The 54,688-nt window shown below is 62.5% G+C and carries 57 protein-coding genes and 1 tRNA gene; 32 read left to right on the forward strand and 26 right to left on the reverse strand.

All coding sequences use genetic code 11. The features are described 5' to 3' along the window. Window positions 1-377 precede the first annotated feature (377 nt). Entirely contained in the window at window positions 378-1,196 is an 819-nt protein-coding gene (gene xdhC / locus GGQ67_RS22005; protein ID WP_183902271.1) for a xanthine dehydrogenase accessory protein XdhC, read from the forward strand. On the opposite strand, the gene GGQ67_RS22010 is transcribed toward xdhC, so the two are convergent. Then, on the reverse strand, window positions 1,169-1,396 hold the full coding sequence (locus tag GGQ67_RS22010) for a hypothetical protein (RefSeq protein WP_183902272.1): 228 nt from the start codon (window positions 1,394-1,396) through the stop codon (window positions 1,169-1,171). The two genes, xdhC and GGQ67_RS22010, sit on opposite strands and share 28 nt — an antisense overlap. 101 nt (window positions 1,397-1,497) lie before the next feature. Here GGQ67_RS22010 and GGQ67_RS22015 point away from each other — a divergent pair, with 101 nt between their 5' ends. Beyond that, window positions 1,498-2,403, forward strand: coding sequence for a LysR substrate-binding domain-containing protein (locus GGQ67_RS22015; protein ID WP_183902273.1), 906 nt, complete (start codon window positions 1,498-1,500; stop codon window positions 2,401-2,403). On the opposite strand, the gene GGQ67_RS22020 is transcribed toward GGQ67_RS22015, so the two are convergent. Then, on the reverse strand, window positions 2,397-2,744 hold the full coding sequence (locus GGQ67_RS22020) for a hypothetical protein (protein WP_183902274.1): 348 nt from the start codon (window positions 2,742-2,744) through the stop codon (window positions 2,397-2,399). The two genes, GGQ67_RS22015 and GGQ67_RS22020, sit on opposite strands and share 7 nt — an antisense overlap. Before the next feature lie 224 nt (window positions 2,745-2,968). Here GGQ67_RS22020 and GGQ67_RS22025 point away from each other — a divergent pair, with 224 nt between their 5' ends. From GGQ67_RS22025 to GGQ67_RS22055, 7 genes are all read left to right on the forward strand, one after another. Further along, window positions 2,969-3,310 carry a type II toxin-antitoxin system prevent-host-death family antitoxin gene (locus GGQ67_RS22025; protein ID WP_183902275.1) on the forward strand — a complete coding sequence of 114 codons (342 nt, stop codon included), beginning with the start codon at window positions 2,969-2,971 and terminating at the stop codon, window positions 3,308-3,310. After that, complete coding sequence (locus GGQ67_RS22030; protein WP_183902276.1) at window positions 3,310-3,948, forward strand: hypothetical protein; 639 nt, start codon at window positions 3,310-3,312, stop codon at window positions 3,946-3,948. The genes GGQ67_RS22025 and GGQ67_RS22030 overlap by 1 nt, the downstream gene beginning before the upstream one ends. 98 nt (window positions 3,949-4,046) lie before the next feature. Further along, a complete protein-coding gene (locus GGQ67_RS22035) occupies window positions 4,047-5,291 on the forward strand; it encodes a urate hydroxylase PuuD (RefSeq protein ID WP_183902277.1) in 1,245 nt (414 codons plus the stop codon). Next, window positions 5,288-5,779: a hypothetical protein gene (locus GGQ67_RS22040; RefSeq protein ID WP_183902278.1), complete on the forward strand. Its 492-nt coding sequence runs from the start codon at window positions 5,288-5,290 to the stop codon at window positions 5,777-5,779. The genes GGQ67_RS22035 and GGQ67_RS22040 overlap by 4 nt, the downstream gene beginning before the upstream one ends. 43 nt (window positions 5,780-5,822) lie before the next feature. After that, window positions 5,823-7,133, forward strand: a complete 1,311-nt coding sequence (gene guaD, locus GGQ67_RS22045; protein ID WP_183902279.1) for a guanine deaminase — start codon at window positions 5,823-5,825, stop codon at window positions 7,131-7,133. A 37-nt stretch (window positions 7,134-7,170) separates the two neighbouring features. Beyond that, window positions 7,171-7,527, forward strand: coding sequence for a hypothetical protein (locus GGQ67_RS22050; RefSeq protein ID WP_183902280.1), 357 nt, complete (start codon window positions 7,171-7,173; stop codon window positions 7,525-7,527). Continuing rightward, window positions 7,481-8,152 (forward strand): nucleotidyl transferase AbiEii/AbiGii toxin family protein, encoded by a 672-nt coding sequence (locus GGQ67_RS22055; protein ID WP_183902281.1) that lies wholly within the window; start codon window positions 7,481-7,483, stop codon window positions 8,150-8,152. Before GGQ67_RS22050 ends, GGQ67_RS22055 begins: the two co-directional genes overlap by 47 nt. Before the next feature lie 53 nt (window positions 8,153-8,205). On the opposite strand, the gene GGQ67_RS22060 is transcribed toward GGQ67_RS22055, so the two are convergent. After that, window positions 8,206-8,802 (reverse strand): dihydrofolate reductase family protein, encoded by a 597-nt coding sequence (locus GGQ67_RS22060; protein WP_183902282.1) that lies wholly within the window; start codon window positions 8,800-8,802, stop codon window positions 8,206-8,208. A gap of 208 nt (window positions 8,803-9,010) precedes the next feature. On the opposite strand from GGQ67_RS22060, the gene GGQ67_RS22065 reads away from it, so the two are divergent. From GGQ67_RS22065 to GGQ67_RS22075, 3 genes are read left to right on the forward strand one after another with little or no spacing between them, the layout of a single operon-like run. Then, on the forward strand, window positions 9,011-10,153 hold the full coding sequence (locus tag GGQ67_RS22065) for an alpha-hydroxy acid oxidase (RefSeq protein ID WP_183902283.1): 1,143 nt from the start codon (window positions 9,011-9,013) through the stop codon (window positions 10,151-10,153). A gap of 43 nt (window positions 10,154-10,196) precedes the next feature. After that, on the forward strand, window positions 10,197-10,385 hold the full coding sequence (locus GGQ67_RS22070; protein WP_183902284.1) for a type II toxin-antitoxin system HicA family toxin: 189 nt from the start codon (window positions 10,197-10,199) through the stop codon (window positions 10,383-10,385). Between the two features lie 2 nt (window positions 10,386-10,387). Continuing rightward, window positions 10,388-10,792 (forward strand): type II toxin-antitoxin system HicB family antitoxin, encoded by a 405-nt coding sequence (locus GGQ67_RS22075; protein ID WP_183902285.1) that lies wholly within the window; start codon window positions 10,388-10,390, stop codon window positions 10,790-10,792. A gap of 2 nt (window positions 10,793-10,794) precedes the next feature. Here the strand turns inward: GGQ67_RS22075 and GGQ67_RS22080 are convergent, their stop codons facing one another. The 10 genes from GGQ67_RS22080 to GGQ67_RS22125 all read right to left on the reverse strand — a co-directional run bounded on the left by GGQ67_RS22080 (window position 10,795) and on the right by GGQ67_RS22125 (window position 17,087). Further along, window positions 10,795-11,535 carry a metallophosphoesterase family protein gene (locus tag GGQ67_RS22080; RefSeq protein WP_183902286.1) on the reverse strand — a complete coding sequence of 247 codons (741 nt, stop codon included), beginning with the start codon at window positions 11,533-11,535 and terminating at the stop codon, window positions 10,795-10,797. A gap of 3 nt (window positions 11,536-11,538) precedes the next feature. Next, entirely contained in the window at window positions 11,539-11,895 is a 357-nt protein-coding gene (uraH, locus tag GGQ67_RS22085) for a hydroxyisourate hydrolase (protein WP_183902287.1), read from the reverse strand. Next, window positions 11,892-12,392, reverse strand: coding sequence for an ureidoglycolate lyase (locus GGQ67_RS22090; RefSeq protein WP_183902288.1), 501 nt, complete (start codon window positions 12,390-12,392; stop codon window positions 11,892-11,894). The genes uraH and GGQ67_RS22090 overlap by 4 nt, the downstream gene beginning before the upstream one ends. A 5-nt stretch (window positions 12,393-12,397) precedes the next feature. Next, a complete protein-coding gene (locus tag GGQ67_RS22095; RefSeq protein ID WP_183902289.1) occupies window positions 12,398-12,760 on the reverse strand; it encodes a HepT-like ribonuclease domain-containing protein in 363 nt (120 codons plus the stop codon). Next, a complete protein-coding gene (locus GGQ67_RS22100; RefSeq protein ID WP_183902290.1) occupies window positions 12,757-13,047 on the reverse strand; it encodes a nucleotidyltransferase family protein in 291 nt (96 codons plus the stop codon). The genes GGQ67_RS22095 and GGQ67_RS22100 overlap by 4 nt, the downstream gene beginning before the upstream one ends. A 41-nt stretch (window positions 13,048-13,088) precedes the next feature. Continuing rightward, window positions 13,089-13,382: a nucleotidyltransferase family protein gene (locus GGQ67_RS22105; RefSeq protein ID WP_113238373.1), complete on the reverse strand. Its 294-nt coding sequence runs from the start codon at window positions 13,380-13,382 to the stop codon at window positions 13,089-13,091. 60 nt (window positions 13,383-13,442) lie between these two features. Beyond that, on the reverse strand, window positions 13,443-13,940 hold the full coding sequence (gene uraD, locus GGQ67_RS22110; RefSeq protein WP_183902291.1) for a 2-oxo-4-hydroxy-4-carboxy-5-ureidoimidazoline decarboxylase: 498 nt from the start codon (window positions 13,938-13,940) through the stop codon (window positions 13,443-13,445). Next, window positions 13,940-14,863: an allantoinase PuuE gene (puuE, locus tag GGQ67_RS22115; RefSeq protein WP_183902292.1), complete on the reverse strand. Its 924-nt coding sequence runs from the start codon at window positions 14,861-14,863 to the stop codon at window positions 13,940-13,942. Before puuE ends, uraD begins: the two co-directional genes overlap by 1 nt. 98 nt (window positions 14,864-14,961) lie before the next feature. Beyond that, window positions 14,962-15,684 carry a DUF1045 domain-containing protein gene (locus GGQ67_RS22120; RefSeq protein ID WP_183902293.1) on the reverse strand — a complete coding sequence of 241 codons (723 nt, stop codon included), beginning with the start codon at window positions 15,682-15,684 and terminating at the stop codon, window positions 14,962-14,964. A 224-nt stretch (window positions 15,685-15,908) separates the two neighbouring features. Continuing rightward, a complete protein-coding gene (locus tag GGQ67_RS22125) occupies window positions 15,909-17,087 on the reverse strand; it encodes an NAD(P)/FAD-dependent oxidoreductase (RefSeq protein WP_183902294.1) in 1,179 nt (392 codons plus the stop codon). Between GGQ67_RS22125 and mnmC2 the strand changes: the two genes are divergently transcribed. After that, window positions 17,086-17,826, forward strand: coding sequence for a tRNA (5-methylaminomethyl-2-thiouridine)(34)-methyltransferase MnmC2 (gene mnmC2, locus GGQ67_RS22130; protein WP_183902295.1), 741 nt, complete (start codon window positions 17,086-17,088; stop codon window positions 17,824-17,826). The genes GGQ67_RS22125 and mnmC2 overlap by 2 nt on opposite strands. A 6-nt stretch (window positions 17,827-17,832) precedes the next feature. On the opposite strand, the gene GGQ67_RS22135 is transcribed toward mnmC2, so the two are convergent. Continuing rightward, window positions 17,833-21,051, reverse strand: a complete 3,219-nt coding sequence (locus GGQ67_RS22135) for a response regulator (protein WP_183902322.1) — start codon at window positions 21,049-21,051, stop codon at window positions 17,833-17,835. 280 nt (window positions 21,052-21,331) lie between these two features. On the opposite strand from GGQ67_RS22135, the gene GGQ67_RS22140 reads away from it, so the two are divergent. Both GGQ67_RS22140 and GGQ67_RS22145 read left to right on the forward strand, forming a co-directional pair. After that, window positions 21,332-21,715 carry a hypothetical protein gene (locus tag GGQ67_RS22140; protein ID WP_183902296.1) on the forward strand — a complete coding sequence of 128 codons (384 nt, stop codon included), beginning with the start codon at window positions 21,332-21,334 and terminating at the stop codon, window positions 21,713-21,715. A gap of 367 nt (window positions 21,716-22,082) precedes the next feature. Further along, complete coding sequence (locus GGQ67_RS22145; RefSeq protein ID WP_183902297.1) at window positions 22,083-23,795, forward strand: DEAD/DEAH box helicase; 1,713 nt, start codon at window positions 22,083-22,085, stop codon at window positions 23,793-23,795. Window positions 23,796-23,866: 71 nt separating this feature from the next. On the opposite strand, the gene GGQ67_RS22150 is transcribed toward GGQ67_RS22145, so the two are convergent. Beyond that, complete coding sequence (locus GGQ67_RS22150; protein ID WP_183902298.1) at window positions 23,867-24,766, reverse strand: DMT family transporter; 900 nt, start codon at window positions 24,764-24,766, stop codon at window positions 23,867-23,869. A gap of 338 nt (window positions 24,767-25,104) precedes the next feature. Between GGQ67_RS22150 and GGQ67_RS22155 the strand changes: the two genes are divergently transcribed. From GGQ67_RS22155 to GGQ67_RS22165, 3 genes are read left to right on the forward strand one after another with little or no spacing between them, the layout of a single operon-like run. Further along, entirely contained in the window at window positions 25,105-26,514 is a 1,410-nt protein-coding gene (locus GGQ67_RS22155) for a circularly permuted type 2 ATP-grasp protein (protein WP_018897244.1), read from the forward strand. A 4-nt stretch (window positions 26,515-26,518) separates the two neighbouring features. After that, complete coding sequence (locus GGQ67_RS22160; protein ID WP_112943882.1) at window positions 26,519-27,460, forward strand: alpha-E domain-containing protein; 942 nt, start codon at window positions 26,519-26,521, stop codon at window positions 27,458-27,460. Window positions 27,461-27,472: 12 nt separating this feature from the next. Further along, window positions 27,473-28,297, forward strand: coding sequence for a transglutaminase family protein (locus tag GGQ67_RS22165; RefSeq protein ID WP_183902299.1), 825 nt, complete (start codon window positions 27,473-27,475; stop codon window positions 28,295-28,297). 81 nt (window positions 28,298-28,378) lie between these two features. Here the strand turns inward: GGQ67_RS22165 and GGQ67_RS22170 are convergent, their stop codons facing one another. From GGQ67_RS22170 to chvE, 8 genes are all read right to left on the reverse strand, one after another. Further along, complete coding sequence (locus GGQ67_RS22170) at window positions 28,379-28,852, reverse strand: VOC family protein (RefSeq protein ID WP_183902300.1); 474 nt, start codon at window positions 28,850-28,852, stop codon at window positions 28,379-28,381. A 104-nt stretch (window positions 28,853-28,956) separates the two neighbouring features. After that, the gene (locus GGQ67_RS22175; protein WP_183902301.1) at window positions 28,957-29,211 is read right to left on the reverse strand and encodes a hypothetical protein; all 255 of its coding nucleotides are present in this window, start codon (window positions 29,209-29,211) and stop codon (window positions 28,957-28,959) included. Window positions 29,212-29,379: 168 nt separating this feature from the next. Beyond that, window positions 29,380-31,119, reverse strand: a complete 1,740-nt coding sequence (gene araD, locus GGQ67_RS22180; RefSeq protein ID WP_183902302.1) for an L-arabinonate dehydratase — start codon at window positions 31,117-31,119, stop codon at window positions 29,380-29,382. A gap of 63 nt (window positions 31,120-31,182) precedes the next feature. Then, entirely contained in the window at window positions 31,183-32,616 is a 1,434-nt protein-coding gene (locus GGQ67_RS22185) for an aldehyde dehydrogenase family protein (RefSeq protein ID WP_183902303.1), read from the reverse strand. 83 nt (window positions 32,617-32,699) lie between these two features. Next, a complete protein-coding gene (gene araD1, locus GGQ67_RS22190; protein WP_183902323.1) occupies window positions 32,700-33,695 on the reverse strand; it encodes an AraD1 family protein in 996 nt (331 codons plus the stop codon). 126 nt (window positions 33,696-33,821) lie between these two features. Further along, complete coding sequence (mmsB, locus tag GGQ67_RS22195; RefSeq protein WP_113238387.1) at window positions 33,822-35,030, reverse strand: multiple monosaccharide ABC transporter permease; 1,209 nt, start codon at window positions 35,028-35,030, stop codon at window positions 33,822-33,824. Continuing rightward, window positions 35,027-36,565: a multiple monosaccharide ABC transporter ATP-binding protein gene (gene mmsA / locus GGQ67_RS22200; protein ID WP_183902304.1), complete on the reverse strand. Its 1,539-nt coding sequence runs from the start codon at window positions 36,563-36,565 to the stop codon at window positions 35,027-35,029. The genes mmsB and mmsA overlap by 4 nt, the downstream gene beginning before the upstream one ends. 92 nt (window positions 36,566-36,657) lie before the next feature. Beyond that, entirely contained in the window at window positions 36,658-37,722 is a 1,065-nt protein-coding gene (gene chvE, locus GGQ67_RS22205) for a multiple monosaccharide ABC transporter substrate-binding protein (RefSeq protein ID WP_183902305.1), read from the reverse strand. Between the two features lie 243 nt (window positions 37,723-37,965). Between chvE and GGQ67_RS22210 the strand changes: the two genes are divergently transcribed. Next, complete coding sequence (locus GGQ67_RS22210; protein ID WP_425503824.1) at window positions 37,966-38,997, forward strand: LysR family transcriptional regulator; 1,032 nt, start codon at window positions 37,966-37,968, stop codon at window positions 38,995-38,997. 101 nt (window positions 38,998-39,098) lie between these two features. Next, the gene (locus GGQ67_RS22215) at window positions 39,099-39,626 is read left to right on the forward strand and encodes a hypothetical protein (RefSeq protein WP_183902307.1); all 528 of its coding nucleotides are present in this window, start codon (window positions 39,099-39,101) and stop codon (window positions 39,624-39,626) included. Here GGQ67_RS22215 and GGQ67_RS22220 read toward each other — a convergent pair whose 3' ends face one another. Then, the gene (locus tag GGQ67_RS22220) at window positions 39,627-39,875 is read right to left on the reverse strand and encodes a hypothetical protein (protein ID WP_183902308.1); all 249 of its coding nucleotides are present in this window, start codon (window positions 39,873-39,875) and stop codon (window positions 39,627-39,629) included. A 167-nt stretch (window positions 39,876-40,042) separates the two neighbouring features. Here GGQ67_RS22220 and iolG point away from each other — a divergent pair, with 167 nt between their 5' ends. Then, a complete protein-coding gene (gene iolG / locus GGQ67_RS22225) occupies window positions 40,043-41,035 on the forward strand; it encodes an inositol 2-dehydrogenase (protein WP_183902309.1) in 993 nt (330 codons plus the stop codon). Between the two features lie 306 nt (window positions 41,036-41,341). Continuing rightward, a complete protein-coding gene (locus GGQ67_RS22230; protein WP_183902310.1) occupies window positions 41,342-42,487 on the forward strand; it encodes an acyltransferase family protein in 1,146 nt (381 codons plus the stop codon). On the opposite strand, the gene GGQ67_RS22235 is transcribed toward GGQ67_RS22230, so the two are convergent. Continuing rightward, entirely contained in the window at window positions 42,484-43,701 is a 1,218-nt protein-coding gene (locus GGQ67_RS22235; protein ID WP_183902311.1) for an ROK family transcriptional regulator, read from the reverse strand. The genes GGQ67_RS22230 and GGQ67_RS22235 overlap by 4 nt on opposite strands. 229 nt (window positions 43,702-43,930) lie before the next feature. Between GGQ67_RS22235 and xylF the strand changes: the two genes are divergently transcribed. The 10 genes from xylF (at window position 43,931) to GGQ67_RS22285 (ending at window position 53,694) form a co-directional block, all read left to right on the forward strand. Then, a complete protein-coding gene (gene xylF, locus GGQ67_RS22240) occupies window positions 43,931-44,971 on the forward strand; it encodes a D-xylose ABC transporter substrate-binding protein (RefSeq protein WP_183902312.1) in 1,041 nt (346 codons plus the stop codon). Between the two features lie 252 nt (window positions 44,972-45,223). Then, a complete protein-coding gene (locus tag GGQ67_RS22245) occupies window positions 45,224-46,534 on the forward strand; it encodes a sugar ABC transporter permease (protein WP_183902313.1) in 1,311 nt (436 codons plus the stop codon). Window positions 46,535-46,547: 13 nt separating this feature from the next. After that, window positions 46,548-47,348, forward strand: coding sequence for an ATP-binding cassette domain-containing protein (locus tag GGQ67_RS22250; protein ID WP_183902314.1), 801 nt, complete (start codon window positions 46,548-46,550; stop codon window positions 47,346-47,348). Between the two features lie 171 nt (window positions 47,349-47,519). Then, a tRNA-Arg gene (locus tag GGQ67_RS22255) sits at window positions 47,520-47,596 on the forward strand. 858 nt (window positions 47,597-48,454) lie between these two features. After that, window positions 48,455-49,147: an HNH endonuclease gene (locus GGQ67_RS22260; RefSeq protein WP_183902315.1), complete on the forward strand. Its 693-nt coding sequence runs from the start codon at window positions 48,455-48,457 to the stop codon at window positions 49,145-49,147. Then, complete coding sequence (locus GGQ67_RS22265) at window positions 49,144-49,785, forward strand: hypothetical protein (protein WP_183902316.1); 642 nt, start codon at window positions 49,144-49,146, stop codon at window positions 49,783-49,785. Before GGQ67_RS22260 ends, GGQ67_RS22265 begins: the two co-directional genes overlap by 4 nt. Next, entirely contained in the window at window positions 49,782-50,072 is a 291-nt protein-coding gene (locus GGQ67_RS22270) for a hypothetical protein (protein WP_210279748.1), read from the forward strand. Before GGQ67_RS22265 ends, GGQ67_RS22270 begins: the two co-directional genes overlap by 4 nt. A 148-nt stretch (window positions 50,073-50,220) precedes the next feature. After that, window positions 50,221-51,279, forward strand: a complete 1,059-nt coding sequence (locus GGQ67_RS22275) for a dsDNA nuclease domain-containing protein (RefSeq protein ID WP_183902318.1) — start codon at window positions 50,221-50,223, stop codon at window positions 51,277-51,279. A 51-nt stretch (window positions 51,280-51,330) separates the two neighbouring features. Further along, window positions 51,331-53,019 carry an AAA family ATPase gene (locus GGQ67_RS22280; protein WP_183902319.1) on the forward strand — a complete coding sequence of 563 codons (1,689 nt, stop codon included), beginning with the start codon at window positions 51,331-51,333 and terminating at the stop codon, window positions 53,017-53,019. Between the two features lie 192 nt (window positions 53,020-53,211). Beyond that, a complete protein-coding gene (locus tag GGQ67_RS22285; protein ID WP_183902320.1) occupies window positions 53,212-53,694 on the forward strand; it encodes a hypothetical protein in 483 nt (160 codons plus the stop codon). A 21-nt stretch (window positions 53,695-53,715) separates the two neighbouring features. On the opposite strand, the gene GGQ67_RS22290 is transcribed toward GGQ67_RS22285, so the two are convergent. Then, window positions 53,716-54,582, reverse strand: coding sequence for a restriction endonuclease (locus GGQ67_RS22290; protein WP_183902321.1), 867 nt, complete (start codon window positions 54,580-54,582; stop codon window positions 53,716-53,718). Window positions 54,583-54,688: the final 106 nt, after the last annotated feature.

A 54,688-nucleotide genomic window follows, 5' to 3' on the forward strand; every position in this document is an offset into this window, starting at 1 on the left:
ACGGCTGAGAAGGTGACGATCCGACAACCAGCTGCCGGGCGGGTGGCCACCCGCCCGGCAGAAACAACTATCTCATATTTTGATCATCCAAGAAGATGCCGGCAGCCGGATGAGGGGGCGCGGCTGGCGCGACCTCGCCGGTTCGCCATAATCCGATGCGATCGTTCTATCGGAGGCCCGCCGTCGACCTCACCTTCGAACCACACCCCCTCATCCGACCCTTCGGGCCACCTTCTCCCCGTTGGGGAGAAGAGGGAGCAAGAGGGGCACGATCGGCCGCCACAGGTCTCTTCTCCCCCACGGGGAGAAGATGCCGGCAGGCAGATGAGGGGGACGCGGCGACCACTACGGTGGCCTTATGAACACGGCGCATCTCCATGACCACGCTGCCCCAATTCCTCGCCACCCACCCCGAAACCATCCTGATCGACATCACCGGCACGCAGGGTTCCACCCCGCGCGAAACCGGCACCTTCATGCTGGTCTCGGCCGACACCATCTGGGGCACCATCGGCGGCGGGCAGTTCGAGTTCATGGCGATCGCCAACGCCCGCAAGCTTCTTCAGGGCGCCGACGGCCGCGAAACGATGGATATCCCGCTCGGGCCGGAGATCGGCCAGTGCTGCGGCGGACGCACGCGGTTGCGGTTTCGCGAGGTGACGGATGCCGTCATCCGCGAACTTGAGGAGCGGAGCAGCGACGAGGCCGCGCGGCGGCCGGAGGTGTGGCTGTTCGGCGCCGGCCATGTCGGCCGCGCGCTCGCCGTCGCACTGTCGCCGCTGCCGCTCGACGTGACCGTGATCGAGACCCGGGAAGAGGAACTCGCGCATCTGCCCGAGGGCATCACCGCCCGGCTCGTCGCCATGCCCGAAGCGCTGGTGCAGGAGATGCGCGAGGGCGCCGCCGTCGTCATTCTCACCCACGATCACGCGCTCGATTTCCTGATCGCCCGCGAGGCGCTCGCCCGCACCGATCTCGCCTATACCGGCATGATCGGCTCGGCCACCAAGCGCGCCACCTTCGCGAGCTGGCTGCAGCGCGAGGCGGGCGGCGACAAGGCGTGGATGGAGCGGCTGACGTTGCCGATCGGCGGCCATGCGGTGCGCGACAAGCGGCCGGAGATGATCGCCGCCATGACGACGGCCGAAATCCTGACCGCGCTTGCCGTCTACGGCGCCCGCGCATCCTCGCGATAGGGCTCGCGGCCATCCATGAAGCCGAGGTCGCGCTTGACGCGATCCGGCATGCCCTCGAGATCCAGCCGGTCGGGCCGCGCAAGACGAACGGCAAGCGCTCTCAACAGAGCCGCCAGCCACTCGAAAGCGCTCGTGTGGGTCGATCTGGAGCGCTGCTTGCTAAGCTGTCCGACGGTCTGTTCGCGCGTTGCGCAAGTCATGACATCACCTCGATAATTTGATCCCGTGACTTGCAGATTGCGTCGATTAATGCTGAAATTCCAATCGAACAAACGTCTGCATGCATAAAGAGAACTTATCCATGAAGCTGTCCAGGCAGGTTCCGCTGAATGCGCTGCGCGTCTTCGAGGCCGTGGCGAGGCTCGGCAGCTTCACCAAGGCCGGCGAGGAGCTCGGCATGACGCAGACGGCGGTCAGCTATCAGGTGAAACTGTTGGAAGAGAATATCGGCGAGCCGCTGTTTTTGCGCCGTCCGCGCCAGATCAGCCTCACCGATACCGGCGAACGGGTGCTGCCGAAGGTGTCGGACGCCTTCGTGCTCCTGAACGAGGCGATGGCCGAAGCGCGCGGCGAGATCGAATCGACGCTTCTGATCAACACCATCGCCACCTTCGCCTCGCACTGGCTGGCGCGGCGCCTGGGCGCCTTCCAGCTCAGGCATCCGTCGATCGCCGTGCGGCTGTCGGCTTCGGATACGCTGATCGACTTCACCCGCGAGCCCGTCGATGTCGCCATCCGCTCCGGCGCCGGCAACTGGCGCGGGCTGATGTCGGACAAGCTCATCCAGGCGGATTTCAGCCCGATGCTGAGCCCGAAGCTCGCCGAGAGCGTCGGCGGCATTCACAAGCCCGAGGATCTGATGAAACTGCCGATCATCAGCCCCACCGACCCCTGGTGGCGGATCTGGTTCACGGCATCGGGCCTGAGCGATCTTGGCCTGGAATCGCGCCCGCGCAGCCAGTACGGCGCGCAGAGCTTCGAGGCGAGCGCGGCGATGGCCGGCCAGGGCGTCGCCATCCTGACGCCCGCCTTCTACGGCGACGAGATCGCCCAGGGGCGCCTCTACCAGCCCTTCGAGATGACCTGCCGCGATCATCGCAGCTACTGGCTGGTCTATGCCGAAAACCGCCGCAACGTCCCGAAGATCAAGGCCTTCCGCAACTGGATCCTGGAGGAAATCGCCCGCGACAGGGAAAGCGCTCAGTAGCCCATTTCGGGCGCGTAGAAGCAGCGCGGCGTATCCTCGTTGGGAAACAGGCAGAGATGATATTCGCCGTCACCCGATTTCATCGCGCGCCCCATCGGCAGCAGGAAGACATGGGCGCGGGTGACGAGCCGATGGTCACCCGGCAGAAGCGTCACCCGATAGCCGTTCGGCGTGATCGTGACGCTCTTCGGCGGGATCATCTGGCAATCACCCGTCTCGTTGTCGCCGTTGCAGCAATAGGGCTCGTAGCTCCACCCGGAAGGCGCGTCATGGGCCACGGCACGCGAGACCGGGACACAGGACGCGAAGGCAATCATCACAACCACAAGAATACTGCGCATCGGCATCTTCTCCGTCGATGAATGCGCCGCCGCGCCGATGCGGTTTCCACTCGTCCCGGCGGCCTTGAATAAAACTGTAATCAAGTCCCGCCATGTCAATGGCGGGCGGCCTGGCGGGATGGGAAGGCCGAAGGTCGGCGGCGCGCGCGCCCTGCGATGCAGCGAAATATTTGCGCCCGAACCCGATATTATGTAAATTTACGTAAAACAATGAAAGCGCCCTGATGCAGACCATTCGCTCGATCAACCTGCAGAAAAATCTCGGCGACGTCTTGAGAACGGCCGATGTGGAAACGGTTCTGGTCACCAACAGGGATCAGCCGCGCGCCGTCGTCATGTCGGCGGAGGAGTTCATCCGGCTGAAGACGGCGGCCGGCGAGCCGGTGCCGAACGAGGTGCGCAAATCCAGCCCGACGCTGCATCGCCGGATCGCCGACCCGCTGGGCTACGACACACGCGATCCCGGCTACGTCGAACAGACGGCGAGCGACGCCCTTGACGGACAGCATGCCGACGAGATCGCCCGAGAAATCGACAAGGCGATGCGCCGATGGAGACTGCGCTGATGGACGGGGACCTCGCGCGCGCGCCTCGCCTGCTCATCCCCGATACGTCGCCCCTCTCCCTGCTGTCGATGGCCGGCCGCGATGCGCTGGATTATCTGTTCGTACCGCGGATCGAGGTCTGGATCACGGATATGGTGGCGATCGAGGCAACGCGCGATCCCGATCCTGACGACGACCCCCGTACCGAACAACGAAAGCTGCTCGCCGCGTGGTTTGGAGACAACCGCCACCGGGTCAAGGTCATGGAGACCGCCGTCGGCCGCGAATACGAAAAGGCCATGACGAACTGGCGCATGGGAGGCGGCACTCCGGACCTGAAACCCAGCTGGACGGGACGCGGCGACTACAGCCTTCTCGACGTTCTCGCGGCCGCCGAAACCGTTGTCGAAGACAGCGAGACCGTCGTCCTGCTGGTCGATGACCGCAGGGCGCGGGCGGCGCTGAGACAGACCGAAAACCTCAATCTGGACATTCTCTCGACCAGATCTTTCATCGCCATGCTGGAAACCGAGTTCGGTGTCGAGAACGCGACCGATATCTGGACGATCATCGAGATCGCAGCCGGCGTGAACGAGCAAGGAAAGTCGAAAGTGCCCGATCCGCTGCCCGAAGACCCGCTCTACGTAAGAAAGCCATGATTTCCGCGCCGACAACGTGGCGGTGTCTCCTAATCCCCCTTTTCTCCCGGCCCAACATTCTGCACACTGCTGAATCGGAGAGAGCACAGGGGAACTGAATGTATGAATACGCCATAGCGTGGGAATGGCTGGCCTTCGCGGCCCGCTGGTTCCACGTCATCACCGCGATTGCCTGGATCGGCTCGTCCTTCTATTTCATCGCGCTCGATCTCGGCCTGGTGAAGCGCCCGCATCTTCCCGTCGGCGCTTATGGCGAGGAGTGGCAGGTGCATGGCGGCGGCTTCTACCACATCCAGAAATATCTGGTGGCGCCGGCGCAGATGCCCGAGCACCTGACATGGTTCAAGTACGAGAGCTATTTCACCTGGCTTTCCGGCTTCCTGATGCTCGCCATCGTCTATTACGGCGGCGCCGATCTGTTCCTGATCGATCGCGATGTTCTCGATATCAGCGCGCCCGTCGCCATCGCCATCTCGCTCGCCTCGCTGGCCGGCGGCTGGCTCGTCTACGACCTGCTCTGCAAGTCGCCGATCGGCAAGAACACCTGGGGCCTCATGCTGGTGCTCTATGCCGTCCTGGTGTTCATGGCCTGGGGCTATACGCAGCTCTTCACCGGCCGCGCCGCCTTCCTGCATCTTGGTGTGTTTACCGCCACCATCATGTCGGCCAACGTCTTCATGATCATCATCCCCAACCAGAAGATCGTCGTCGCCGACCTGATCGCCGGCCGCACGCCGGATGCGAAATATGGCGCCATCGCCAAGCAGCGCTCGCTGCACAACAACTACCTGACCCTACCCGTCATCTTCTTCATGCTGTCGAACCACTATCCGTTGGCCTTCGCCACGGCCTATAACTGGGTGATCGCGGCGCTGGTCTTCCTGATGGGCGTCACCATCCGCCACTGGTTCAACACCACGCATGCGCGCAAGGGCCGCCCCACCTGGACCTGGCTTGCCACCGTCATCCTGTTCATCCTGATCATGTGGCTTTCCACCGTTCCCAAGGTGCTGACCGGCGAGAAGGACGCGGCCGCCAGGCCGGTCGCTCCGGCCTTCCAGCAATTCGCCGGCGATCCGCGCTTCCCCGCCGTCAAGCAGCTGATCGGCACCCGCTGTTCCATGTGCCATACCGCCACGCCCGTCTATGAAGGGCTGGCGCGGCCGCCGAAGAACGTCATCCTCGAAAACGACGCCGAGATCGCCGCCCGGGCCCGCGACATCTACATCCAGGCCGGCCGCAGCCACGCCATGCCGCCGGGCAACGTCACCGCTATCACGCCGGACGAGCGCAAGCTCCTCGTCGCCTGGTTCGAGAGCGCTGTCCAGGGCAAGCGCGAATGACGAGAGGCCTCCGCCCCCTGCTTCTGGCCAGCCTTCTCGCCCTCCCGGGGCAGACGTGGACGGAAGCCGTGGCGGAGGAGGCCATCGCCAAACAGGAGGACGTGAGGACGACGGGTACCGTGCCGAAAGATATCCCCGCCGATCAGCCGCCCGGTGCCCCCGCCGGCCTCTGGGGCGAGGTCAATGCGCTCGGCACCGGCCCCTTCTGGGCGCTCAGCATCCGCGAGAATCAGATTACCTTCAGCCGCGCCGGCAAGAACGACGTCATCACCGTCAATCCCGGTCCGACGGCGACGACTGAAAACAGCGCGACATGGACCATCAACCACGCGCCTTCGCGCTATACGCTGACGCTGACCAGGCAGGCCTGCGTCGACGGCGCATCCGCGAAGCGTTACGATCTCGCGGCAAAGCTGGTATTTCAGGGAAGGACATTATACGGCTGCGCCGCGTCGGTGGCGGCCATCCCCGCCAAGCCGGCGCCCTGAGCCCACTCTGACCACGACACGCAATCGATAGAGGCGAACGCCCATGACCCAGACCCTTCTCCGCGGCCGCCTGCTCTCCTTCGTCAGGGCACCCCGGAGCCTGACCGACAGCGAAAGCTATCGCTACGAGACCGATGGCGGCCTGTTGATGGACAAGGGCCTGATCGTCGAAATCGGCCCCTATTCCGAGGTCAAGGCCAAGGCCGAGGCAGGCGTGGTCGAGATCGATCATCGTCCGCATCTGATCATGCCGGGGTTCATCGACATGCACCTGCACTTCCCGCAGATGCAGGTGATCGCCTCCTATGCCGCCAATCTTCTCGAATGGCTGAACACCTACACCTTCCCCGAGGAATGCCGCTTCGTCGAAAGCGCGCATGCTCAGCGCATTGCCACGCATTTCTACGACGAACTGATCCGCCACGGCACGACGACGGCGGTCGCCTATTGCTCCGTCCACAAGACCTCCGCCGACGCCTTCTTCGCGGAAGCCATGAGGCGCGACATGCGCATGGTCGGCGGCAAGGTGATGATGGACCGCAACGCCCCGCAGGGCCTGCTCGATACGCCTCGGATGGGCTATGACGAGACCCGAGAGATCATCGCCGACTGGCACGGCAAGGGCCGCAACCACGTCGCCATCACCCCGCGCTTCGCCATCACCTCGACCCCTGAGCAGATGGAAGCGACGCAGGCGCTCGCCCGCGAATTCCCCGACCTGCACATCCAGACGCATCTCTCCGAAAACCACGACGAGATCAAGTTCACCTGCGAGCTCTATCCTGAGGCGATCGACTACACCGATATCTACGCCCGCTACGGCCTGCTCGGCGACAAGACGCTGTTCGGCCACTGCATCCACCTGTCGGAGCGCGAGGCGGACGCGATGAGCGAGGCCGGCGCAATCGCCGTCCACTGCCCGACCTCCAACCTCTTCCTCGGCTCGGGCCTGTTCCCGCTGAAGGCGCTGATGCGCCGCGACAGGCCGGTCAGGATCGGCGTCGCCACCGATATCGGCGGCGGCTCGAGTTACTCGATGCTGCGCACCATGGACGAGGCCTACAAGATCCAGCAACTGCTCGCGGAGCGCCTGAACCCGCTGGAAAGCTACTACCTGATGACGCTTGGCAACGCGCTCTCGCTCTCGCTCGCCGACCACATCGGCACGCTCGACAAAGGCACCGACGCAGACGTGGTCGTGCTCGACGCCGCCGCGACACCGGCCATGGCGCTGAAGATGGAAGTGGTGAAAACGCTTCCTGAAGAGCTCTTCCTGCTGCAGACCATGGGCGACGACCGCGCCATCGTCGAGACCTATGTGGCGGGCGCGGCGGCGAAGGGTGCCCTCCGGTGAACTTGAGACTTGCACGGCTGCCTGATAAAAAGGTCGGATGGCTGATACGATCAAAAATCGAGCGATATGGCGGGCGCTGACAACGATCAACGCGCCATTGCCGAGCCATATCGACGCCGACACGCTGACTGCGTGTCTCGCCCTATCAACGACCGATCCACGCTGGCGCCCGCATGTTCGCGCCTTCTTCCGGGAAGTCGGCGTCGAAGTCATCATGGACATGGTTGTCGAAGGCGCAATTACGTTCGATAGTCTCTCGAAAGCGATTTCGTTCTGGGACGTCGATGAGGACTACGAGAATGCGCGATGGATCCGGGAGATGGCTGCCGACCCAGTGGCAGGAGCTGATGCGGCTGACGCTGAGAGCGATCGATTCCATTACGACGGACGATGAGCCCGCCCCCCGCTGGACGTTTGGCGGCGGAACGGCACTCGCCATCGATCTCGGCCATCGGTTCAGCTATGATATCGACGCATTTCTCGATTCCGCAAAACTGATCCAAAAGCTTGCTCCGGTTATAAATCCGGACACAAGGTCCATCTGCTGGAATGACGAGACGCTACGTCCCGACTACCAGTATCCGGGTCACTATTTGAAGCTCATCGTCAAGGGAATCGGTGAGATTGACTTCCTTGGTGCGTCACCGCTTCTACAACACGCCACGATCCCGTTTGAGTTCGAGGGGCGCAGCATTATCCGCGAACGTCCCTGCGAAATCATCGCCAAGAAGATTTATCTGCGCGGCTCAACGTTCAAAGCCCGTGACATCTTCGACCTCGCTGGAACCTATATCGCCCTGTCAGACGAACTGGCTCAAGCATCGTCCTCGCCCTTTCTAACGCCAGACATTTACAGCCGCGTCCGCATTCGCATTCAGGCCCGAATGAAAGCTTTCAAGGAAGAAATCGTCGAGGAGGTATATCCCACCGATTTCGGCCAAAGCTATATCGGCGACGCGTGCGAACGCGCCCTTGATGCGCTCGATTTCATGGAGCACGGACGTCAACCATCCGCTTGAGATCACGCCATCGTCGAGACCTATGTCGCGGGCGTGGCGGCGAAGGGTGCGCTTTAGCCGCGCCGATAGACCTGCACGATCGCGCCCTTGGGAAACACCCGCGTGCTGACCAGTTGCAACTGCCTCGGCTGCGCGAGATCGGAAAAGATCGGCTGGCCGCGCCCGAGCGCGAGCGGATAGACCATCAGCATGTACCGATCGACCAGATCATGGGCGATGAGGCTGCGCGCGAAGCTGGCGCCGCCATGGGCGATGATCGGCTTGCCGTCCTGAGCCTTCAGCCTGGCGATCTCCTCGGTCAGATCGCCGCTCGCCACATGGGCCTTGCGCCAGCTGTCGGCGCCGGGCTGCGGCTCGCCCGCTACAGCTGCCTCGATCTCCCGCGGCAGGATCGCCGCGCCCTTTTTCGAGAACACCGCCTTGGGGATCTCATTCATCGCCGGTGCGAAGACGTTGGTCGATGTCGGCCAGAAGCGCGCCATCCCTTCGAATGTGCGGCTGCCCATGATGTGCAGGCTGGCATTCGAGGCGTTCTCGACCTTCCAGGCGATCGCCTCCTCGTCGCCGGTGAAAATCCACTCGGTCTCACCCTCGGGGCCGCTGACAAACCCGTCGAGCGTCATCGCCATGGCCAGGATCAACTCTCGCATCGCTTCCTCCTCATGTGTTCTCCCCAAGGACGGATCGGGCCAAGCTATTCCGACATGGGTGAAGGGGAAATTGATCTCCGCCGCGGCGCCAGTTTCAACCGCCCATGCCCCGACCGCGCGGCCCCCAACGCGTGGAAAAGATACCGTTTCGGATGTAAATTATATGTGATATGGCCGGTTGCATTATTCAGATGTGAAAGTCTTATCCATGGCCAAACCTCTCACCATTGCCGATCTGAAGTCCCTCGCCCAGCGCCGCGTCCCCAAAATGTTCTTCGACTACGCCGATTCCGGCGCCTGGACGGAACAGACCTACCGGGCCAACGAGAGCGATTTCGCCAAGATCGGCCTGCGCCAGCGCGTGCTCGTCGACATGACGAACCGCACGCTGGAGACGACGATGGTGGGCCAGAAGGTATCGATGCCGGTGGCATTGGCGCCGACCGGTCTTACCGGCATGCAGCACGCCGACGGAGAGATGCTGGCGGCGCAGGCCGCCGAGGAGGCCGGCGTTCCCTTCACGCTGTCGACCATGAGCATCTGCTCGATCGAGGACGTCGCCTCGGTCACCACCAAGCCCTTCTGGTTTCAGCTTTATGTCATGAGGGACAAGGACTTCGTGCTGAACCTGATCAACCGCGCCAAGGCCGCCAGGTGCTCGGCGCTGGTCTTGACCGCCGACCTGCAGATCCTCGGCCAGCGCCACAAGGACCTGCGCAACGGCCTCTCGGCGCCGCCGAAATTCACGCCCAAGCACATCTGGCAGATGGCGACGCGGCCCTTCTGGTGCCTCGACATGCTGCAGACCAAGCGCCGCTCCTTCGGCAACATCGTCGGCCACGCCAAGAACGTCTCCGACCTCTCCTCGCTCTCCTCCTGGACGGCGGAGCAGTTCGACCCACAGCTCTCCTGGGCCGATGTTTCATGGATCAAGGAGCAGTGGGGCGGCCCACTGATCATCAAGGGCATCTGCGACGTCGAGGACGCGAGGGCGGCCGCCGAGACCGGCGCCGACGCCATCATCGTCTCCAACCATGGCGGCCGCCAGCTCGACGGCGCCCCCTCCTCGATCAGCGTGCTTCCCGCGATCGTCGACGCCGTCGGCGACAGGATCGAAGTGCACCTCGACGGCGGTATCCGCTCCGGCCAGGACGTGCTGAAGGCCGTGGCGCTCGGCGCCAAGGGCACCTACATCGGCCGCCCCTTCCTCTATGGCCTCGGCGCCATGGGCAAGGAAGGCGTGTCGCTGGCGCTGAGCATTCTCCGCAAGGAGATGGACGTGACCATGGCCCTTTGCGGCAAGCGCGACATCAAGGACGTGAACTCGTCGATCATCGCGGGACGGCAGTAGGCGTCATTTGAATTATACACATCATTGTGTATAATTCAGCCCGATGAAGAGCGCCGACGTCATTGCCTTGCTGCTGAAAGCCGGCTGGTTCGAGGTCGGTCGCAAGGGCAGTCACGCCCAGTTTAAGCACGCGGACAAGCCAGGCCGCGTGACGGTGCCGCATCCCAAGCGGGACATTCCGATCGGGACGTTGCGCAGCATCGAGAAACAGTCGGGCCTGAAGTTGAGGTGATCATGCGCAACTATATCGGACTGATCCACAAGGACGCAGAGAGCGACTACGGCGTCTCCTTTCCGGACTTTCCCGGCGCCATCACGGCTGGCTCGACGCTGGACGAGGCGCGCGAAATGGCCGAGGAAGCCCTGGCTTTTCACGTCGAAGGCTTGATCAAGGACGGAGAGACGCTTCCGCAACCCTCTTCGCTCGAAGTGGTCATGGCCAACCCGGAGAACAAGGACGGCGTTGCCATCCTCGTCTCGCTGAAAGCAGCGTCCAGCAGGGCCGTGCGCATCAATGTGACGCTGCCGGAAGATGTTCTGGCCCGCATCGACGCCGTCGCCGCAGCAGCCGGCCTGTCGCGCTCGGCCTTTCTCGCCAAGGCCGCGAAGCACGAGATCGAGCGCAACGCGGCGGCTTAGCTTTACCGCACCCACCCCGTCGCCAACGCGCCCGCCCAATCCGGGCGCCCGTTCTCCCGCGCCAGCCGCGACATCGCCATATGATCGTAGGCGACCGTTCGGAACTGCGGCGCGAAGCCGGACGCGGTCTTTTCGATGATGCCGTAGCAGGCCAGCGGATGTCCCACCTCGACCTTGTGCTCATAGGGCGTGTCGTCACTATAGCCGGGGCAGCCGACGCTGCCAGGATTGACGATCAGGCGCCCGTCGCTGAGACGCACCATGCGCGGCACATGGCTGTGGCCGCAGAGGATCAGCGGCTGCTCGATCCCCTCGGCCAGCGCCTCGATCTCTTCGAGAGGCTTCAGGAAGACATGACCGTCTGGCGAGACGGATTCGAGCCAGTAGGTTTCGTCATGACCGGGTGTCGCGTGGCAGAGATAGACCTCGTCGCGATAGACGGCGCTGAACGGCAGGGCCCGCAGCCAACCGAGATGCGCGGCCGACAGTTGCCCGTAAGCATGCTGCTCCCAGGAGGGCATGGCGTCGGCGGGGCTCTCGACCAGGTAGCGATCGTGATTGCCGCGCACCGTCAGCGCATCGAGCGACATCAGCCTGTCCGCCGTCTTGCCCGCTTCGAGCGGCCCGCTCAGGCAATCGCCGAGATTGACGATCTCGGAAATCCCAAGCGCGGCGATATCGGCCAGCACCGCCTCGAGCGCCAGATGGTTGCCATGCACATCGGCGATCGCGGCGAAACGCATCGCTCAGCTCCCGCGATAGGTGGAATAGCCGTAGGGCGAGATTAAGAGCGGCACGTGATAATGCGCGCTCTCGTCGGCGATACCGAAGCGGATCGGCACGAGGTCTAGGAAGGCCGGATGCGGCAGCGCGGCACCAATGCCGCGCAGATAATCGCCGGCATGAAACAGGAGCTCGTAGGTCCCGACCTTGAAACTCTCCCCGACAAGGATCGGCCCGCCATCGACACGGCCATCTGCATTGGTGACGACGGTCTTCACATGCCGCCGGACTTCGGCCTCGATATGGAAGAGCTCGATCTTCAGCCCCTCGGCGGGCTTGCCGGAGGCGGTGTCGAGGACATGGGTGGTCAATCCGGTCATGAAATTGGCTCGCTGATGAGAAAGGGCGTGTCGAAGACATATTCTTCCAGATTGTTGCCCGGCCCGTCGCGATCGACAACCAGGAAATCGCAGACCGCGCCAAGCGACATCAACGGATGGTGCCAGACATTGCGCCCATAATTCACGCCCTGATCGGCGCGCGCCAGGAACACCTGCGGACGACCGGGCTTTCCGCCCTCGTCCATCGACACCACGACCAGAAACGGCCGGCCGGAGATCGGCGAGAAGCTCTGGCTGCCGAGAGGGTGCCGCTCCATCATTCCGACCTGATAGGGAAAATCGCGCGGCTGGCCGCGAAACAGGTTGATGATCACGCGCCCGCCCTCGCCTACCACGTCAGCGGCAGCCAGCGCATGAAACCGCTCCGTGGTGCCGTTGTTGATATAGCGCATCGTCGCCGGATCGGCTTCGATGACCTCGCCGAAGGGCGCGAAGGCGGCTTTGGTCAGCGGCTGGATATCGAGGGGTTCTGTCACGTTGGTCATTCGCCTTGTATGCGCCAGTGGCGTAGGGATTCGAGCTCGGAAATCAGCGATCGTAGATCGCGCCGCACAGTGGTCCAGATCGCGGGCAAATCGGCGCGATAATAATCGTGAACCATGAGATTGCGCATGCCCCGGATCTGCGCCCAGGGTATCTGCTCATGCTCACGAGGAAACTCCGGATGATTGCTGCCGATCCGCGATGCCGCCTCGCCGAGCAGCACCAGCGACATGGTCACCGCAAGCTGCGTACGCACGTCGGACAGGAACGCCTGCTCGTCCATGTCCTCGGTGAGCATCCGCGCCTGTTCGGCGGCCGCCTGCATCCTGCCGATATAATCGACCAGCCTCTCCGCGCTCATATGCGCGTCGCTTCCGACAGAACACGCTGGCGAATGTTTTCCGGCAATCCGCCAGGCGTCACCAGATCCACCTCCACCCCCAGAATATCCTTCAACTCTTCGAGCAGCCCGCCGAGATCGAACAGGGACGTCCCCGGCAGCGTATCGACGAGAATATCAAGATCGCTGTCCGCCCGATCCTCACCGCGCGCCACCGAGCCGAATACACGCGGGTTGGCCGCGTTGAAGCGCTTGGTCGCCTCGCGGATCGCCTGCCTGTTTTGCTCCAGCACCTCGGATGGTCTCATCGTCTTCTCACACTATCACTTGGCAAGAATAATGGTCGAACTCATATCGGCTTGGCCTCTTCAAGAACGCGCCGTCGGACATCTTCGGGGAAGTCGCCCGGTATCAAAAGGTGTATCGGCGTACCCAGCATCATCTGCTCCAGCTCATCGAGCAGACCGCCGAGATCAAGAAGTGTTGCGCCCGGCAAAGCATCCACCAGAATATCGAGATCGCTGTCCGCCCTGTCCTCACCCCGCGCCACCGAGCCGAACACACGCGGGTTGGCCGCGTTGAAGCGCTTGGTCGCCTCGCGGATCGCCTGCCTGTTTTGCTCCAGCACTTCGGATGGTCTCATCGTCTTCACTCCCTCCCGACGACTATAAGCGGCGGACGGACAAGAGAAAAGCGGTGTCGCTCAGCGTGTCGGCAGGAGCGCCTCGAGCCTGAGAAGCGCGATGCGCTCCACCTGTGCCGTCGCCGTTTCGAATTCCGCGTCGCGGCTGTTGTCGATGCGCTTCTCGAAAGCCGAAAGGATCGCCTGCTTGTCGAGACCCTTCACCGCGATGATGAAGGGAAAGCCGAATTTTTCGACATAGGCGCGATTGAGTTCGGTGAAGCGCTTGTGCTCTTCGGGGCTCAGGCGATCGAGGCCGGCGCCGGCCTGTTCCTTTTTGCTGTCCTCGGTCAATTCGCCGGCGATCGCCAGGCGGCCGGCGAGATCGGGGTGGGCGCGCAGAACGCCGAGACGCTCCTCCGGGCTCGCGGCGCGGAAGATCGCCACCAGCGCGGTGTGCACCCGGTCGACGTCGAGCGTCTCGCCGACGAAACCGTCGTCGAAGGCCCGCTCGGCGATGAAGGGCGAGTGCTCGAACACGCCGCCGAAGCGGGAAATGAACTCGTCGCGTGCGATCATCAGATGGCCTCCGGCTTGTGGTGCTTGTGCCAATGCTCGGCGATCTCAACGCGGCGCGGGATCCACACCTTCTCGTGCTCCAGCACGTATTGCATGAAGCGCTTCAGCGCCGCCGCGCGGCCCGGACGGCCGACGAGACGGCAATGCAGGCCGATCGACATCATCTTCGGGCTGCCCGCCTTGCCCTCTTCATAGAGCGTGTCGAAGGCATCCTTGAGATAGGTGAAGAACTGGTCGCCCGAATTGAAGCCCTGCGGCGTGGCGAAGCGCATGTCGTTGGTTTCGAGCGTATAGGGGATGATCAGGAACGGCTTGTCGTCCACGCCCTTCACCCAGAAAGGCAGATCGTCGGCATAACTGTCCGACGAGTAGAGAAAGCCGCCCTCCTCCTGCACCAGCCTCAGCGTGTTGTCGGATGGCTTGCCCTGGTACATGCCGTAGGGCCGCTCGCCTGTTAGTTCGGTGTGCAGCCGCACGGCTTCCAGAATATGCTTGCGCTCCAGATCCTCCTGGAAATCCTTGTATTCCAACCAGCGGTAGCCGTGGCTGGCGATTTCCCAGCCGGCTTCCTTCATCGCCGCCACCGCCTCGGGGTTGCGCGCCATGGCGAGCGTCACGCCGTAGACGGTCGCCTGTACCTTGAGTTCGGTGAACAGCCGCCACAGCCGCCAGAAACCGGCCCGCGAGCCGTATTCGTAGATCGATTCCATGTTGAGATTGCGCTGGCCGGGCCATGCCGCCGCGCCGACGATCTCCGACAGCAGGTTTTCGGACGCCGCGTCGCCATCGAGGACGCAGCTCTCGCCGCCCTCTTCGTAATTGATGACGAACTGCACGGCGATATTGGCGCCGCCGGGCCATTTCGGGTCGGGTGGATTGCGGCCATAGCCGACGAGATTGCGCGGGTAGGTCTCGGATACCATGAAATCACCTTCCAGAAAGTCGGCGAACGGTAACACCTCAAGAGCGAATGTCGAGACGGAAACTGCGCAACGGCGTTTTGCGCTTATCGCACAAACGCTTAGGCCGGAACGGGAACCCGCTCGCGCCGTGCGCTGACCTTGCCCATCGGATGCAGCGAATGCACCCTGAACGGCCCACCATTGCCCTCCTCGACCATCAGCGCCACGTTCGAAATCTTCACCGGATCGACCAGCACTGGCTCGAAGACGCTACGCAGCGAGCGCTCGATGCGCGGCATGTCGATCAGGCTGACCGGACCGGTCAGCGGCATGTGGAAGCGGAACTCGTCCATCACATAAGGGGATCCCCATCGATGCAGATTGGCGAACTGCGCCGCCGAAAGGCCATCCGGATCGCTGCGCTCGATATCGGCATCGCTGAGCGGCGCCCGGAACTGGTCGAACTGCGCCACGATGGAGGATGCCAGATACTGCACGTTGTCGCAGGGCAGCGACGGCACCAGGCTGAAGATGCTGCCGGTGCGCGCGACCTCGAGCCGCGAAACCGAAAACGGCGTGAGCGTGCCACAGAAACGCATCAATTCGCGCAATAGTTGCGGCTCCGACTGGTCCGCCGCAAGCCGGAAGGGTGCCTTCAGCGCGCCATGAAAGCCGTAGCGCCGCGGCACCGCCGTGTGAAAGGCGACCTCGTGAAGGCTGAGCCCGGGGATGGCCGTCGGCTCCACCATCTCGCCGGAAAACACGTTTCGGCCAAGCCAATTGGCAGCCGCATGCGACAGCGGGTCATTCGCGGCGGGCGTGAAGCAGATGGCGTATCGCATGCAAATATCTCCGTCGGCACCAGGCGCGACTCGTAAGCGCGCCGCCGTTTTGCAAGCAGATAGGCGATTTGCATGACAGATTGACGAAGGATAGCGAGTGCTAATTCACGTTTAACGTGAATTGCTGTTTATCTCGCGAAAGTGGCCGCCGATTTCAGGATAAAGACGGCGAAAAACGGAAAAGCGTAAGCGAAACGAGAAAATTCAAGCGAGCGCGAGGCACTTTAGCGTGAAGCGACGTGAATATGATTGATCAGGTGGAAGCTCTCGGGCACCGGGAACGGGACCACGTTGCCAGCGGCCATGTGCACCACCGCCTCGGCCAGCCGATGCGCGAGGCCGAAGCTGACCTTGAAGCCCCCGGTCAGCGCCAGCAGTCTCTCATGCGCGGGATGCGGGCCGATCATCGGATCGCGGTCGATCGCCTTGGGGCGCAGCCCCGCCCAGCGCTCGATAACGGGCGCATCGCGCAGCAAGGGCACAAGCGCCCGCGCCTTCTCGACCAGAACGTCCAGCTGCCCGTCGGTCGCAAAGGGTGCATCGAAACGGTTCTCGCTGGTGCTGCCGATCGCGACATGCCCGCCCTCGTGCGCCACGACATAGAGCCCGTCACGAAAGATGGTCGGCAGCTCGGGATCGATATCGGCCTTCAAAAGCGCCGACTGCCCCTTCACCGGCTGGCCGAGCGGCTGCGTCAGCCCTGCCGTGTCGCGCGCCAGAAGCGGAAACGACTGGTAGCCGGCCGCGATGACGCAATGCCCGAAGGCGATCGCGCCGGCATCGGTTTCGGCGACCCCGCGCGCGGCATCGATACTGTGAACGGCCGAATTCTCGATGATGCGAACGTGTCTGGCACCGCGGAGAAAAGCTGAAAGCACAGCCGTCAGCGATCGCGGTGCCACCCGGCCGGCCAGCGTGTCATGCACGAAGCCGCCCTCCATTTGAGAAGCGTCCGGCCAGCCGGATACATCAGGCGTATCGATCACATGCCAATGGAAGCGGCGCTCGCCTGCATGCCAGTGGCTTTCGGCATCGACCGAATGCCCGAGCGCGATATCGCGCAGATGCGGCTTGGGCAGCGGGATCAGCCGGCCCGAGCGGCGATAGCCGGCCGTGAGGCCGGTCTCGTCCTCCAGCCGCGCCACCTCGGGCTCCAGCGCCACCAGCGCATCGAACTGAAACTGCTTCTTCGGGTTCCATTTATCCGGCATGTGCGGCATCAGCGCGCCGAGCAAGCCGCCGCTGGCCCCGCCGCCGAACGATCCAGCATCGATCAGCACCGCGTCGATCCCCATGCGCTCGGCGTGAACCGCCGCCCAGAGACCCATGATGCCGCCGCCGACGATCAACAGCTCAGTGGACGATTGACCCGAGGGCAAGGCCGGACTATCGGCTGTTGACATGACAGACATCGATCCCGATCAGATTAACTTGGCACAGGCCGAGATGGCGAACCGGCCGCTGGAATGGCGCGACGGCGATATGCCCTATTCGCCGGCCTTTGGCGACCATTTTTATTGCCAGACCGACGGCCGCCTCGAATGCGGCCATGTCTTCCTCGCCGGAAACGGCCTGCCCGAACGCTGGGCCGGGGCGAAGAGCTTCCTGATCGGCGAACTTGGTTTCGGCACCGGCCTGAACTTCGCCGAGACCTTCCGGAACTGGAAGCTGAGGCGCGCGGAAGGCCAGCAACTGCACTTCATGTCCTTCGAGCTCTACCCGATGCGGCGCGACGAGATCGACCGCGCGCTGTCGCACTGGCCGGAGATCGATGCCGAGCGTATCGCGCTGGTCTCGGCCTGGCCGGATGTACCGGAGAGAACCGTCTCGTTGACACTCGACGAGCAGACGAGACTCAGCGTCGTCTGCGGCCGGGCGCTCGATGGCGTGACGGCCGCCGAGGCGGGTTTCGATGCCTGGTATCTGGATGGCTTCGCGCCGTCGAGAAACGCCGATATGTGGTCGCAGGAACTGATGACAGTTGTCTGTGAGAAAACCGTTTCCGGCGGCACCTTCGCGACCTACGCAGCGGCCGGCTTCGTGCGGCGCAATCTGGGTGCGGCCGGCTTTGCCGTCGAGCGCCGTCCCGGCTTCGCCGGCAAGCGCGAAATGCTGTGCGGCGTCAAGCGTGCCGAGGGTTAGTCCTGATCAGCTCAGCGAAACCCCGCTCGCGCGGCCTTCCTTGCCGAGCCACAGCGCGATCTTCTCTTCCAGCAGTTCCGGGCTGATCGGCTTGGCCATGTAGTCGTCCATGCCGGCATCGAGGCAGAGATCGCGGTCGGCGTCGAGCGCGTGCGCGGTGACGCCGATGATCGGCACCCGGTGCCCCTGCCCGCGTTCGAGCTCGCGGATGCGCCGTGCCGCGTCGTGGCCGTTCATCACGGGCATCGACACGTCCATCATGATGATGCGCGGCGTATGGGCCTCCCAGGCCTCGACGGCCTCCTCGCCGTTCTTGACGACGAGGAAGTTCAGACCCGTCGCCTGCAGGATCTGCGTGAAGACGATCTGGTTCACCTCGTTGTCCTCGGCGACGAGCACGTCGATGAAGGACGGCGGCGCTCTTTCGTTGCGAGGTTCCGGCAAAAGCTCGGGCTCGAGCGGCGGTGCCTCGATGACGGGCCGCAGCGTCGGCGCCAGCCTGATCCGGTTGGTGCGCACGACATCGACGATGGTGTTGCGCAGCACGTTGGCGCGCGCCGGTTTCATCAGGTGCGCCTGGCCGTTCAGCGCCGCGAATTCCTTCTCGGTGCCTGATATGTCCATCGATGTCAGGAAGACGATCGGCAGATCGGCGAAGCGTTCGTCGGCGCGCAGCAGGCGGGCGATATCGGCGCCGTTCATGCCGGGGATCTGGTAGTCGAGAACCAGCGCATCGATGGAAACGCCGAGCGCGAAGGCTTCCTCGAGAATGGCGAGGCCCTCGACGCCGTCTTCGGCGGCCGCGCCGTCGAAGCCCCATTGCGTGAGTTGCTCGGTCAGGATCTGTCGGTTGACGGCGTTGTCGTCGATGACAAGCACGCGTGCGCCACGCACGTTGATGGGCAGCGGCCTTGGCTCCGCCCGCTTGGCGCCGATGGTGAACGGCAGGGTGACGGTGAAGACCGACCCCTCGCCGACAGCGCTATCGACCTCGATATAGCCGCCGAACAGGTCGACGAGACCCGCCGTGATCGCCAGCCCCAGCCCGGTACCCTCGTGACGCCGCGTCGAGGAGGAATCGATCTGCGAGAACTTGCCGAAGATCTGGTCGAGCCGGTCCTTCGGCATGCCGATGCCGGTATCCTCGATGCGCAGCGTCGCCATGATCTCGTCGGCCGCGCCCGCGACATAGCCGAGCTCGACCAGCACATGTCCCCGCTCGGTGAACTTGACGGCGTTGCCGACCAGATTGGTGACGATCTGGCGGAAGCGCCCGGCATCGCCGATGATGGCGGCCGGCATGTCGGGCGTGACGCGGACCAGAAGCTCGATGCTCTTTTCCGCCGCCAGCGACGACAAAAGCGTCACCACGTCCTCGACGGCCTCGACCGGATCGAAGGTGATGCGGCGCAGGGTCATCTGCCCGGAATCGATCTTGGAGAAATCGAGAATGTCGTTGATGATGGTCATCAGCGCATTGCCCGACTTGGTGATGATATCGACGAAGGTCTTCTGGCGCGTGTCGAGATTGGTCTTCGACAGCAGTTCCGCCATGCCGAGCACGCCGTTCATGGGGGTGCGGATTTCATGGCTCATATTCGCCAGAAACTCCGATTTCACCCGATCGGCGACTTCGGCCCGTTCAAGCAGGCTCTCCAGATCGCCTTCGCGGATCTTCATCGCCGAAATGTCGGTGAACAGCACCACCCAATGCCGGCGGGCGCTGACCATCACGTCCATTTGCACCCAGCGGCCATCGGGCACGCGAAACAGATGCGACGCTGGCTGGTCATCGGCAAGCGCCTGGCCGATATCGTTGAGCAGGTGACCGGCATCTTCCGGGAAATCGCCCCTGGCGGCGCAGAACGACAGCATCTCGCGCCAGTCGCGGCCGACGGCGACACGGTCGCCGGCAAGGTCGAGCATGCCGGCCAGCGCATCGTTGCTGAGCAGGATTTCGCCGTCCTGCAACACGAGCAGCCCCTGCGACATCGCATGCGTCGCGTCGCCCATCAGCTCGCCAAGGTTCTCGAGTTCCTCGCGGGCCGCGTGGATTGCCCGTTCATGCAGGCGCACGGCCGAGACATCGGCGTAGGTCAGGAGAATGCGGTCCGTGGAGATCTTGCGGCTGTCGACCAGGAGAAACCTGTCGCCCCAGTTGATCTCGGCCGCCGCCGGGTGGTCCGAGCGGAACTGATCGGTGCGCCGCGCCAGCATCTCCTCGGCGGTCACGCCGGGCGGATAGCGCCCGAGCATATGATTGTATTCGACGAGCTCGGCGAAGCTCTTGCCGTCGAAGTAGCCCTCGGGCAGGTCCGAGATCGTGTAGAACGCCTGGTTGCCGTAGAGGATCGTGAGATCGCTCTCCAGGATGAGCACGCCGACGGGCAGCGAATTCAGCACCCTGGCCATGTCGCGATGGAGAATTTCGGTATGGGCCTGCGCCGCGATGAGCGCGCTCTCGCGTTCCTTCAGCAGCGACACGTCCGAGAACGACCCGACGGTATAGTGCCGGCCGTCGCCGCCACTGATCCGGTTGATCTGCGCGAGGATCGGATAGACCCCGCCGTTGGCCCCCGGCACGAGGCTCTCGATATCGCGGGCCTCCCCCTTGGCCAGCGCCTGCACGTGCCCCCGGCTCACCATGTCGCCGGACGCCGTGCCGAACATCTCGCGCTCGGTCTTGCCCAGCGCCTCGGCGCGCGGCAGCCCCGTCAGCTGTTCGTAAGAGGCGTTGGCATAGACGAGCCGATGATCCTCGTCGCGAACGAAGGCTGCAACCGGGAGCGCTTCGATCACGTCACGCAGAAAGTCGATGTCAGTACGGATTGCGCTGGAGGCCCGCGTCGCCGGCCATGTCGGCCGCGCCGCCTTGCGCGCCTCCTCGAACATGCCGAGCACATAGATCCGCTCTTCCGACAGCGCGAAGCTCTCGATCCGCACGCGGTCATGGGCATCGCCTGTCGCGTCGAAACAGAGCGCGCTTTCCTCGCTGCCGAAAACCAGCGCGCGGCGCTCCTTGTCCTCGCGATCCTGCTCTTCCGGCCGGTCGAACAGCTCGCGGCTGCGCCGGCCGATGAAATCGGAAATCTCCTTGCCGAAGAAATCCGCATAGGCCTGGTTGACCGCGACATAGCGCAGTTCGCTGTTCTTGACATAGGCAGGGTTGTCCAGATCCGCGATCCGGCGGCATGCCAGTTCGAGAATGTCCCCGTTCGCTCCCAAAAACACCTGCTCCACCATGAAAACACTAGGCAAATTGCGACGTCATCGACCATAGCCGAGAGGCGTTTAACAACGCATTAACCATGACCCCGCCAAACAAAAATAACGCTTCGGATTGAGAAGTTTAAAGCGGGCGGATGCCCGGTTGCAGCTCCTGGCCCCCATGTCGTTGCCAAGCAAAACCCCGGAAATCGTGCTAAAATCGCAGCCATTTCTTGAGCACCGGCCCGATGTTCTGCTGGCGACCCCAAGAAGAACTCGTCCGTCACAGGAGGCGAACATGTCCGTACTTCGTAAAAGCATGACAACCGGCTCTATCCTGCTCACGCTCACAACCGCGACGCTGACATTAAGCTCGCCCGCGATGGCGAACCACGATTACATCTGGGGCGGCGCGGCGGCGGGCTTCGTCGGCGGCATGCTGCTGTCGCAGGCGCTTCGTCCCTACCCCTACACATACGGCTACCCCGACGGCTACGGCTATCCCTATGCCTACGGCTATCGCTATGGATACCCCTACAGATATCCCTACAGGGCTTACCGGCCATACGGCGCCTATCCGGTTTACCGCAGCTACTATTCCCAGCCCTACCGCCGTTGCCATCTCGAGTGGCGGCGCAACGGATGGGGCGAGGCCTACCGCGTCCGCGTCTGCCCTTATTGATACCGGCGGCCTGCTTCGGCGACCGCGCGCGGTGCGCCTTGTCCGCGACGCACCCTGCGCGGTCAGTCCCGGCGCGGCCTTTTGCGGCCCTCCCCTTGACTTTGCGGCGGAACTAGACCAAATGCAGGCCAGCTTTCACCTTCCGGCCGCCGCGTGAGCGTGCCCCTGCCAGCAAATAGGATGCAGGAAGAAGGACAAAGCGCATTTCGAATGGACCTCGTCTCAAGGGACGCGGCAGAAGCGCTGGAAAGCTTTTTCCAACAAGACAAGTTCCCACTTCACGCGGGGTTCTTGACGCCAGAGTAACATCGGACCGCAAACCCGCGTTCCGGCGGTATTGTTTTGGCGCCCCTGAAAAGGTTATGACTTGACCAATTTTGAATCGCTTGGTGTCTCCAAGCCGATCGTCGCCACACTGTTCCAGCTCGGCATCGAAAAGCCGACCCCCATCCAGGAAAAGGCGATCCCGCTTCTGCTCGAAGGCCGCGACCTGATCGGCCTCGCCCAGACCGGCACCGGCAAGACCGCCGCTTTCGGCCTGCCGCTGATCGAAAAGCTGATCCCGGAAGAACGCCGCCCCGACAACCGTACCACCCGTACGCTTATCCTGGCGCCGACCCGCGAACTGGTGAACCAGATCGCCCAGAACCTGAAGAACTTTCTGCGCAAGTCGCATCTGCGCATCAACGTCGTCGTCGGCGGAGTCTCGATCAACAAGCAGCAGCTGCAGCTTGAAAAGGGCACCGACATCCTGGTCGCCACCCCGGGCCGCCTGCTCGATCTCGTCGCCCGTCGCGCCATCGGCCTGACCGCCGTGCGCTACCTCGTGCTCGACGAAGCCGACCAGATGCTCGATCTCGGCTTCGTTCATGATCTGCGCAAGATCTCCAAGATGGTGCCGAAGCGTCGCCAGACGATGCTCTTCTCCGCCACCATGCCGAAGGCGATCGCCGATCTCGCCGCAGACTTCCTGACCGACCCGGTCAAGGTCGAAGTGACGCCTCCGGGCAAGGCCGCCGACAAGGTCGAGCAGTATGTTCACTTCGTCAACGGCAAGAACGACAAGACCGATCTTCTCAAGAAGTCGCTCTCCGAAAACCCCGATGGCCGCGCCATCGTGTTCCTGCGCACCAAGCACGGCGCCGAGAAGCTGATGAAGCATCTCGAGCATGTCGGCTACTCCGTCGCCTCGATCCACGGCAACAAGAGCCAGGGTCAGCGCGAGCGCGCGCTGAAGGCCTTCAAGGACGGCGACATCAAGACGCTGATCGCCACCGACGTCGCCGCCCGCGGCATCGACATCCCGGCCGTCAGCCACGTCTACAACTACGACCTGCCTGAAGTGCCCGACGCCTACGTTCACCGCATCGGCCGTACGGCCCGCGCCGGCCGCGACGGTATCGCCATCGCTTTCTGCGCACCGGATGAAACCCGTCTGCTGCGCGATATCGAGCGCTTGATGAACATCTCGATCGCGGTTGCCTCTGGCGAAGCCCCGGCCAACATGAACGCGGCGCCGAAGCGCGGCAACGGCAATGGCCATCGCGGTCAGGGCCAGGGTCGTGGCGTTGAAGGTCGCAATGGTGAAGGCAGGGGTGGCGAAGGCCGTGGCAACGCCCGCGCCGGCCGCCCCGAGCGCCGTCCGCGCCCTGAGGCTGGCGAGGAAGTCCGCGCCAACGAGGAACGCCGCGAACGTCGTCCCCGTCCGGAACGCCAGACGCAGCGCAACGAGGATTTCCGAGGCCAGCGTCGCGGCGAAGTCGCGCCGGTCACGGCAGGCCCTGACAACGATCTCGCCTCGACCTCGGATTTCCGTGGCGCAGGCCAGGCCCGCAAGCAGCAGCGCCCACAGCACGGCAACCACGCCCATGGCGACGCAAACCGTCACCAGCCCGGCGGCGGTGCCCGCAATGCGCCCCGCAACGGCCAGGGCCGTCCGGCCCGCAAGCATGGCGAAGACCGTGGCGCGCAGCAGAATGCCGGTGGCGAACGCGGTGAACGTCGCGAAGGCAACGGCGGCAACCGCCGCGGCGGCCCCTCGCGCGGCGGCAATGGCGGCCAGCGTCGCGAACGCGCGTAATTCTTAGACGCGATTGAGCAACGAACGGCGGGAGAGATCCCGCCGTTTGCTATTGTGCCTGCTCGCTGGTCTTACTGCGCCTGCTCGCGAAGCGGCGCGGCCGACTGCCGGTTGGTCAGGTAGACGCCGGTGACGACCACGATGGTACCGATGACGAGCGGCACGGTCAGCGGTTCGCCGAAGGCGATGAAGGCCTCCAGCGCCACGGTCGGCGGCATCAGGTAGATCAGCGAGGCCGCGCGCGACAACTGTCCGCGCCGGATCAGATAAAGCAGCAGCCCCACCCCGCCCATCGACAGCCCGAAGACCGACCACACGAGCGCCGCGATCGCCGTTGCCGACCCGTCGAACTGCATGCGCTCGAAACCGAGCATCAAGGGGACGCTGACGACGAGCGCGCCGACATATTGCAGCGTCGCGATGGCAGGCAGGTTGCCGGCCTGCAGATGCTTCTTCTGATAGAGCGTTCCATAGGTGACCGAAGCCATCGCCAAGAGGTTGATGGCGAGCGGCACGATGGCATGCGCGAGATTGGCGTTGGCGGGATCGAACAGCTTCGGCGAGATGGCGATCGCGATGCCGACGAAGCCGAGCAGCAGCCCGGCCTTCTGCTTCGGCTGCAATCGTTCGCCGATCAGCAGTGGCGCCGCCATCGCCGTCAGAAGCGGCTGTAGCGCCGCGATGATGCCGGAGATGCCGGCCGGCACCCCATTGGCGATCGCCCACCACAGGCCACCCAGATAAAAACCGTGCAGGAACAGCCCCGAATAGACCGCCCGCAGCATCACCCTTTTGCTCGGCCATTCAACCCTGAGCACGAGACAGAGCGCCAGGAACGCCAGCGCCGACAGCCCGAAGCGGATGGCGAGAAAGGTGAACGGCTCGGAATGGATGGCCGCGTATTTCGCCACCACCCAGCCGGTGGACCACAGGAGAACGAAGATGGCGGGTGCGAGACGATCGAGCGACATTTGACACTTTCGAGAGCGAAGGCAGCGGGGATAGCCGGGATCGACTGCCAAGGTCAAAGGCGAAGCGTTGATGCTTATTTCAAGTTTCATTGAAGCGCCGGCCACCATCGCCCGAAAATGAATCGCGCCGCGCGTCGAAAATAATCACATGCTCATGTTTTGAGCGGCGGGACCCGATTGCCCTTCGACATCACGGCGCTACCTTCCCGAAAATGCTCAGTTTTTCGGCTGTTTTCGCCGAAACCCATGATTTTATGAATCTTCCGTCCGAACTGAGCATGGTTCTTGCATTGCTTTGTCCGTTGTACTCAAATGAAGAAAAAAGGGGAGCCACACCTTTGGCATTTGATGAAATGATCACCGGGGACGAAAGTCCGCGACAGCCATATGAGAAATACTTTGAGTGGTACAATAATCAGGATCGCGCTCATCTGATCGCCAAATCCCGCGACGCGGAAAACATCTTCCGCAAGACCGGCATCACCTTCGCCGTCTACGGCCACGCCGACAGTTCCGAAAAGCTCATTCCCTTCGACATCATCCCCCGCGTCATCTCCGGTCGCGAATGGCGCAAGCTCGCGCAGGGCATCGAGCAGCGCGTCATCGCGCTCAACGCCTTTCTCGACGACATCTATCACAAGCAGGAGATCATCCGCGCCGGCCGCATTCCGCGCGAGCTGATCGAGAAGAACGACGCCTTCCTGCCCGAGATGATCGGCTTCCGCCCGCCCGGCGGCGTCTACACCCACATCGTCGGCACCGATATCGTGCGTACCGGCGAGGACCAGTTCTACGTTCTCGAAGACAATGCCCGCACGCCCTCGGGTGTCAGCTACATGCTGGAAAACCGCGAGACGATGATGCACATGTTCCCGGAGCTGTTTCACGAGAACAAGGTGCGCCCGGTCGAGGACTATCCTTATCTGTTGCGCCAGTCGCTCGCCTCGCTCGCCCCTCCCGGCTGCAAGGGCAAGCCGCGCGTCGCCGTGCTGACGCCAGGCATCTACAACTCCGCCTATTACGAGCACTCCTTCCTGGCCGACACCATGGGCGTCGAGCTGGTCGAGGGCTCGGATCTGCGCGTCATCGACGGCAAGGTGAAGATGCGCACCACGCGCGGCTATGAGGCGATCGACGTGCTCTATCGCCGCGTCGACGACGATTTTCTCGATCCCCTCACCTTCCGCCCGGATTCCGCTCTCGGCATCCCCGGGATCATGGATGTCTACCGCTCCGGCAACATCACCATCGCCAACGCGCCGGGCACCGGCATCTGCGACGACAAGGCGATCTATTCCTATATGCCCGAGATCGTCGAGTTCTATACCGGCCGCAAGGCGCTTCTGGAAAACGTGCCGACCTGGCGCTGTTCGGAGGCCTCCAGCCTGAAATACGTGCTGGAGCACCTGGAAGAGCTCGTCGTCAAGGAAGTGCACGGCTCCGGCGGCTACGGCATGCTGGTCGGCCCGACCGCCTCGAAGAAGGAACGCGCCGATTTCGCCGAGAAGCTGCGCGCCAAGCCGAGCAACTACATCGCCCAGCCGACGCTGTCGCTCTCGACCGTCCCCATTCTCGTCAACAAGGGGATCGCGCCCCGCCACGTCGACCTGCGCCCCTACGTGCTGGTCTCCGACAAGGTGCAGATCATTCCCGGCGGGCTCACCCGCGTTGCCCTGAAGCAGGGCTCGCTGGTGGTCAATTCCAGCCAGGGCGGCGGCACCAAGGACACCTGGGTATTGGAGGATTGATCTGATGCTCGGAAGAACCGCAAACGGCCTCTACTGGATGTTCCGTTACTTCGAGCGCGCCGAGAATATCGCGCGCCTGATCGACGCCGGCATCCGAATGTCGCTGACCAGAAGCAGCGGCAGCGACGACAACTGGGACGGCGTGCTGCAGAGCGCCGGCGTCCGCGAAGCCTATGACGAGGGCCATTCGAAGCTGACCGGCCCTGATGCCATCGACTACCTGCTGCGCGATCGCACCAACCTGTCGAGCGTCATGTCTTGCGTCGATTTCGGCCGCAACAACGCACGCATGGTGCGCACGGCGCTCACCCGGGAGACCTGGGAAGCGACCAATGAGTTCTGGATCGAGCTCAAGGAACTGTTGTCGAAGCGGCTGAAGCCGGCCGACCTGCCGCAGGCAATCGACGTCATCAAGCACCGCGCCGGCCTGATCCGCGGCGCGCTGCACGGCTCGATGCTGCGCAACGAGCTCTACAACTTCGCCCGCATCGGCACCTTCATCGAGCGCGCCGACAACACCAGCCGCATCCTCGACGTGAAGTATTACGTGCTGCTGCCGGCCGTCTCCGCCGTCGGCACCTCGATCGACAACGTCCAGTGGGAATCGATCCTGCGCTCGGTCTCCGCCCACCGCTCCTACAGCTGGGCCTATGACGGCGAATACCGCGCCACCAACATCGCCGACTTCCTGATCCTCAACGGCCAGATGCCGCGTTCACTCGCCTATTGCTATGAGAAGATCACCAGCGAACTCGGCCATCTCGCCACCGATTACGGCGAGCGGCTGAAGGCGCACGACACCGCCGACGCCATCCGCCAGTCGCTGAAGAAGCAGGCGATCAAGGACATCATGGATCAGGGCCTGCACGAATTCCTCGAAGACTTCGTCTCACGCAACAACCAGCTCGGACAGGAAATTTCCGACGGTTACCGGTTCTACGCATAGGCGGGTCGCGACATGAAACTGAAGATTAGCCACGTCACCGAATACCGCTACGACGAACCCTCCGCCTTCTCGCTGCAGCGCCTGCGGCTGACCCCGCCATCGGGCCCCGGCCAAAAGGTGCTGAACTGGTCGCTGCATGTCGAGGGCGCCAAGCCGGAGGTCGAGTATGACGACCAGTTCGGCAACCACGTCAACTTGGTCTCGCTGGAAGGCGAGCAGCAGGTGACGCGCATCGTCGCAGAGGGCGAAGTCGAGACCGAGGATCTGAACGGTGTCACCGGCCCGCATACCGGCTTCTGCCCGCTCTGGCTGTTCCTGCGCGATACGCCGCGCACCAAGCCCGGCAAGCTGGTAAAGGAACTGATCAAGGGCGTCAGCGGCGACAACGAGCTTGGCCGCATGCATGCGCTGATGAACACCATCCACGAGACCGTAGACTACCAGCCCGGCACCAGCGACGTCGAGACCACGGCCGAGCAGGCGCTGGAGAAGAAGACGGGCGTCTGCCAGGATCACGCCCACATCTTCGTCGCCGCCGCCCATGCGCTCGGCGTTCCCGCACGCTATGTCTCGGGCTATCTGATGATGGAAGAAAAGATCGAGCAGGCGGCGACCCATGCCTGGGCGGAAGCCCATATCCCCGGTCTCGGCTGGGTCGGCTTCGACCCCGCAAACAAGATCTGCCCCGACGAGCGCTATGTCCGCATCGCCTCCGGCCTCTGCTACAAGGACGCCGCCCCGGTATCAGGCATGCGCATCGGCATGCCGGGCGAAAAGCTGCAGGTGATCGTCAAGGTCGCGGACCAGGAGCAATCCCAGAGCCAGTCCCAGAGCTGAACGGCAGCCCTCGCGGCAATCGCGCGATGGCCGATCGACCGCGCCCAGTGGGGCCGCCAGCCGGGATCACCCGGCAATCGCTCAGCCCCGGCGGGCAGCCTCGATCGCCGCGACGTCGATCTTGCCCATGTCCATCATCGCATCGAAGGCGCGCTTGGCCTCGGCGCCGCCGGCGTTCATCGCCTCCGTCAGCACGCGCGGCGTGATCTGCCAGGAGACGCCCCATTTGTCCTTGCACCAGCCGCAGGCGCTCTCCTCGCCGCCATTGCCGACGATCGCGTTCCAGTAGCGGTCGGTTTCCTCCTGGTCCTCGGTGGAAATCTGAAACGAGAAGGCCTCATTGTGCTTGAACGTGGGACCGCCGTTGAGGCCGATGCAGGCAACGCCGGCGACGGTGAACTCGACGACGAGCACCTCGCCCTGCTTGCCCGAGGGATAATCGCCCGGCGCCCGCGTGATCGCCCCGACGGAGCTGTCGGGAAACGTCTTCGCGTAGAAGCGCGCCGCCTCCTCCGCGTCCTTGTCGTACCATACGCAGATCGTGTTCTTGGCCATCGCGCGCTCCTCCCGCCTTCGTTGCCTATGTCGGGACACATAAGGCGGAGATCACGGTTGACCAGCGCAACGCTGTTTTCGGCGCGTCCGCAGCGGCGGCGGGATCAGAGGCTTTCGTATTCGTCCGCAGTGCGGCGGGTCGCCAGCGAATAGAGCCAGTAGAAGGGGATGAAGCAGACGAGGAGTGCGATCTCGAGCACGGAGTGGCGCGCCTTGGGCGTTTCGTCGGCGACGACCTGCGCCTCGCCCCTCACCTCACGCTGCGCGTTCTCGAGCAGACGGTTCACCAGCTGGCGATTGTCTTCCGTCTCGGTCCCGTCGGCATCGTGATGCGTGGTCTTCGGCGCGGGTTTGCGCATGTCTGGCCTCGTCGTGATATGCAGTGCAATCACAACCTAGCACGATTTTATTAAATCTTTAACTATAAGTGCGCGATCGGGCAGTCCGGTGCACGCCGGCCTGCCGATACGAAAAAGGCGGAGCTTTCGCCCCGCCTCCTCGTCGATTCACCCGATCGAAACGACCGATCAGTGGCTGTCCTTGCCCACCGCGCTGCCGCGACATCCCTTGAGGAAGTCGAGGTCGGCGCCGGTGTCGGCACCTTCGACGTGGTTCTGGTGCAGGAAGGCGTAACCAGAGGTCGGCAGCTCGTGCTGCGGCTTCCACTCGGCCAGGCGGCGCGCCATTTCCTCGTCGGAGATATCGACGTGCAGACGGCGGTTCGGCACGTCGAGCTCGATCATGTCGCCGTTCTTGATGACGGCGAGCGGACCGCCGACGGCGGCTTCCGGCGAGGTGTGCAGAACGACGGTGCCATAGGCGGTGCCGGACATGCGGGCATCCGAGATGCGCACCATGTCGGTGATGCCCTTCTTCAGCACCTTAGGGGGCAGACCCATGTTGCCGACTTCGGCCATGCCGGGATAGCCCTTCGGACCACAGTTCTTCATGACCATGACGCAGGTCTCGTCGATATCGAGATTGTCGTCGTTGATCTTGGCCTTGTAGTCGTCGATATCCTCGAACACCACGGCGCGGCCGCGATGCGTGAGCAGGTGCGGCGAAGCAGCCGATGGCTTCAGGACCGCGCCCTTCGGCGCCAGGTTGCCGCGGAGCACGACGATGCCGCCCGACTGCGTCAGCGCCTTTTCGGCCGGCAGGATGACCTCTTCGTTCCAGTTGACGACGTCCTTGACCTCGTCCCACATGGTTTCGCCCGAAACCGTCAGCGCGTCCTTGTGCAGCAGGCCGGCTTCGCCGAGGCGCTTGATGACGACAGGCAGGCCGCCGGCATAGAAGAACTCTTCCATGAGGTACTTGCCCGATGGCATCAGGTTGACGATGGTCGGCACGTCGCGGCCGCAACGGTCCCAGTCGTCGAGCGTCAGGTCGATGCCGACACGGCCGGCCATGGCCAGCAGATGGATGACGGCGTTGGTCGAACCGCCGATCGCCGCATTGGTGCGGATGGCGTTTTCGAAGGCCTGCTTGGTCATGATATCGGAGGGCTTCAGGTCGTCCTTGACCATCTGCACGATGCGGCGGCCGGTCAGCTGCGCCATCACCTTGCGGCGGCTATCGACACCGGGGATCGCGGCATTACCCGAAAGCGCCATGCCGAGCGCTTCGGCCATCGACGCCATGGTGGACGCGGTGCCCATGGTGTTGCAGGTGCCGGAAGACCGGCTCATCGAGGCCTCGGCCTCGAGGAATTCGGCCTGCGTCATCTCGCCGGCCTTCACCATTTCGGAGAACTTCCACAGATGCGTGCCGGAACCGACGCGCTCGCCGCGGAAGTAGCCGTTCAGCATCGGGCCGCCGGTGACGACGATCGACGGCAGGTCGACGGAGGCGGCCGCCATGATCAGCGACGGCGTGGTCTTGTCGCAGCCGACCATCAGCACGCAGCCGTCCATCGGCTGGCCGCGGATGGTTTCCTCGATCGCCAGTGCCGCGAGGTTGCGGTACATCATGGCGGTCGGGCGGAAGGTGTTTTCGGAAGCCGAGAACACCGGCACTTCCATCGGGAAGCCGCCGGCCTCCCAGATGCCCGCCTTCACCTTCTCCGCCAGTTCGCGCAGATGGCCGTTGCACGGCGTCATGTCCGACCAGGTGTTGAGAATGCCGATCACGGGGCGTCCGTCGAACAGGTCGTGCGGGTAACCCTGGTTCTTCATCCAGCCACGGTGATAGATGACGTCACGGCTGGTGCCGCCGTACCATTCCTGCGATCGAAGCTTGCGCGGCCATTCCGCTTTTTTAAACATTGTCTTCTGCCTTTTGAGGGATGCCGAGCCGTTCTCGCGACGACCCGTATCGCTATTTTGACGTCAGGCCAGCGTGTAGCTGGTCTTGACGGATGTGTAGAATTCGGCGGCGTACTTGCCCTGCTCGCGCGGACCGTAGGACGAGCCCTTACGGCCGCCGAACGGAACGTGGAAATCGACACCCGCCGTCGGCAGGTTGACCATCACCATGCCGGCTTCGGCGTTGCGCTTGAAGTGCGTAGCATGCTTGAGGCTGGTCGTCGCGATGCCGGAGGACAGGCCGAACGGCGTGTCGTTGGCGGTCGCCAGCGCCTCCTCGTAATCCTTGACGCGGATGACCGAGACGACCGGACCGAAGATCTCCTCACGCGAGATGCGCATCTGGTTGGTGGCTTCGGTAAACAGCGTCGGCTGCAGGTAGAAGCCGGGCGTGTCGCGCTTCAGAAGCTCGCCGCCGAAGGCGAGCTTGGCGCCTTCCTTTTTGCCGATCTCGATATAGTCGGTGTCGGTCTTCAGCTGCTTCTCGTCGACCACGGGGCCGATATGCGTGCCCGATTTCATGGCGTTGTCGACCACGAGCGTTTCGAGCTTGGCCGTCAGCGCCGCCACGAACTTGTCGTGGATGCCTTCGGTGACGATCAGGCGCGACGAGGCCGTGCAGCGCTGGCCGGTCGAGAAGAAGCCGGAATTGGCGGCAGCTTCGACGGCGACGTTGAGGTCGGCATCGTCGAGGACGACCATCGGGTTCTTGCCGCCCATTTCCAGCTGGAACTTGCGGTTATGCTCGAGCGAAGCGGCGGCGACGCGCTTGCCAGTGCCGGTGGAGCCGGTGAAGGTGATGCCGGCAACGTCGGGGCTGTCGAGCATGGCCTGGCCGACGACCGAGCCCTTGCCCATGACGAGGTTCAGCACGCCCTTCGGCAGGCCGGCGCGGTGAAGAATGTCCACGATCGCCCAGGAGCAGGCCGGAACCAGCTCGGCCGGCTTGAACACGATGGTGTTGCCATAGCAGAGCGCCGGCGCGATCTTCCAGGCCGGAATGGCGATCGGGAAGTTCCAAGGCGTGATGATGCCGATGACGCCGAGCGGGTCGCGGGTGATCTCGACGCCGATGTTCGGACGTGCCGACGGAATGGTCTCGCCGGCAAGGCGCAGCACTTCGCCTGCGAAGAATTCGAAGATCTGGCTGGCGCGGATGGTCTCGCCGATCGCCTCAGGAAGCGTCTTGCCCTCTTCGCGGGCAAGCAGCGCACCGAGCTCGTCCTTGCGGGCCATGATCTCGTCGCCGGCCTTCTTCAGGATGACGTGGCGTTCCCAGATGCCGGAGCGCGACCAGGCCGGGAAAGCGGCCTTGGCGGCGGCAATCGCGTTCTTGGTGTCCTCGGCCGAACCATCGGCATAGAGGCCGACGACTTCGTTCGTATCCGACGGGTTGATATTCTTGGTAGCGTCCGAGCCGATCCATTCGCCGGCGATCAGGTTCTGATAAATGGTCATGGGCCCTGCAAGCCTCCTTTACCGCTTATGAAAGACTGGCCCGACAGCCAATGCGCCGGGCTCTAGAAACCAGAGCTGAGAAATCAGAGCTGCTTGACGACGATTTCTTCTTCGGCGTCGATCTTCAGCGGATTGCGCAGCGGCAGGCCGAAGTCGGCGACCTCGATCTCGAACACGTCGCCCTCTTCCGTCTTGATGCCCTCGGCGAACGACAGCGTCGCCGTGCCGAACATGTGGACGTGCACGTCGCCGGGCACGCGGAACAGGCCATACTTGAAGTGGTGGTATTCGAGGTTGGCGAAGGTGTGCGACATGTTCGCCTCGCCCGACAGGAAGGGCTTTTCGAAGATCACCTTATCGCCGCGCTTGATGCGCGAGGTGCCGCGGATATCGTCGGGCGCCGCACCAATGCGGATCTCGGGGCCGAAGCTTGCCGGACGCAGCTTGGAGTGCGCGAGGTAGAGATAGTTCTGGCGCTCCGTGACGTGGTCGGAAAACTCGTTGGAGAGCGCGAAACCGATGCGAAACGGCGTACCGTCCTCTGAAATCACGTAGATGCCGGCCATCTCGGGCTCTTCGCCGCCGTCGAGCGCGAAAGACGGGGAGACGAGTGCGGCGCCGGGAGCTGCCGCGCCATAGCCGTTGCCCTTGTAGAACCACTCGGGCTGGACGCCCTTTTCGCCGGCCTTCGGCTTGCCGTTCTCGAGGCCCATCTTGAACATCTTCATCGAGTCCGTCAGCGTCTCTTCGGCGGCCTCGGAGGTCTTCTTGTGCATGCTGTCACGCGTCGCGGCCGAGCCGAGATGCGTCAGGCCGGTGCCCGTCAGATGCAGGTGCGCGGCATCCGGGTGCGTCATCGGCGGCAGAAAGCGGCCTTCCGCGTAAGCCTTCTCGAGATCGACGGCCTCGCCCAGGCCATGCGCCTCGATCACCGATGCCAGCGACTTGCCGCCGTTCGCGGCTTCCATGGCGAGCGCGTAGACGCTGCCGGCGTTCTTGACGGCTTTCGCGGTACCGCCCGGCTCGCGCACGGCGACGACGATCTCTCCGTTCGAACCCTTGATCTGCGAAATAAGCACGGTCTTCATCCTTTTTTCGATTGCGCGGAATGTGCTCCGCCGTTCCGGCTCCCGAGGCAGCCGGATGACACGTTCATGTCACTGCGAATTCAAGTCACTGCGAATAGGTGGGCAGCGCCGAAGCGCTTAGCCCTTGTTCTTGTTGTAGACGTCGAAGAAGACGGCTGCGAGCAGCACGAGACCCTTGACCATCTGCTGGAAATCGATGCCGAGACCGACGATCGACATGCCGTTGTTCATGACGCCCATGATGAACGCGCCGATGACGGCACCGGTGATCTTGCCAACGCCGCCGGATGCCGAGGCACCGCCGATGAAGCAGGCCGCGATGACGTCGAGCTCGAAGCCGACGCCGGCCTTCGGCGTCGCCGAGTTCAGGCGGAGCGCCACGATCATGCCGGCGAGACCGGCGAGAACGCCCATGTTGACGAAGGTGAAGAAGCTCAGGCGTTCGGTGTTGATACCCGAAAGCTTGGTGGCCTTCTCGTTACCGCCCATCGCGTAGATGCGGCGGCCGATCGTCGTGCGACGCGTGACGAAGCTGTAGGCGGCGATCAGCACCAGCATGACGATGAGAACGTTCGGCAGGCCGCGATAGGTCGACAGCAGGTAGCCGAGTGCCACGATCGCCAGCGAGATGATGACGTTCTGCGCGACGAAGAAGCCCATCGGCTCGACGTCGATGCCGTGGCTTTCGTTCACCTTGCGGCGGCGCCAGGCGAGGTAGAACAGGATGACCGGCAGGATGACACTGAGCACCAGCGAGGTGATCTGCGTCGGCGTGCCGAAGATGTCGACCATGTCGCCGGGCAGGAAGCCGGTGGAGATGACCTGGAATTCCTTCGGGAACGGGCCGATGTTCTTGCCGCCGAGAACCGTCAGCGTCAGACCGCGAAACACCAGCATGCCCGCCAGCGTCACGATGAACGACGGAATCCGGTGATAGGCGATGAAATAGCCCTGCGCCGCGCCGATGACGCCGCCGATCGCGAGACAAAGCAAGGCCGCGAGCCAGAAGTTCATGCCCCAGGAGACGGTGAAGATCGCCGCCAGCGCGCCGACGAAGGCGACGATGGAGCCGACCGACAGATCGATATGCCCCGCCACGATGACCAGCAGCATGCCGAGCGCCATGATGACGATGAACGAGTTCTGGAGAACGAGGTTGGTCAGGTTGACCGGTCTGAACAGGATGCCGCCGGTGTAGAACTGGAAGAACACCATGATCGCGACGAGCGCGATGAGCATGCCGTATTCACGAATGTTGCCGCGGATGTAATCGACGACGGAAACGACGTTGCTTTCCTCGTGACTGGTCGGGTTGACAGGAGTCATTGTTTCTTCTCCCCAGAGCGCATGATGGCGCGCATGATGGTTTCTTGGCTCGCTTCGCCCTTCGGCAGTTCAGCGACGATGCGACCTTCGTTCATCACATAGATGCGGTCGCAGTTGCCAAGCAGTTCCGGCATTTCCGACGAGATCATCAGAACGCCTTTTCCATCGGCAGCAAGCTGGTTGATGATAGTATAAATTTCATATTTTGCACCCACGTCGATGCCGCGGGTCGGCTCGTCGAGGATCAGCACGTCGGGATCGGAGAACAGCCACTTGGACAGAACCACCTTCTGCTGGTTGCCGCCCGAGAGATTGACCGTCTCCTGGTAGATGCCCGACGAGCGGATGCGCAGCTTCGACCGGTAGTCGGTCGCGACCTTGCTCTCCTTGATGCCGTCGATGACGGTACCGCTCGAAATGCCCGCCAGATTGGCCAGCGACGTGTTGTGCATGATGTTGTCGGCAAGCACGAGACCGAGATGCTTGCGGTCTTCCGTCACATAGGCAAGACCGGCATCGATCGCCTTGCGCACGGTGGTGGTGTCCACCTGCTTGCCGTCGACATAGACCTCGCCGGTGATCTTGTGGCCATAGGCCTTGCCGAACACGCTCATCGCGAATTCCGTGCGCCCGGCTCCCATGAGACCGGCGATGCCGACGACCTCGCCCTTGCGGACGTTGACGTTGATATCGTGCAGGACCTGGCGGTCGCGATGCTGCTGGTGGAAGACGTTCCAGTTCTTCACTTCGAAGATGGTTTCGCCGATCGGCACCGAACGCGGCGGATAGCGGTCCTCGAGATCGCGGCCCACCATGTTTCGGATGATGGTGTCCTCGCTGATCTCTTCCTTATGACAGTCCATCGTCTTGACGGTCATGCCGTCGCGCAGAACCGTGATCTGGTCGGCGACCTTGCGGATCTCGTTGAGCTTGTGCGAGATGATGATCGACGTGATGCCCTGCTTGCGGAACTCCATCAGGAGGTTCAGCAGCGCGTCGGAATCGCTTTCGTTCAACGAAGCCGTCGGTTCGTCGAGAATGAGCAGCTTGACGCTCTTGGACAGGGCCTTGGCGATTTCGACGAGCTGCTGCTTGCCGACGCCGATGTCGGTCACGAGCGTGTTCGGAGATTCGCGCAGGCCCACCTTGGCGAGCAGCTGCTTCGTGCGGTTGAAGGTGGTTTCCCAGCTGATGACGCCGCTCTTCGCATTCTCGTTGCCGAGGAAGATGTTTTCCCCGATCGACAGCAGCGGTACGAGCGCCAGTTCCTGGTGAATGATGACGATGCCGATCTCTTCGGAGTCCTTCAGGACTTTGAAGTTGCGGACGTTGCCGTCGTAGAAGATTTCCCCGTCATAGGTGCCCGAGGGATAGACACCGGAAAGAACCTTCATCAGGGTGGACTTGCCGGCCCCGTTTTCCCCCACAACTGCGTGAATCTCACCTTGGCGAACCTTCAGGTTCACGTTCTCGAGCGCCTTCACACCCGGGAACGTCTTGGTGATGTTCCGCATTTCGAGGAGTGTATTTTCCATGATCATAATCCAGCGCCGTGGCCGTAAGATCGGCCAGGCGTTCAAAAATCGGAAACCGGAATCCGCGCGAGCGGATTCCGGCGTTCGTCAGATTACTTCAGCTGGTCTTCTTTGTAGTAGCCGCTGTCGACGAGGACGGTCTTGTAGTTGTCCTTGGTGACGGCAACCGGCTTCAGCAGGTAGGACGGAACGACCTTTACGCCGTTGTCGTAGGTCTTGGTGTCGTTGACCTCAGGCTCCTTGCCGGACATGACGGCATCGACCATGGCAACGGTAACCTTCGCCAGTTCGCGGGTATCCTTGAAGATCGTGGAATACTGCTCGCCTGCGATGATCGACTTGACGGAAGGAACTTCCGAGTCCTGGCCGGAAACGACCGGCAGCGGCTGGTCGCCGGAACCATAGCCTACGCCCTTGAGCGAGGAGATGATGCCGATGGACAGACCATCGTAAGGCGACAGAACGGCGTCGACCTTTGCGTCGGTGTAGTTAGCCGAGAGCAGGTTGTCCATGCGGGCCTGGGCCGTTGCCGGGTCCCAACGCAGCGTGCCGACCTTGTCCATGCCGGTCTGGCCGGACTTCACGACGAGCTTGCCGCTGTCGATGTAAGGCTGCAGGACCGACATTGCGCCATCGTAGAAGAAGAAGGCGTTGTTGTCGTCAGGCGAACCACCGAAGAGCTCGATGTTGAACGGGCCCTTGCCGTCCTTGAGGCCGAGCTTGTCGACGATCGTGCCGGCCTGAAGAACGCCGACCTGGAAGTTGTCGAAGGTTGCGTAGTAGCTGACATTGCCCGAATCGCGGATCAGACGGTCATAGGCGATGACCTTGATGCCTGCATCGGCGGCCTTCTGCAGCACGTCCGAAAGCGTGGTGCCGTCGATCGAAGCGATGACGAGAACCTTGGCGCCCTTCGTGACCATGTTTTCGATCTGCGAAAGCTGGTTCGGAATGTCGTCGTCGGCATACTGCAGGTCGGTCGTGTAACCGGCTTCCTGGAGCTGCTTGACGATGTTGTTGCCGTCGTCGATCCAGCGAGCGGACGACTTGGTCGGCATGGCGATGCCAACGAGACCCTTGTCAGCGGCGACAGCCGGCATGACGAACGAAGCAACGCCGAAAGCGGCCGCTGCCATCAACGAGATAATGGATTTCATCTCTCTCTCCCTAAGTTAATAAATGCGCGGGCGACTCCTCGCCCACCCCGAACTGTGGCGGGTTTCGTATTGGATAATACTTCAGATAGCGAGAAACGAAGTAGGTCTCCTCCACGCTCTCACACGTGTTGAGTGCCAACCAGCACACGGCGGCAAACTGGTATGGATTCCTATAACTGTCAAATAGAATAACTGGCAAAAGGCATAACAAATTTGGTATATCGTTAAAAAGTATTACTTTTGATGGAGAGCAGTGGGGAGGCTGCAACCATGTCGAGCAATTCAGGGCATGTGGCATTAGAAAACGTGGATATACAGACGGACATTTTTGGGGATGACGGCCTTCTGCGGGCGGGCCTCAAGCTGAATCACCTGCGCATGCTCGTCGCAATCGAAGATAGCGGGCAGATTTCGGCCGCCGCCGAGGCTCTTAACATTTCGCAGCCCGCCGCGTCGCGAATGCTGTCGGAAATGGAGACGATCGTTAAGACAGCCCTCTATGAGCGCGTCGCCCGCGGCGTGGTGCTCACCACCTTCGGCGAGGCACTCGCAAGACGTGCGCGCAAGATCATGCTGGAACTCAGGGAGGCAAACCGCGAGATCGCGGAGCTGAAATCCGGCAAGGGCGGATCGGTCTTCATCGGCGCGGTGACGGCGCCCGCCATGAGCCTCGTCGTACCCGCAATCAAGGAAATCCGCACGGCGCTTCCCGGCATCGAGGTCACCATCCAGGTCGAGACCAGCAACGTGCTGGCCCGCGAGCTTCTGGCCGCCCGCCACGACTTCGTCATCAGCCGTATCCCCGACGACCTCAACCCCAGGCTCTTCGAGGTTCAGGAGATCGGCGTCGAGCGCGCCTGCCTGATCGTGCGCAGCGGCCATCCGCTCCTTCAGAAGGGCGTGGCCAGCCTGACCGACCTGACGGGTTACGACTGGGTCTTCCAGCCGCCCGGCACGTTGCTGCGGCGCACGATCGAGGATCTCTTCCTGTCGCGCGGCGTCGCCGTGCCCGACAATGTCGTCAACACCTCGTCGCTGCTGCTCACCTGCGCCATCATCTGCGAGACGAACGCCATCGCTCCGATTGCCGTCGACGTCGCCAACTTCCTGGCGACGCAGCGCTCGCGCGCCTCCGATGTCCGGATATTGCCGATCGATTTCGAGATCAACGTCAGGCCCTACAGCCTGATCACCGCGAGGGAGCGCGCCTTGCCCCCCAGTGCCCGGATGCTCTACGACCTGGTGCTGGCCGAGAGCAGGAAAGCCGGCGCCTGATCGCTGGCGGCTGCCCCTCGCCGCCAGCCTGACCAATGAGGCCTCGCAAGCCCCGCGCCATGTTGGTCGCATCATATGCCCTTTCGCGCAAGGGAGGCTTCATGCTGTTCGGACAATCGGTGTTCCAGTCGGTCCTCGATCGCCTGAAGGAAGAGGATGGCGACACCGCCGACGAAGCCGTTTCCGTCTCGCACCGCGTGCCGGGCTTCACGACCGGCCTTGCCTTCGACGTCATGCAGGGCGTGTCCGCCCCGTCGGCGCGGCCAGGCCAGGCCTATTTCGACAATCTGGAATTCGAAACCTTCCACGAGACGACCGTCGACACGCCGCCGCCCGAGCGACCACCCGAGCAAGTCGCCGCCCCGGTCCCCGAAATCGAGCCGGAGCCGGAGCCGGTCATGCCGCCGCATCTCGCCCGCACCGCGCTATCGGACATCGCCGGGGAACTCGCCATTTCGGCGCAGGACAGCATCCAGGGCCTGAGCGACAAGCGGCGGAGCTTCGCCAAGACGAATCACCCCGATCGCGTCCACCCGCTTTTTCGCGACAACGCCACCAAGCGCATGACGATCGCCAATCTCCTGATCGACGAAGCGATCCGTCGCAAGACGCGAAGCGCCAGACGCTGATTACGCGTCGTTCTCGCGATCGTCCCGCGTCGCCACGGGCTCTGGCGCCTTTTCCGCGGCAGGGTCCGGCGCCTTGTAGCGCCACAGGAGCATGTAGGCCGCATAGACGCCGGCGCCGGCCGCCAGAACCGCCCAGAACGGATCGCCCCATATGGCCTCGATCCCTGTCCAGCTAAGGCAGACCACGACGATGAGAACGCGCACCCACAAAGCGCGGTAGGCCGGGTGGCTTGGATCGATCAGTTGCATCTCATTCCCACATATAAATTGTTACACGTCTTTAAGATGGTTTCTTCAAATGTGAAAGAGCCGCGGACTTGACGAAACGGTGATAAGATGGAATGAAAATTCCACAATGAGATAAATTCGGTCCATTCATTCCGCATCCGGGCGAGCCGAATTCAAGGGAGGAAATCATGACAGTCAGATTTGGTCTTCTTGGTGCCGGTCGTATCGGCAAGGTTCACGCCAAGGCGGTCAGCGCCAATGCCAATGCAAGGCTGGTTGCCGTCGCCGACGCCTTTCCCGAAGCCGCCAACGCCATCGCATCGGCCTATGGCTGCGACGTGCGCACCATCGAGGCGATCGAAGCCGCCAGCGATATCGACGCCGTCGTCATCTGCACGCCGACCGACACCCATGCCGACCTGATCGAGCGCTTCGCCCGATCAGGCAAGGCGATCTTCTGCGAGAAGCCCGTCGATCTCTCCGTCGAGCGCGTCAAGGCCTGCATCAAGGTGGTGGAAGAGACCAGGGGCAAGCTGATGGTCGGCTTCAACCGCCGCTTCGACCCGCACTTCATGGCCGTGCGCGGCGCGATCGACGACGGCCGCATCGGCGACGTCGAGATGGTGACGATCACCTCGCGCGATCCGGGCGCCCCGCCTGTCGACTACATCAAGCGTTCCGGCGGCATCTTCCGCGACATGACGATCCACGATTTCGACATGGCCCGCTTCCTGCTCGGCGAAGAGCCGGTCGCAGTCACGGCAACGGCCGCCGTCCTCGTCGACAAGGCGATCGGCGAAGCGGGCGATTACGACAGCGTCTCGGTCATCCTGCAGACCAGGTCGGGCAAGCAGGCGATCATTTCCAACTCCCGCCGCGCCACCTACGGCTACGACCAGCGCATCGAGGTGCACGGCTCCAAGGGCATGGTCTCGGCCGAAAACCAGCGCGCCGTGTCGATCGAAGTCGCTAATGGCGAAGGCTACACCCGCCCGCCGCTGCACGATTTCTTCATGACCCGCTACACCGAAGCCTACGCCAACGAGATCGCGAGCTTCATCGCCGCCATCGAAAAGGGCGCCAAGATCGCCCCCTCGGGCGCCGATGGCCTCGCCGCCCTCGTGCTCGCCGACGCGGCCGTCCAGTCCGTCAAGGAAGGCAAGCTGATCAAGATCGGCTGACGGTTTTCTCCCGACCGAAAGCCGCGCAGGAGATGGCCGGGGCCCGACCCGGCCATTTCTCGTTTTCGCCTCCGGCAACATCGCCGCTGCGACACCAACTCTCTGAATTCGCCTGTAACATTTGCCTGCTTCGATCACAAAGCGGTCCTTGCCACGAACCGCGCAAGTGCGTTGGCGCGTTTGCTTATTAGCGGATTTTCCGCACGTCTGACGTGTGTTACAACGCTCGCAGTATCTGAATCACCATTGGATTACCTCAATTTTCGCGCCATTCATGGCACCTTCGACGAACCGGGTGATCAATAGATGGCGGATATTTCGGGCGCTTCCGGGCGAATTGGCAGTCTCGATGGCTTGCGCGGCATCGCCGCGTTATGGGTGCTGGTCGGCCACGCAATGCTGCTGACCGGCTGGCGTGTGCCGCTGATCGGCGACCCCGATCTCGGTGTCGATCTCTTCATCATGCTCTCCGGCTTTCTGATGGTGTTTCACTATCAGCTGCGCCAGGAGAAGGAGCCCTGGACGGAGATCTCGACATGGTCGAATTTCTGGACGCGCCGGTTCTTTCGCATCGCCCCGCTCTATTACGTGATGCTGGCGATCGCCATCGCGCTCGGCCCCGTCATCTTCGACAGTCGCATGGTGATCGACCGATTCCTCCAGGTCACGCCGCAGCTGCCCGAGCGCTACCTCGACGGCAGCTTCGAGAATGTGATGATGCATGTGAGCTTCCTGTTCGGCCTGTCGCCGGCACACGCCTTCCGAACACCGCTGCCGGACTGGAGCATCAGCCTGGAAATGCAGTTCTATGCCGTTCTGCCGTTCCTGATGCTCTTCATCCACAGGCTGGGATGGCTGCGCGGCAGCATCGGCATCGTCGCGGCAGGCGTCGCGATCTCGATCGGGCTGCGCCTTGCCGGCATCAATTTCCCGATGCCGTCCTTCCTGCCGCTGAAGATGCACGTCTTCATCGCCGGCATGCTGCTTGCCGGCGCGCTCAATGTTTCGAGCAGGAGAGCCTTCGTCCACTTCCTCCTGGCGGTGGTCTTCGTGGCCCTGCCGATCGGCGGCGGCATGACGGTGCCGCGCGAGGTCGTGCGGGTCGGGCTGGTCGTCGCCTTCTTCGCGCTGATCTTCCACGCGCACCTGCCGCGCCTGCTGGCAAGGCCGCTCAACCGGATTTCCGATTTCATGGGCAATCGCTTCTTCCACAAGCTCAGCGAACTCTCCTTCGGCGCTTATCTTCTCCACCTGCTGATCATGCAGCCGGTCATCGCCTACCTCATCAAGACCTTTGGCAACGATATCAGCGACTTCCAGAGATTTCTGCTCTCACTCGCCATCACCGTGCCGATCGTCTACGCGCTGTCGGCGATAGGCCACAGATGCATCGAGATGCAGGGACAGAAGATCGGCAAGATGCTCACCCGGCGCCGGGCGACCGCGGCTTAGATGTGGAACCCGGCCTGGACGATATCGCCGTCGATGACCGACAGCGCGCGGTTCAGGTGACCCTCGAAAACCAAAAGCGGCTCGTCGAACACGACGCGCAGCTCGGGCATGCCCTGCATCCTGACCATGTGCGACTGGGCAAGCCCCTCCTCGATGCCGGGCCTGAGCAGATCGTAATAGCGGGTGCCGGGCCCGGTGATCGCGACCGGCATCCTCTCGGTGAGGCTGAGAAGCCGCGACAGCCCGTTGCCGAGTGCCACGCCCGCCTGCCGGAAGGCGAAGGCCGACATCCGGTGACCCTGGCGCGCCCGCGCCGCGATCTTGTCCAGCTCGCCAACGGGCACGAACTTCGCCGGGATCGTATCGTCGGGCACCTCGAAGGCCATGCGCAGGATCGCGTAGAACCCGGCATAGGCTTCGATGCACCCCCTGCTCCCGCACCGGCAAAGCCCGCCATTGGCCACATGCAGCATGTGCCCGAAATTCGGCGCCGAGATCTCCCGCTCCGCCGGCCCCGCGTTGCGGACGATCCCGAGCCCGATGCTATGCCCGAGCGACAGCGCCGCCAGCGACCGCAGCCCATCCGGATTGCCCGCATCCTCGCGCGCGCCAAGCGCCGCTGCGACCAGCAGCGTCTCGTTGTCGAGGATGATCTTCGCCTGCCATGAGGCCCTCAGCGCAGCCTCGAAATCGATCCGCTCGCTGCCGAAGATCGGTGACCACAGGAGCACGGCATCGTCGGAGCTCACCAGCCCCTTGCTGCTGAGCGAGATCAGCTTGATCTTGGTCCGCGACAGGCGCGAGCGCGATAGCAGCCGCTCCAGCCCCTCGCCGACAGCATCCGCGAATCGTGCCGCGCCATGAGGGTCGTGCGATCGCTCCTCGCTGAACCGGTCGATCAGCGTGCCGGCGTAATCCACCAGGGAATATTGTACGCCATCGGACGAGATGATGACGACGATCAGATAGCCGCAGTCGCGCCGCGGGCGAAACTGCACGCGCGGCCGCCCCCTGCCGCTCGCCGCCTGCTGCTCGGATTTCTCAATCACCTCCCCCTTCTCCAGATCGGCCGTGATCGCCGAAATCGTGGCGGAGGAAAGTCCGGTGAAATCAGATATTTCGGTATGGGAAAGCGCGCCGTGGCGCCTCAACGCGGCAAGCACCAGCACGCTGTTGCGCTGTCGCACCAGTTCCGTGCTCGATCTGGTCAGCATGAAGGCCGCCCTATTCCCGCGTGCATTCCACCCCTCGTTCACACCGCATCTCCAACAACCTCCACGTGAGAGATCATTCACCGGTAGTGCGGTGTTGACAGTTGAAAAAATCTCTGACACTTAATTTCTCGACTGTCGAGAAAATAATGAAAACCTTTCCCGACAGCACATCGCGGCGGCCGGAGGAACCACTGGCTGGGGCTGGCCGCATTCTATTCGGGAGGATATTATGAAGCATGTTTTGAAGCTGATGGCAGGTGCTGCCATCCTCGTATCGGTGCATACCGCCGCAATGGCAGCCGACCTCGTGGTCGGCGTGTCGTGGTCGAACTTCCAGGAAGAACGTTGGAAGACCGACGAAGCCGCCATCAAGAAGGCACTCGAAGCCAAGGGCGCCAAGTACATCTCCGCCGACGCCCAGTCGTCCGCCGCAAAGCAGCTGACCGACGTTGAATCGCTGATCTCGCAGGGCGCCAACGCCCTCATCGTTCTCGCGCAGGATTCGGATGCGATCAGCCCGGCCATCGAAAAGGCCGCCGCTGAAGGCATTCCGGTTGTCGGCTACGACCGCCTGATCGAAAACCCGGCTGCCTTCTACATCACCTTCGACAACAAGGAAGTCGGCCGCCTGCAGGCTGAAGGCGTGTTCAAGGTCAAGCCGGAAGGCAACTACGTCTTCATCAAGGGCTCGTCGTCCGATCCGAACGCGGACTTCCTGTTCGCCGGCCAGATGGAAGTCCTGAAGGCTGCCGTCGACGCGGGCAAGATCAAGAACGTCGGCGAAGCCTACACCGACGGCTGGCTGCCGCAGAACGCTCAGCGCAACATGGAACAGTTCCTGACCGCCAACAACAACAAGGTCGACGCCGTTGTTGCTTCCAACGATGGCACGGCCGGCGGCGCGGTTGCTGCTCTCGACGCGCAGGGCATGGCAGGCACCGTTCCGGTCTCCGGCCAGGACGCCGACAAGGCGGCGCTCAACCGCATCGCGCTCGGTACCCAGACGGTTTCCGTCTGGAAGGATAGCCGCGAACTCGGCAAGCGCGCCGCTGAAATCGCGCTCGACCTCGCCGGCGGCACGACCATGGACAAGATCGAAGGCGTCGCGTCCTTCGAAGGCGGTCCGAAGAAGGTGAAGATGCAGTCGATCTTCCTGAAGCCGCAGGCCATCACCAAGGACAACCTGAACGTCGTCATCGACGCGGGCTGGATCACCAAGGCCGAAGCTTGCCAGGGCGTGAAGGCCGGCAGCGTCAAGGCTTGCGACTGATCCTCGCCAGCTGAACCGACACACCGGCGCCGTGGCGATCTCGCCGCGGCGCCGGATGCGGCTGGAGCCCCAATGAAGCGCTCCCCGCCTCGCAACGCACCGCGAACGCTTTGATTCCCTGCCGGACCAGTGCCGCCCCTTGCGCGGCCGCTTCGGAAGTCTCTCGGTGGTCGATTTGAAGAACAGGGCACCTCGGCAAGGGCTTTCGGGCGCCCGCGCCAGAGCCCAAACAATGGGGGAAACGGCAAACCCATGGCAAACATCACGCAATCCTCATCGAGCCATCCGCGCTCGGCGGAGGGTAACGCTTTCACGCGCTTCCTGCGCGCCACCGAGATCGACACGCGCCTGCTCGGCATGGTCGCGGCGCTGCTCGTCATCTGGATCGGCTTCCATCTCTACACCGGCGGGCTGTTTCTCACGCCGCGCAACCTCTGGAACCTCTCGGTCCAGACCACCGAGATCGCGGTTCTCGCGACCGGCATGGTTCTCGTCATCGTCACCCGCAACATCGATCTGTCGATCGGCTCGATGCTCGGCCTCGTCGCCATGATCATGGGCGTCATCCAGGCGAAGTTCCTGCCGCAATATCTCGGCTTCGACAATTCCTGGACCTGGCTGATCACGCTCGTCTGCGGCCTGATCGCCGGCACGCTGATCGGCCTCTTCCAGGGCGTCATCATCGCCTTCATGGGCGTCCCCTCGTTCATCGTCACGCTGGGCGGCTTCCTCGCCTGGCGCGGCCTTGCCTGGTACGTCACCTCAGGCCAGACGGTCGCCCCCCTCGACACCACCTTCCGCATCATGGGCGGCGGCGCCGAAGGCTCCGTCGGCGCCACCTGGAGCTGGATCATCGGGCTGGTCGCCTGCGTGCTGATCATCGTCGGCATCATCGGCTCGCGCCACCAGCGCAAGCGCTTCAACTTCCCGCGCCGGCCGCTCTGGGCCGAATACTTCCTGGCCGTCCTCGGCTGCGCCCTGGTGCTCGGCGCCATCTGGGTCTCGACCATCTATTACTGGCCGGTGGCGATCGCCAGGAAATACGCGGACGCCAACGGCATCGCCTGGCCGGAAACGGGGCTCTTCATCTCCTACGGCATCGCCGTACCGGTCCTGATCGCCGTTCTCGTCGGCATTGTCATGACCTTCATCGCCACCCGCCTGCGCTTCGGCCGCTACGTCTTCGCGATCGGCGGCAACCCGGAAGCGGCCGAACTCGCCGGCATCAAGACCCGCTGGGTCGCGGTGCGCATCTTCGCGCTGATGGGCTTCCTGGCAGCCGTGGCCGCCGCGATCTCGACGGCCCGTCTCAACGCCGCCGCCAACTCGCAAGGGACGACCTACGAGCTCTACACCATCGCGGCGGCCGTTATCGGCGGCACGTCGCTTGCCGGCGGCACCGGCACGATCGCCGGCGCCATGCTCGGCGCGCTCGTCATGCAGTCGCTGCAGTCGGGCATGGGTCTCGCGAACGTCGATACCCCCATACAGAACGTCGTCGTGGGCGCGGTTCTCGTCGTGGCCGTCTGGCTCGACACCGTCTATCGCTCGCGGTCGAAGTAAGAGGAGCCTGGATATGACTGATCAACGCACTTCCCCAAGCCCGAACACTCCTCTCGTGGAACTGAAGAACATCTCGATCTCGTTTGGCGGCATCCACGCCGTGGACAATGCCTCGATCGATCTCTACCCCGGCGAGGTCGTCGCCCTTCTCGGCCACAACGGCGCGGGAAAGTCGACGCTCATCAAGATCCTGTCGGGCGCCTACAAGCGCGACAGCGGCGAGATCCTTATCGAGGGCGAACCGGCCGATATCAGGAACCCGCGCGACGCCAAGAAATACGGCATCGAGACGATCTACCAGACGCTCGCGGTCGCCGACAACGTGGACGCCGCCGCCAACCTCTATCTCGGCCGCGAGATCCGCACCAAGTGGGGCACGCTCGACGACGTCGCCATGGAGGCCTCGGCGCGCGAGGTGATGGGCCGCCTCAACCCCAACTTCCGCCGCTTCAAGGAGCCGGTGAAGGCGCTCTCGGGCGGCCAGCGGCAATCGGTGGCGATCGCCCGCGCCATCCTCTTCAACGCCCGCATCCTGATCATGGACGAGCCGACGGCGGCGCTCGGTCCGCAGGAGACGGCGCAGGTCGGCGAGCTGATCAAGCAGCTGAAGAAGGAAGGCATCGGCATCTTCCTGATCAGCCACGACATCCACGACGTCTTCGACCTCGCCGACCGCGTCTCCGTCATGAAGAACGGCCAGGTCGTCGGCCACGCCCGCACCGAGGACGTGACCAAGGACGAGGTGCTCGGCATGATCATCCTCGGCAAGGTACCCCCCAAGGCCATCCCCGGCCCCGGCGCCATGCAGGTCTGATTAAGAAACCGAAGTCCGCCGCACCATAGTGCACCGATCCCGGAAAATTGTGGCCAACTTCCCGGGGTCGGTTCACGGAGTGGCGGACTTTTCATTTTGGTGATTGAAGCCAGCCGAAAGCTAGGCTAAGAACCACCCATCGGACAGGCGATTCAAACCCGCCTCAGGCATGCACCCGTAGCTCAGCTGGATAGAGTGTTGGATTCCGATTCCAAAGGTCGCAGGTTCGAATCCTGCCGGGTGCGCCACCGAACTTTAGAGCGACACATGAGAGCGGATTAGTTCCGTATTGACCGGACGCTCGATATCACAAGAGCGGACTCTCACCCGTGCCATTCCCCGCCGCACGCTTCCAAATCTTCTGCTTGCCAATATCCCGCTACTAATCTGACCCCTCGTTGGAGTATCCAACAGGTTGCTCGACGACGATACCGTTCCGGAACCATCATTCTCCACATCAGGACGGGCGCTCGTCCTGCCTCGAAAAATGCAAGGCTCAGACCGCGTGTGCTGAATGCCGAACACGCTTTGTAACAAGCAGCCGTTCGAAACGATGAGCCTGCAAAGGATTCAAACATACCCCGTCAAGTATCTCCAATTTTGCGCGCGGAATGCAAGTATATTGAGCTCGCCGGGTTTGCTTTCGTATTTGCCATCGCAAGCATAGCTAGGCAAATATCAAAGCTCAGCGAAAATTCAAAGCATAGGTGGGATATACTGACATTTATTACGCCCCGTGATCGCTCGAGGAGACCCTCCATGGACTCGCGCGTGCCTCGCAAGGGATTCGGCGACTGCCCCTAAAGGATTTGAATCCTTTATGTCGCGTCGACGAGCCGCTCATTTCCGCTGGACGATGCCCAGCGTGGCGGCCATGGCCACCCAGATCCAGGGCCGGCCGTTTCGCCGACCGTCGAAAGTCGCTAAGACGATCGTCTTCCCAGCTCCGGACGAGGCCTCTTAGATCGTCGGCAGCACGCTCGTCATCGACGGCAGCATGGGCAGTCGTAAAGGATTGAGGATCAGAAACCTCGGCGCTCAAGCCGGGCTTGAATCCTTGAGCCATCGGTGCCATTTCGGATTGCGTCCGAACTTAAGGCCCACCTATGGCAGATCGAAAGCATATCCCGACAGAGTTGAAACTGCGCCTCTTCTCGGCCGCAGCCGGCCATTGCCAGCGTCCTGACTGCCTCGCTCCCCTCTTCCCCGCGGAAATGGGAGGCGACAAGCATATTGCAGAGATGGCGCATGTCATTCCGCACGGCGAAGACGGCCCGCGTCGGGAAGAACGTCCAACAGGCAAATTCGAACCGGACACGTTCGAAAATCTCATCCTCCTATGCCCGACCTGCCGCACGATCATAGACAAGGATCCGGAAGCCTATCCTCGCAACACGTTGCTGGGATGGAAGGCGGAGCATGTTGGGGCGCTCGCGCGCAAGCAGGGCATTACAGCCTACGAGGAGCGCAGGCAGGTGCGCGACGCAGTCACCTCAGCCATGAGCGAGAACAAAGCTGTGTGGAAGGAGTTCGCCCCTGTGGATGGCGAGACTTTCAAATTAGACCCCGAGTCCGAGACCGCGCAGACGTGGTCCCAGCGAATGAGAAGCGTGATCCTGCCGAACCATTTCCGTATTATCGCGATCATCAAGGCGAACCTGAATCACGCCAACGACGCGGAAAAGGAGACATTCGCCCGATACCAGGAACACGTAAGAGGTCTTTCCGAACGGCACGTGTGCGACGTCGCTGGGAGTGGCATCCGGTATCCTGCTGAAATGGATGGGATGTTCGCATGAGCTGGCAGGTCGATTACGCAATCAAATCCATTTTGGAAGTTCCTGCCGTGACGGGGGCGGAGACTATCCGCGGTGACGCCATCAAGATCACGGCCGAGAGACGGCCCGAATCTGTTGCCGTTATTTCAGATGCCGACTTCATCGATGCTGCGGTGGCGAAAGCCTACCATCAGGAGTATCCCGAGATGGAATTTCTCTGCGGCTACAGAAAAGGTGCCGTTTGGGAAGGCGGCGCCATCAGGTACCTCGAGAGTCAGAAGATCGGCTGGGGAAACGGCGGAACGCTCACCTCAGCGATTCAGGACGACAACGTAAAGACGGCCAGCCACAAGGAGTTCTTTTTCTCCGATCGGCTGATCAGGCAGCTCCGATGCGTGACGTCGATCGATCGAGAGTTCGATCGAATCCATAGCGTATCGCTCGTAGACGGGCGGAAACTCCGAATCGGAATGCTCATGGAATACGAGCCGACGGCCGAGGCGGTTCGGAGCCTATGGGGCCGATTTGGGGCGGTGGACGTCGTATGGAATATCAATCCGAATGGAAAGCCCACGCAGAAGGCTATCGAGGCCGGAGACGAGCTGGGCTGCAAGGTGATGAAATGGGACGAACTCAAGGTGCTCCTGAAAGGTCGTTGAAGACATCCTCCGAAGTGGCGAGACAGCTCCTTGAAACCTGCCCGTCGCTGTCCGAGTTCGAATCCTTCATGTTCGGTTCTTCGCTCGTGCGTGCCGGGAACGATTTCGACGTCCTGATCGTCGGCCCCTCCGGCGAGCCGCTGGCGCGGCTGAAGAGCGAGATCGCTCTCGCTGGCAGAGAGCTGCCGCTGGACGTCCTCTACATGCTGCCGGCTGAAGCCGAGGAGACGGGCTTCGTGTTGAACGAAGGATGCGTGCCGCTCTTCGAAATGGCGCTGCCAGACTAGGCTCGAGTTTTCCGCGAGGATTCAGACCGCATACGGGTCTGTGTTGCTTTCGTGGACAGAGCCCGATCTTCGCCCGACGCTATCGTCATCCACTAAGACTTTGCTACTCTTAGCTGCCGCAGAGAGAATTGATTCGCGTCGGGACGAGATGGGCGTAGTCGAAAAGATAAAACGAGAGGCAAAACGCGAGGAAGGCGGCGCTGTTCTGACCGAGCGCCTCGACTATCAGTTTGCCTGGGGCATCCAGCGCATGCTCGCGCTTCACGTCACGGGTCAATCCTATGCTTTCCTGTTCGAATCCCACGACGACATCCTAGAACTTGACCACGAGGCGACGCCAAGGAAGATCGTCTTCTACCAGGTAAAGACGCGCAAGAGCGGCAACTGGACTGTCGGCAGGTTCACCGAGCGGAAGAAGGTGAAAGACGGCGACGGGCTCGGCGCTTCGGTCGCGGGAAAAATGTTCGACAACATCAGGCGTTTCTCGACGTGCATCGACCGGGCGGTGATGGTGACGAACATGCCCATGCCAAAACTCAGTTCGGACGTCGGCGAACATTGCCTGACAACGCTCGATAAGGAATCGTGGAAGGAACTCGGCGCCGCGATGAGTGCCGAAGACGCCGCCTTCGTGGCTGCCACCCACCTGCCGTACTACCATCTGAACTACACTCCGCTCCACTTCGACAATGCGCATCACACCGTCGTCGGACAGGTGGCCGACGTGCTTTTCAAGCGCACGGGAAGTGAACGCGGCGCGAAGACGTTCTTCGACGCCCTGTCCGGGGAGTGCAGGCGGAAGGCGAAGCCGCAGCCCGCGGTCCGGACATTGACGGAGTTCGACGCCGCGCATGTCCTGAAGAGGTCTGACGTCGAATCCTTCCTCGCCGTCCATGGCGAGTACACGTCGCCGAGCTGGGCGAACGTCGCTCCCTTTCTCCAGCCGCTGGGATTCGTCAGGGTCACCGCGATCATGAAGGCGTGGGACCGCTATGAGATCGACCGCAGAACGCGCTGGGAAACGTTGCGCCATGTAGCGCCGAAGATCGCCGCAGCTATTGAACCGATTTTCGATGGGCGCCAAGATTTCATCCTGGCTCTGCAAGAGGCCGTCGTGGAAGTTCAGGACGTGGTGCATGCGTGGTCGCCCAGCGCCGACGAGGCCACGATCACCGCCATGATCCTCTACGAGTATCAACGCCAATGAACGAACGCGAACGCTTCGCCCTTCTCGTCCGAAATCTGAGAAAAGAAAAAGATGAAACGCTTGAGCTTCGAAAGGCTGGAATTGTTGTCGCTGACCGAAAGGAAGGCGCGAACGATAGACTTCCACCCGAAGCTGACGATCATCCAGGGAATGAACGGGGTCGGTAAGTCCTCGGTCATTAAGAGCCTTTATTGGACGCTCGGTGCGGCTCCTCAGGCGATACATCGCGACTGGGTAGCCGCGAACGTCAAAAGCAGGCTTCATATCCGGATCGACGACGCCTCCTACTCCGTCGTCAGGGATGGCCGTCAACTGGCCATGTTCGACGCCGAAGGGAAGAAGCTGATTTCCACCAACAGCATCACCCACGAGTTCGGGCCGTTTCTCGCCGACAAGCTCGACTTCGGGCTGACGCTTTTGAACAGGAAGAACGAACCGGAGGTGCCTCCCCCGGCATATGCGTTTCTACCGTTCTACATGGACCAGGACGGAGGGTGGGAGCGCCCTCTTTCGTCGTTCGACAGGCTGACGCAGTATGCGAACTTCAAACGGGCGATCATCGAATATCATTCGGGCATCAAGCCGAACGAGTTCTACAAGATCTCCGCAGAAAAGACGATCGCCGCACGCCTGAAGTCCGAGGCTCTATCCGAACGGAACACGGTAGCCGGCGTCGTCGCGAAGCTGGGTCTCGATCCGGTGTTCAAGGGCATCGAACTTTCCGCCTACGATCACGACGCAGCGGTCGAGGAGCTTCTCGTCCGCCTGACGGATCTTCGCGACAAGCGCCAACGGCGCGCGGCGAAACTCGCCCAGGTCGTCGACGAGCGGCTCCTTCTCGAGGAACAAATCGAGCTGGCGCGTGCCGCTGCGAGAGAACTCGCCGCCGATGCGAACTGGGCTGCCTCGGATGGACGTGAGACGATCGCCTGCCCAACGTGCGGAACCGATCATCGGAACGACTTCAGGCATCGGTTCTCAATCCTTGCGGACCGCGACCAGTGCTTCGAATTCGTGGCGAGTTCTCTCGACAAGATAGACGATCTCGCGAAGGAGGCGCGCGACGTCGAAAAGGAAATGGCATCGACCGAGCGCATCATCGCAGAGGTTCAGTCGACCCTGGAATCCGAACGCGAACAGGTGACGCTCAAGGAGGTGATCGAGAACGAAGGCAGGCGACAGGCCATGTCCCTGTTCAACGAACAAATCTCCGAACTCGACGAGAAGATCGGCGGCTTCGAGGCGTCCATTGTCGAGATGGAGGCAGCGCTCAAGGAATTCAACAAACGGCAGCACCGTGAACAACGCGAGCGTTTCTATGCAGACAAGATGCGCAGGTATATCGACAGGCTGAACGTGCTCAATCCAGACTACGACGCTGTTTCCAAGATCACGGGCCGCATAGTCGAGACCGGAAGCGAGCAGCCTCGCGTTCTGCTGGCGTACGAGCTGGCCTTGCTTGCGACCATTCAAGAGTTTTCGACGGCGTTCGCCGCGCCGATGGTCATCGACAGTCCCAACCAGCAGGATCAGGACGACACGAACGCGCGGTCCATGCTCTCGCTGATCATCGATTCCCGCCACCCCCAGGGTCAGACGATCCTGGGCACGGTTTCCATGCACGGCATCGATCCGGGAGACGCCAGCGTCATCGAGTTCAACGACAAGCGATCGGTTCTGCAAAGCAGCGAATTCGAATTCGTCTCGGCCTCCTTGAGACCCGTGCTCGAGACGCTCTGACGTGAGGGGCCTTCCGATCTGCCGTCGTCGGCCGCCTACACCATCCACTTTTGATGCTCGGCGGCTGCCTGAGCGCTCTTCAAGGCGACATGACGTGAAGCGCGGAACATCGCCGTGCATGCGGATAGATGGCCCTGCTCGATCGCGTTGTGCTACGACTGCCGAATTCCATTTGAAGCGAGTGAAGATCTGATGCGCCGCCGATACGTTGCCATCCTAGCGGCTCTCCTTTCTGCGGCGACGGCTGCGGCCGCCGACTTCAAACCATACGCGAACGGCCGCTTTGGATATGCCGCCGACATCCCCAGCGACTTCAAGACGACACTCATGCCGGAAAACGGCGACGGCTTGGGTCTCCAGAGCCCGGACGGTAAGGCGAAGCTCTCAATCTGGGGGAACTACGTTACCGAGGGCGGCTTTTCCCAGGAAAGCGATCTCCGGAAGAAGTTCACGACCGACGCCGGCTGGCAGTTCACCTACGAGAAACGCGGAGCGTCATGGGCGAGCTATTCCGGCACGAAGGGCGACCGCATCATCTACATGCGGCAGATCGCGCTATGTGACGGCGCCATGGGGAATTTCACGTTGGAGTATCCGGCCCGCCAGCAGAAGCGGTATGGCCCGGTGATCGACACGATGGTGAAGACGCTGAAGGCGCCGAAACACTGCGAGTGATTGCGCTCGCCCCGGCGCCGTCTACGGAAAGAGTTCCAGCACCTTGGCGAACGGGTTCTTTCGCTCAGAAGCAGCTCTGGCTTTCTCCCTGATCACAATCGCCGGATCCAAGCGCCGATTGAGCGCGATGTAGATATCCTGACCGTCCATCAAGATGATGCGCCTCGAGGTGAACGCAGTTGAGGATGGGGTTGAATAGCCGGCATGGCTAACGTGCAGCCCACGGGTCCATATGGTGCGCTCTTCAATCTTTCCCTGAAAGGAATGCAACATCGTGGCATCAGTTTGCGCGCGATGCCATTTTGCCTCGACAAGGTATGTCGTGCCGTCGTGTTGAAAAGATCCGTCGATCTGTTCACCGATAGTCCTGAAGGACGCACGGGCGTCCAGCCCCCACGTGTCAAGCCACCGCTTCAGAAAACGCTCGAAGGCGTACCCTCGTTCGTGAGGTCGGTCGGTCATCGCTTCGAGTGCGAGGAATTCGGATTCCAATGCTGCGAGGATACCCTCCGCAGGGCGTAGCGGCTGAGTGACTTTGGGCTCCTCGACGACAGCGGCACCGGGCAGCGGCCGGCCGCCCAACCGCTCGATAATCGCGCTGAGTTTCTTCCGGTTGTCATCGGTGGCATCGTCGGGGCGGTCAGCCTGCAGATATTCCCATAATCCCGCCAGGGCCTTGGCAATTGCCTTCGGCTGAGCCTTCTGCGTGAAGGCGACGAGACGCTTGCCCTTGGAATTCCCCCGGAAGCCATAGACATCGTCATAAATTTCCACGCCGACCTCGTGCCGAAAGAATTCGGTGAAGGTCTGGTTCGTGAAGTTGAGAACGTATCCTCCTTGGACGAAAAGATCATCGACGAGCTTGGCTTCTATGGGTCGGAGGGTCATGTGACATCAGTCTGAACCGCACCGGGTTTGCCGGAGGCCATTTGGTTTGAGTTATGCGGCCATGGCTGGTTCGTCCAGCATGGCGTAGTAGCGTTCTTCAGCTTCG

The sequence above is a fragment of the Rhizobium metallidurans genome, from assembly GCF_014196505.1.
GTDB classification, from domain to species: domain Bacteria; phylum Pseudomonadota; class Alphaproteobacteria; order Rhizobiales; family Rhizobiaceae; genus Rhizobium; species Rhizobium metallidurans.

Excerpts from the sequence above, each read along its gene's own strand:
- xdhC (WP_183902271.1), top strand. The coding sequence starts at position 378 with ATGACCACGCTGCCCCAATTCCTCGCCACCCACCCCGAAACCATCCTG.
- GGQ67_RS22010 (WP_183902272.1), bottom strand. The coding sequence starts at position 1,396 with ATGACTTGCGCAACGCGCGAACAGACCGTCGGACAGCTTAGCAAGCAG.
- GGQ67_RS22015 (WP_183902273.1), top strand. The coding sequence starts at position 1,498 with ATGAAGCTGTCCAGGCAGGTTCCGCTGAATGCGCTGCGCGTCTTCGAG.
- GGQ67_RS22020 (WP_183902274.1), bottom strand. The coding sequence starts at position 2,744 with ATGCGCAGTATTCTTGTGGTTGTGATGATTGCCTTCGCGTCCTGTGTC.
- GGQ67_RS22025 (WP_183902275.1), top strand. The coding sequence starts at position 2,969 with ATGCAGACCATTCGCTCGATCAACCTGCAGAAAAATCTCGGCGACGTC.
- GGQ67_RS22030 (WP_183902276.1), top strand. The coding sequence starts at position 3,310 with ATGGACGGGGACCTCGCGCGCGCGCCTCGCCTGCTCATCCCCGATACG.
- GGQ67_RS22035 (WP_183902277.1), top strand. The coding sequence starts at position 4,047 with ATGTATGAATACGCCATAGCGTGGGAATGGCTGGCCTTCGCGGCCCGC.
- GGQ67_RS22040 (WP_183902278.1), top strand. The coding sequence starts at position 5,288 with ATGACGAGAGGCCTCCGCCCCCTGCTTCTGGCCAGCCTTCTCGCCCTC.
- guaD (WP_183902279.1), top strand. The coding sequence starts at position 5,823 with ATGACCCAGACCCTTCTCCGCGGCCGCCTGCTCTCCTTCGTCAGGGCA.
- GGQ67_RS22050 (WP_183902280.1), top strand. The coding sequence starts at position 7,171 with ATGGCTGATACGATCAAAAATCGAGCGATATGGCGGGCGCTGACAACG.
- GGQ67_RS22055 (WP_183902281.1), top strand. The coding sequence starts at position 7,481 with ATGCGGCTGACGCTGAGAGCGATCGATTCCATTACGACGGACGATGAG.
- GGQ67_RS22060 (WP_183902282.1), bottom strand. The coding sequence starts at position 8,802 with ATGCGAGAGTTGATCCTGGCCATGGCGATGACGCTCGACGGGTTTGTC.
- GGQ67_RS22065 (WP_183902283.1), top strand. The coding sequence starts at position 9,011 with ATGGCCAAACCTCTCACCATTGCCGATCTGAAGTCCCTCGCCCAGCGC.
- GGQ67_RS22070 (WP_183902284.1), top strand. The coding sequence starts at position 10,197 with ATGAAGAGCGCCGACGTCATTGCCTTGCTGCTGAAAGCCGGCTGGTTC.
- GGQ67_RS22075 (WP_183902285.1), top strand. The coding sequence starts at position 10,388 with ATGCGCAACTATATCGGACTGATCCACAAGGACGCAGAGAGCGACTAC.
- GGQ67_RS22080 (WP_183902286.1), bottom strand. The coding sequence starts at position 11,535 with ATGCGTTTCGCCGCGATCGCCGATGTGCATGGCAACCATCTGGCGCTC.
- uraH (WP_183902287.1), bottom strand. The coding sequence starts at position 11,895 with ATGACCGGATTGACCACCCATGTCCTCGACACCGCCTCCGGCAAGCCC.
- GGQ67_RS22095 (WP_183902289.1), bottom strand. The coding sequence starts at position 12,760 with ATGAGCGCGGAGAGGCTGGTCGATTATATCGGCAGGATGCAGGCGGCC.
- GGQ67_RS22100 (WP_183902290.1), bottom strand. The coding sequence starts at position 13,047 with ATGAGACCATCCGAGGTGCTGGAGCAAAACAGGCAGGCGATCCGCGAG.
- GGQ67_RS22105 (WP_113238373.1), bottom strand. The coding sequence starts at position 13,382 with ATGAGACCATCCGAAGTGCTGGAGCAAAACAGGCAGGCGATCCGCGAG.
- uraD (WP_183902291.1), bottom strand. The coding sequence starts at position 13,940 with ATGATCGCACGCGACGAGTTCATTTCCCGCTTCGGCGGCGTGTTCGAG.
- puuE (WP_183902292.1), bottom strand. The coding sequence starts at position 14,863 with ATGGTATCCGAGACCTACCCGCGCAATCTCGTCGGCTATGGCCGCAAT.
- GGQ67_RS22120 (WP_183902293.1), bottom strand. The coding sequence starts at position 15,684 with ATGCGATACGCCATCTGCTTCACGCCCGCCGCGAATGACCCGCTGTCG.
- mnmC2 (WP_183902295.1), top strand. The coding sequence starts at position 17,086 with ATGACAGACATCGATCCCGATCAGATTAACTTGGCACAGGCCGAGATG.
- GGQ67_RS22125 (WP_183902294.1), bottom strand. The coding sequence starts at position 17,087 with ATGTCAACAGCCGATAGTCCGGCCTTGCCCTCGGGTCAATCGTCCACT.
- GGQ67_RS22140 (WP_183902296.1), top strand. The coding sequence starts at position 21,332 with ATGTCCGTACTTCGTAAAAGCATGACAACCGGCTCTATCCTGCTCACG.
- GGQ67_RS22150 (WP_183902298.1), bottom strand. The coding sequence starts at position 24,766 with ATGTCGCTCGATCGTCTCGCACCCGCCATCTTCGTTCTCCTGTGGTCC.
- GGQ67_RS22160 (WP_112943882.1), top strand. The coding sequence starts at position 26,519 with ATGCTCGGAAGAACCGCAAACGGCCTCTACTGGATGTTCCGTTACTTC.
- GGQ67_RS22165 (WP_183902299.1), top strand. The coding sequence starts at position 27,473 with ATGAAACTGAAGATTAGCCACGTCACCGAATACCGCTACGACGAACCC.
- GGQ67_RS22170 (WP_183902300.1), bottom strand. The coding sequence starts at position 28,852 with ATGGCCAAGAACACGATCTGCGTATGGTACGACAAGGACGCGGAGGAG.
- GGQ67_RS22175 (WP_183902301.1), bottom strand. The coding sequence starts at position 29,211 with ATGCGCAAACCCGCGCCGAAGACCACGCATCACGATGCCGACGGGACC.
- araD (WP_183902302.1), bottom strand. The coding sequence starts at position 31,119 with ATGTTTAAAAAAGCGGAATGGCCGCGCAAGCTTCGATCGCAGGAATGG.
- GGQ67_RS22185 (WP_183902303.1), bottom strand. The coding sequence starts at position 32,616 with ATGACCATTTATCAGAACCTGATCGCCGGCGAATGGATCGGCTCGGAC.
- mmsB (WP_113238387.1), bottom strand. The coding sequence starts at position 35,030 with ATGACTCCTGTCAACCCGACCAGTCACGAGGAAAGCAACGTCGTTTCC.
- mmsA (WP_183902304.1), bottom strand. The coding sequence starts at position 36,565 with ATGGAAAATACACTCCTCGAAATGCGGAACATCACCAAGACGTTCCCG.
- chvE (WP_183902305.1), bottom strand. The coding sequence starts at position 37,722 with ATGAAATCCATTATCTCGTTGATGGCAGCGGCCGCTTTCGGCGTTGCT.
- GGQ67_RS22210 (WP_425503824.1), top strand. The coding sequence starts at position 37,966 with ATGGAGAGCAGTGGGGAGGCTGCAACCATGTCGAGCAATTCAGGGCAT.
- GGQ67_RS22215 (WP_183902307.1), top strand. The coding sequence starts at position 39,099 with ATGCTGTTCGGACAATCGGTGTTCCAGTCGGTCCTCGATCGCCTGAAG.
- GGQ67_RS22220 (WP_183902308.1), bottom strand. The coding sequence starts at position 39,875 with ATGCAACTGATCGATCCAAGCCACCCGGCCTACCGCGCTTTGTGGGTG.
- iolG (WP_183902309.1), top strand. The coding sequence starts at position 40,043 with ATGACAGTCAGATTTGGTCTTCTTGGTGCCGGTCGTATCGGCAAGGTT.
- GGQ67_RS22230 (WP_183902310.1), top strand. The coding sequence starts at position 41,342 with ATGGCGGATATTTCGGGCGCTTCCGGGCGAATTGGCAGTCTCGATGGC.
- GGQ67_RS22235 (WP_183902311.1), bottom strand. The coding sequence starts at position 43,701 with ATGCTGACCAGATCGAGCACGGAACTGGTGCGACAGCGCAACAGCGTG.
- xylF (WP_183902312.1), top strand. The coding sequence starts at position 43,931 with ATGAAGCATGTTTTGAAGCTGATGGCAGGTGCTGCCATCCTCGTATCG.
- GGQ67_RS22245 (WP_183902313.1), top strand. The coding sequence starts at position 45,224 with ATGGCAAACATCACGCAATCCTCATCGAGCCATCCGCGCTCGGCGGAG.
- GGQ67_RS22250 (WP_183902314.1), top strand. The coding sequence starts at position 46,548 with ATGACTGATCAACGCACTTCCCCAAGCCCGAACACTCCTCTCGTGGAA.
- GGQ67_RS22260 (WP_183902315.1), top strand. The coding sequence starts at position 48,455 with ATGGCAGATCGAAAGCATATCCCGACAGAGTTGAAACTGCGCCTCTTC.
- GGQ67_RS22265 (WP_183902316.1), top strand. The coding sequence starts at position 49,144 with ATGAGCTGGCAGGTCGATTACGCAATCAAATCCATTTTGGAAGTTCCT.
- GGQ67_RS22275 (WP_183902318.1), top strand. The coding sequence starts at position 50,221 with ATGGGCGTAGTCGAAAAGATAAAACGAGAGGCAAAACGCGAGGAAGGC.
- GGQ67_RS22280 (WP_183902319.1), top strand. The coding sequence starts at position 51,331 with ATGAAACGCTTGAGCTTCGAAAGGCTGGAATTGTTGTCGCTGACCGAA.
- GGQ67_RS22285 (WP_183902320.1), top strand. The coding sequence starts at position 53,212 with ATGCGCCGCCGATACGTTGCCATCCTAGCGGCTCTCCTTTCTGCGGCG.
- GGQ67_RS22290 (WP_183902321.1), bottom strand. The coding sequence starts at position 54,582 with ATGACCCTCCGACCCATAGAAGCCAAGCTCGTCGATGATCTTTTCGTC.